The organism is Variovorax sp. HW608 (genome assembly GCF_900090195.1).
Classification (GTDB): Bacteria; Pseudomonadota; Gammaproteobacteria; order Burkholderiales; family Burkholderiaceae_C; genus Variovorax.
Genome location: NZ_LT607803.1, coordinates 1282255 through 1335964, shown reverse-complemented (window position 1 = coordinate 1335964; position 53710 = coordinate 1282255). Strand labels below are relative to the sequence as shown.

60 protein-coding genes (2 of these 60 running past the window's edge) are annotated in these 53710 nt (G+C 67.8%); 37 read left to right on the top strand and 23 right to left on the bottom strand.

Going from position 1 to position 53710, the window contains the following annotated elements; translation table 11 throughout:
• The 16 genes from nifE to VAR608DRAFT_RS06070 all read left to right on the top strand — a co-directional run.
• A protein-coding gene (nifE, locus tag VAR608DRAFT_RS06145; protein WP_088953247.1) for a nitrogenase iron-molybdenum cofactor biosynthesis protein NifE crosses the window boundary here: on the top strand, positions 1 to 1039 show its 3' portion. It extends 422 nt beyond the left edge of the window; 1039 of the gene's 1461 nt are visible here — the last part of the coding sequence; its start codon lies off the left edge, out of view; the stop codon is at positions 1037 to 1039.
• Between the two features lie 35 nt (positions 1040 to 1074).
• On the top strand, positions 1075 to 2478 hold the full coding sequence (gene nifN, locus VAR608DRAFT_RS06140) for a nitrogenase iron-molybdenum cofactor biosynthesis protein NifN (RefSeq protein ID WP_088953246.1): 1404 nt from the start codon (positions 1075 to 1077) through the stop codon (positions 2476 to 2478).
• 25 nt (positions 2479 to 2503) lie between these two features.
• Positions 2504 to 2923: a nitrogen fixation protein NifX gene (gene nifX, locus VAR608DRAFT_RS06135; protein WP_088953245.1), complete on the top strand. Its 420-nt coding sequence runs from the start codon at positions 2504 to 2506 to the stop codon at positions 2921 to 2923.
• A complete protein-coding gene (locus tag VAR608DRAFT_RS06130; protein ID WP_088953244.1) occupies positions 2916 to 3410 on the top strand; it encodes a NifX-associated nitrogen fixation protein in 495 nt (164 codons plus the stop codon). The genes nifX and VAR608DRAFT_RS06130 overlap by 8 nt, the downstream gene beginning before the upstream one ends.
• A 16-nt stretch (positions 3411 to 3426) precedes the next feature.
• Positions 3427 to 3624, top strand: a complete 198-nt coding sequence (locus tag VAR608DRAFT_RS06125) for a CCE_0567 family metalloprotein (protein ID WP_088953243.1) — start codon at positions 3427 to 3429, stop codon at positions 3622 to 3624.
• 12 nt (positions 3625 to 3636) lie between these two features.
• On the top strand, positions 3637 to 3945 hold the full coding sequence (fdxB, locus tag VAR608DRAFT_RS06120; protein WP_088953242.1) for a ferredoxin III, nif-specific: 309 nt from the start codon (positions 3637 to 3639) through the stop codon (positions 3943 to 3945).
• Positions 3946 to 3958: 13 nt separating this feature from the next.
• A complete protein-coding gene (locus VAR608DRAFT_RS06115) occupies positions 3959 to 4555 on the top strand; it encodes a nitrogen fixation protein NifQ (protein ID WP_443082919.1) in 597 nt (198 codons plus the stop codon).
• A 90-nt stretch (positions 4556 to 4645) separates the two neighbouring features.
• Positions 4646 to 5275, top strand: coding sequence for an oxygen-binding protein (locus VAR608DRAFT_RS06110; protein WP_231973277.1), 630 nt, complete (start codon positions 4646 to 4648; stop codon positions 5273 to 5275).
• Positions 5272 to 5820: a DUF2325 domain-containing protein gene (locus tag VAR608DRAFT_RS06105; protein WP_088953241.1), complete on the top strand. Its 549-nt coding sequence runs from the start codon at positions 5272 to 5274 to the stop codon at positions 5818 to 5820. The genes VAR608DRAFT_RS06110 and VAR608DRAFT_RS06105 overlap by 4 nt, the downstream gene beginning before the upstream one ends.
• A gap of 30 nt (positions 5821 to 5850) precedes the next feature.
• A complete protein-coding gene (locus tag VAR608DRAFT_RS06100; RefSeq protein ID WP_088953240.1) occupies positions 5851 to 6843 on the top strand; it encodes an LLM class flavin-dependent oxidoreductase in 993 nt (330 codons plus the stop codon).
• Positions 6844 to 6940: 97 nt separating this feature from the next.
• Positions 6941 to 7639, top strand: coding sequence for a molybdate ABC transporter permease subunit (gene modB, locus VAR608DRAFT_RS06095; protein ID WP_231973276.1), 699 nt, complete (start codon positions 6941 to 6943; stop codon positions 7637 to 7639).
• Positions 7640 to 7665: 26 nt separating this feature from the next.
• Positions 7666 to 8427: a molybdate ABC transporter substrate-binding protein gene (modA, locus tag VAR608DRAFT_RS06090; protein WP_443082973.1), complete on the top strand. Its 762-nt coding sequence runs from the start codon at positions 7666 to 7668 to the stop codon at positions 8425 to 8427.
• 19 nt (positions 8428 to 8446) lie between these two features.
• Entirely contained in the window at positions 8447 to 9238 is a 792-nt protein-coding gene (locus VAR608DRAFT_RS06085) for an ABC transporter ATP-binding protein (RefSeq protein ID WP_088958641.1), read from the top strand.
• On the top strand, positions 9231 to 10028 hold the full coding sequence (locus VAR608DRAFT_RS06080; protein WP_088953238.1) for a TOBE domain-containing protein: 798 nt from the start codon (positions 9231 to 9233) through the stop codon (positions 10026 to 10028). Before VAR608DRAFT_RS06085 ends, VAR608DRAFT_RS06080 begins: the two co-directional genes overlap by 8 nt.
• A gap of 39 nt (positions 10029 to 10067) precedes the next feature.
• Positions 10068 to 11354 carry a porin gene (locus tag VAR608DRAFT_RS06075; protein ID WP_088953237.1) on the top strand — a complete coding sequence of 429 codons (1287 nt, stop codon included), beginning with the start codon at positions 10068 to 10070 and terminating at the stop codon, positions 11352 to 11354.
• Between the two features lie 151 nt (positions 11355 to 11505).
• The gene (locus tag VAR608DRAFT_RS06070; RefSeq protein WP_157730670.1) at positions 11506 to 11967 is read left to right on the top strand and encodes a GAF domain-containing protein; all 462 of its coding nucleotides are present in this window, start codon (positions 11506 to 11508) and stop codon (positions 11965 to 11967) included.
• Between the two features lie 345 nt (positions 11968 to 12312).
• Here the strand turns inward: VAR608DRAFT_RS06070 and VAR608DRAFT_RS06065 are convergent, their stop codons facing one another.
• Positions 12313 to 12885, bottom strand: coding sequence for a TetR/AcrR family transcriptional regulator (locus tag VAR608DRAFT_RS06065; RefSeq protein WP_231973275.1), 573 nt, complete (start codon positions 12883 to 12885; stop codon positions 12313 to 12315).
• Between the two features lie 185 nt (positions 12886 to 13070).
• Between VAR608DRAFT_RS06065 and VAR608DRAFT_RS06060 the strand changes: the two genes are divergently transcribed.
• On the top strand, positions 13071 to 14681 hold the full coding sequence (locus VAR608DRAFT_RS06060) for a 4-hydroxyphenylacetate 3-hydroxylase family protein (protein WP_088953234.1): 1611 nt from the start codon (positions 13071 to 13073) through the stop codon (positions 14679 to 14681).
• Positions 14682 to 14711: 30 nt separating this feature from the next.
• On the opposite strand, the gene VAR608DRAFT_RS06055 is transcribed toward VAR608DRAFT_RS06060, so the two are convergent.
• The 6 genes from VAR608DRAFT_RS06055 to VAR608DRAFT_RS06030 form a co-directional block, all read right to left on the bottom strand.
• Positions 14712 to 15350 (bottom strand): aquaporin, encoded by a 639-nt coding sequence (locus VAR608DRAFT_RS06055; protein WP_088953233.1) that lies wholly within the window; start codon positions 15348 to 15350, stop codon positions 14712 to 14714.
• On the bottom strand, positions 15347 to 15853 hold the full coding sequence (locus VAR608DRAFT_RS06050; protein WP_088953232.1) for an arsenate reductase ArsC: 507 nt from the start codon (positions 15851 to 15853) through the stop codon (positions 15347 to 15349). Before VAR608DRAFT_RS06050 ends, VAR608DRAFT_RS06055 begins: the two co-directional genes overlap by 4 nt.
• An 8-nt stretch (positions 15854 to 15861) precedes the next feature.
• Positions 15862 to 16185 carry an ArsR/SmtB family transcription factor gene (locus tag VAR608DRAFT_RS06045; protein WP_088953231.1) on the bottom strand — a complete coding sequence of 108 codons (324 nt, stop codon included), beginning with the start codon at positions 16183 to 16185 and terminating at the stop codon, positions 15862 to 15864.
• A gap of 95 nt (positions 16186 to 16280) precedes the next feature.
• Positions 16281 to 17120, bottom strand: a complete 840-nt coding sequence (locus VAR608DRAFT_RS06040; protein WP_088953230.1) for a shikimate dehydrogenase — start codon at positions 17118 to 17120, stop codon at positions 16281 to 16283.
• A gap of 36 nt (positions 17121 to 17156) precedes the next feature.
• Positions 17157 to 18293, bottom strand: coding sequence for an ABC transporter substrate-binding protein (locus VAR608DRAFT_RS06035; RefSeq protein WP_443082918.1), 1137 nt, complete (start codon positions 18291 to 18293; stop codon positions 17157 to 17159).
• 194 nt (positions 18294 to 18487) lie between these two features.
• Positions 18488 to 19471 (bottom strand): tripartite tricarboxylate transporter substrate binding protein, encoded by a 984-nt coding sequence (locus VAR608DRAFT_RS06030; protein WP_088953229.1) that lies wholly within the window; start codon positions 19469 to 19471, stop codon positions 18488 to 18490.
• Between the two features lie 402 nt (positions 19472 to 19873).
• On the opposite strand from VAR608DRAFT_RS06030, the gene ltrA reads away from it, so the two are divergent.
• Together ltrA and VAR608DRAFT_RS06020 are read left to right on the top strand one after the other, a co-directional pair.
• Positions 19874 to 21382 (top strand): group II intron reverse transcriptase/maturase, encoded by a 1509-nt coding sequence (ltrA, locus tag VAR608DRAFT_RS06025; protein ID WP_231972940.1) that lies wholly within the window; start codon positions 19874 to 19876, stop codon positions 21380 to 21382.
• 123 nt (positions 21383 to 21505) lie between these two features.
• Positions 21506 to 22390: a LysR family transcriptional regulator gene (locus VAR608DRAFT_RS06020; protein WP_088953228.1), complete on the top strand. Its 885-nt coding sequence runs from the start codon at positions 21506 to 21508 to the stop codon at positions 22388 to 22390.
• Here VAR608DRAFT_RS06020 and VAR608DRAFT_RS06015 read toward each other — a convergent pair.
• From VAR608DRAFT_RS06015 to VAR608DRAFT_RS06000, 4 genes are read right to left on the bottom strand one after another with little or no spacing between them, the layout of a single operon-like run.
• Positions 22378 to 23262 (bottom strand): amidohydrolase family protein, encoded by an 885-nt coding sequence (locus VAR608DRAFT_RS06015; RefSeq protein WP_088953227.1) that lies wholly within the window; start codon positions 23260 to 23262, stop codon positions 22378 to 22380. The genes VAR608DRAFT_RS06020 and VAR608DRAFT_RS06015 overlap by 13 nt on opposite strands.
• On the bottom strand, positions 23262 to 24446 hold the full coding sequence (locus tag VAR608DRAFT_RS06010) for a CoA transferase (protein WP_088953226.1): 1185 nt from the start codon (positions 24444 to 24446) through the stop codon (positions 23262 to 23264). The genes VAR608DRAFT_RS06015 and VAR608DRAFT_RS06010 overlap by 1 nt, the downstream gene beginning before the upstream one ends.
• Entirely contained in the window at positions 24443 to 25306 is an 864-nt protein-coding gene (locus VAR608DRAFT_RS06005; protein WP_088953225.1) for an HpcH/HpaI aldolase/citrate lyase family protein, read from the bottom strand. Before VAR608DRAFT_RS06005 ends, VAR608DRAFT_RS06010 begins: the two co-directional genes overlap by 4 nt.
• A complete protein-coding gene (locus tag VAR608DRAFT_RS06000; RefSeq protein ID WP_088953224.1) occupies positions 25303 to 26235 on the bottom strand; it encodes a dihydrodipicolinate synthase family protein in 933 nt (310 codons plus the stop codon). Before VAR608DRAFT_RS06000 ends, VAR608DRAFT_RS06005 begins: the two co-directional genes overlap by 4 nt.
• 141 nt (positions 26236 to 26376) lie before the next feature.
• Between VAR608DRAFT_RS06000 and VAR608DRAFT_RS05995 the strand changes: the two genes are divergently transcribed.
• Positions 26377 to 27378, top strand: coding sequence for a tripartite tricarboxylate transporter substrate binding protein (locus VAR608DRAFT_RS05995; RefSeq protein ID WP_088953223.1), 1002 nt, complete (start codon positions 26377 to 26379; stop codon positions 27376 to 27378).
• A gap of 6 nt (positions 27379 to 27384) precedes the next feature.
• On the opposite strand, the gene manD is transcribed toward VAR608DRAFT_RS05995, so the two are convergent.
• The 8 genes from manD to VAR608DRAFT_RS05955 all read right to left on the bottom strand — a co-directional run bounded on the left by manD (position 27385) and on the right by VAR608DRAFT_RS05955 (position 34535).
• Complete coding sequence (gene manD, locus VAR608DRAFT_RS05990) at positions 27385 to 28596, bottom strand: D-mannonate dehydratase ManD (RefSeq protein ID WP_088953222.1); 1212 nt, start codon at positions 28594 to 28596, stop codon at positions 27385 to 27387.
• 28 nt (positions 28597 to 28624) lie between these two features.
• Positions 28625 to 29356 (bottom strand): amino acid ABC transporter ATP-binding protein, encoded by a 732-nt coding sequence (locus VAR608DRAFT_RS05985; RefSeq protein ID WP_172843960.1) that lies wholly within the window; start codon positions 29354 to 29356, stop codon positions 28625 to 28627.
• A gap of 59 nt (positions 29357 to 29415) precedes the next feature.
• Complete coding sequence (locus tag VAR608DRAFT_RS05980; RefSeq protein ID WP_088953220.1) at positions 29416 to 30075, bottom strand: amino acid ABC transporter permease; 660 nt, start codon at positions 30073 to 30075, stop codon at positions 29416 to 29418.
• Between the two features lie 162 nt (positions 30076 to 30237).
• Positions 30238 to 30903 (bottom strand): amino acid ABC transporter permease, encoded by a 666-nt coding sequence (locus VAR608DRAFT_RS05975; RefSeq protein ID WP_088953219.1) that lies wholly within the window; start codon positions 30901 to 30903, stop codon positions 30238 to 30240.
• Between the two features lie 9 nt (positions 30904 to 30912).
• Entirely contained in the window at positions 30913 to 31950 is a 1038-nt protein-coding gene (locus tag VAR608DRAFT_RS05970; protein ID WP_088953218.1) for an L-idonate 5-dehydrogenase, read from the bottom strand.
• An 8-nt stretch (positions 31951 to 31958) separates the two neighbouring features.
• Positions 31959 to 32774, bottom strand: coding sequence for a substrate-binding periplasmic protein (locus VAR608DRAFT_RS05965; RefSeq protein ID WP_231973654.1), 816 nt, complete (start codon positions 32772 to 32774; stop codon positions 31959 to 31961).
• Positions 32775 to 32892: 118 nt separating this feature from the next.
• Positions 32893 to 33723, bottom strand: a complete 831-nt coding sequence (locus VAR608DRAFT_RS05960) for a substrate-binding periplasmic protein (protein WP_088958639.1) — start codon at positions 33721 to 33723, stop codon at positions 32893 to 32895.
• Between the two features lie 77 nt (positions 33724 to 33800).
• Entirely contained in the window at positions 33801 to 34535 is a 735-nt protein-coding gene (locus tag VAR608DRAFT_RS05955; RefSeq protein ID WP_088953216.1) for a FadR/GntR family transcriptional regulator, read from the bottom strand.
• Between the two features lie 210 nt (positions 34536 to 34745).
• On the opposite strand from VAR608DRAFT_RS05955, the gene VAR608DRAFT_RS05950 reads away from it, so the two are divergent.
• Complete coding sequence (locus tag VAR608DRAFT_RS05950; protein ID WP_231973274.1) at positions 34746 to 36113, top strand: mannitol dehydrogenase family protein; 1368 nt, start codon at positions 34746 to 34748, stop codon at positions 36111 to 36113.
• 43 nt (positions 36114 to 36156) lie between these two features.
• On the opposite strand, the gene VAR608DRAFT_RS05945 is transcribed toward VAR608DRAFT_RS05950, so the two are convergent.
• A complete protein-coding gene (locus tag VAR608DRAFT_RS05945; RefSeq protein ID WP_088953214.1) occupies positions 36157 to 37038 on the bottom strand; it encodes a hypothetical protein in 882 nt (293 codons plus the stop codon).
• A 139-nt stretch (positions 37039 to 37177) separates the two neighbouring features.
• Entirely contained in the window at positions 37178 to 37411 is a 234-nt protein-coding gene (locus VAR608DRAFT_RS05940) for a DUF6429 family protein (protein WP_088953213.1), read from the bottom strand.
• 218 nt (positions 37412 to 37629) lie between these two features.
• On the opposite strand from VAR608DRAFT_RS05940, the gene VAR608DRAFT_RS05935 reads away from it, so the two are divergent.
• Both VAR608DRAFT_RS05935 and VAR608DRAFT_RS05930 read left to right on the top strand, forming a co-directional pair.
• Positions 37630 to 37926, top strand: coding sequence for a type II toxin-antitoxin system RelE/ParE family toxin (locus tag VAR608DRAFT_RS05935; RefSeq protein ID WP_088953212.1), 297 nt, complete (start codon positions 37630 to 37632; stop codon positions 37924 to 37926).
• A gap of 1 nt (position 37927) precedes the next feature.
• Positions 37928 to 38221 (top strand): addiction module antidote protein, encoded by a 294-nt coding sequence (locus tag VAR608DRAFT_RS05930; RefSeq protein ID WP_088953211.1) that lies wholly within the window; start codon positions 37928 to 37930, stop codon positions 38219 to 38221.
• 28 nt (positions 38222 to 38249) lie between these two features.
• Here the strand turns inward: VAR608DRAFT_RS05930 and VAR608DRAFT_RS05925 are convergent, their stop codons facing one another.
• Positions 38250 to 39197: a GAF domain-containing protein gene (locus VAR608DRAFT_RS05925; protein WP_088953210.1), complete on the bottom strand. Its 948-nt coding sequence runs from the start codon at positions 39195 to 39197 to the stop codon at positions 38250 to 38252.
• 149 nt (positions 39198 to 39346) lie between these two features.
• On the opposite strand from VAR608DRAFT_RS05925, the gene VAR608DRAFT_RS05920 reads away from it, so the two are divergent.
• From VAR608DRAFT_RS05920 to VAR608DRAFT_RS36780, 11 genes are all read left to right on the top strand, one after another.
• A complete protein-coding gene (locus tag VAR608DRAFT_RS05920; RefSeq protein ID WP_088953209.1) occupies positions 39347 to 40378 on the top strand; it encodes a LacI family DNA-binding transcriptional regulator in 1032 nt (343 codons plus the stop codon).
• Between the two features lie 62 nt (positions 40379 to 40440).
• The gene (locus VAR608DRAFT_RS05915; RefSeq protein ID WP_088953208.1) at positions 40441 to 41772 is read left to right on the top strand and encodes an ABC transporter substrate-binding protein; all 1332 of its coding nucleotides are present in this window, start codon (positions 40441 to 40443) and stop codon (positions 41770 to 41772) included.
• 171 nt (positions 41773 to 41943) lie between these two features.
• Entirely contained in the window at positions 41944 to 42876 is a 933-nt protein-coding gene (locus VAR608DRAFT_RS05910; RefSeq protein ID WP_331713041.1) for a carbohydrate ABC transporter permease, read from the top strand.
• Positions 42873 to 43826, top strand: coding sequence for a carbohydrate ABC transporter permease (locus VAR608DRAFT_RS05905; protein WP_088953207.1), 954 nt, complete (start codon positions 42873 to 42875; stop codon positions 43824 to 43826). The genes VAR608DRAFT_RS05910 and VAR608DRAFT_RS05905 overlap by 4 nt, the downstream gene beginning before the upstream one ends.
• Entirely contained in the window at positions 43823 to 44053 is a 231-nt protein-coding gene (locus VAR608DRAFT_RS05900; protein ID WP_088953206.1) for a hypothetical protein, read from the top strand. The genes VAR608DRAFT_RS05905 and VAR608DRAFT_RS05900 overlap by 4 nt, the downstream gene beginning before the upstream one ends.
• 4 nt (positions 44054 to 44057) lie before the next feature.
• Positions 44058 to 45179, top strand: coding sequence for an ABC transporter ATP-binding protein (locus VAR608DRAFT_RS05895; protein WP_088953205.1), 1122 nt, complete (start codon positions 44058 to 44060; stop codon positions 45177 to 45179).
• A complete protein-coding gene (locus VAR608DRAFT_RS05890) occupies positions 45172 to 46206 on the top strand; it encodes an ABC transporter ATP-binding protein (RefSeq protein ID WP_088953204.1) in 1035 nt (344 codons plus the stop codon). The genes VAR608DRAFT_RS05895 and VAR608DRAFT_RS05890 overlap by 8 nt, the downstream gene beginning before the upstream one ends.
• Positions 46207 to 46235: 29 nt before the next feature.
• Entirely contained in the window at positions 46236 to 46823 is a 588-nt protein-coding gene (gene dhaL, locus VAR608DRAFT_RS05885) for a dihydroxyacetone kinase subunit DhaL (protein WP_088953203.1), read from the top strand.
• Between the two features lie 49 nt (positions 46824 to 46872).
• On the top strand, positions 46873 to 47862 hold the full coding sequence (gene dhaK, locus VAR608DRAFT_RS05880) for a dihydroxyacetone kinase subunit DhaK (protein ID WP_088953202.1): 990 nt from the start codon (positions 46873 to 46875) through the stop codon (positions 47860 to 47862).
• Positions 47863 to 47956: 94 nt separating this feature from the next.
• Positions 47957 to 48250 (top strand): type II toxin-antitoxin system Phd/YefM family antitoxin, encoded by a 294-nt coding sequence (locus tag VAR608DRAFT_RS05875; RefSeq protein ID WP_088953201.1) that lies wholly within the window; start codon positions 47957 to 47959, stop codon positions 48248 to 48250.
• Positions 48247 to 48642, top strand: coding sequence for a hypothetical protein (locus VAR608DRAFT_RS36780; RefSeq protein WP_157730668.1), 396 nt, complete (start codon positions 48247 to 48249; stop codon positions 48640 to 48642). Before VAR608DRAFT_RS05875 ends, VAR608DRAFT_RS36780 begins: the two co-directional genes overlap by 4 nt.
• Here VAR608DRAFT_RS36780 and VAR608DRAFT_RS05870 read toward each other — a convergent pair.
• A complete protein-coding gene (locus VAR608DRAFT_RS05870) occupies positions 48603 to 49568 on the bottom strand; it encodes a LysR family transcriptional regulator (RefSeq protein ID WP_088953200.1) in 966 nt (321 codons plus the stop codon). The genes VAR608DRAFT_RS36780 and VAR608DRAFT_RS05870 overlap by 40 nt on opposite strands.
• Positions 49569 to 49876: 308 nt before the next feature.
• Here VAR608DRAFT_RS05870 and VAR608DRAFT_RS05865 point away from each other — a divergent pair, with 308 nt between their 5' ends.
• The 3 genes in view from VAR608DRAFT_RS05865 to VAR608DRAFT_RS05855 are tightly spaced (at most 19 nt apart) and all read left to right on the top strand, a layout consistent with a single transcriptional unit that may run on beyond the window.
• Complete coding sequence (locus tag VAR608DRAFT_RS05865) at positions 49877 to 51607, top strand: DUF1302 domain-containing protein (RefSeq protein ID WP_231973271.1); 1731 nt, start codon at positions 49877 to 49879, stop codon at positions 51605 to 51607.
• A 19-nt stretch (positions 51608 to 51626) separates the two neighbouring features.
• Positions 51627 to 52997, top strand: coding sequence for a DUF1329 domain-containing protein (locus tag VAR608DRAFT_RS05860; RefSeq protein ID WP_088953198.1), 1371 nt, complete (start codon positions 51627 to 51629; stop codon positions 52995 to 52997).
• Positions 52998 to 53012: 15 nt separating this feature from the next.
• Positions 53013 to 53710, top strand: the 5' portion of a protein-coding gene (locus VAR608DRAFT_RS05855) for a WD40/YVTN/BNR-like repeat-containing protein (protein WP_197700481.1). 412 nt of this gene lie beyond the right edge of the window; only the first 698 of its 1110 coding nucleotides appear in the window; its start codon is at positions 53013 to 53015; the stop codon falls past the right edge of the window.

The following is a 53710-nucleotide window of genomic DNA, read 5'->3' as shown; positions in this document are numbered from 1 at the left end:
CGAGGCGGTGTGCAAGCGCGCGTCGGAGAAGTTCGGCAAGCCGGTGATCCCGGTCAACTCGCCCGGCTTCGCGGGGCCGAAGAACCTGGGCAACAAGCTGGGCGGCGAATCGATCCTCGACTACGTGATCGGCACGCGCGAGCCGGCCTACACCACGCCCTGCGACATCAACATCATCGGCGAGTACAACCTCTCGGGCGAGCTGTGGCAGACCAAGCCCTTGCTCGACGCGCTGGGCATCCGCGTGCTCTCGTGCATCTCGGGCGACGGCCGCTACGACGAGATCGCGAGCGCACACCGTGCCAAAGTCAACATGATGGTCTGCTCGAAGTCGATGATCAACATCGCGACCAAGATGCAGCAGCGCTGGGGCATACCGTACTTCGAGGGTTCCTTCTACGGCATCGGCGACATGAGCGACACGCTGCGGCAGATCTCGAAGCTGCTGGTGCAGCAGGGCGCGCCGGCGGAGCTGCTGGATCGCACCGAGAGGCTCATCGAGGTCGAGGAAGCGCGCGCCTGGAAGCGCATCGCGCATTACAGGCAGCGCCTCGCCGGCAAGCGGGTGCTGCTCATCACGGGCGGCGTGAAGTCGTGGTCGGTGGTGGCGGCGCTGCAGGAGGCGGGGCTGGAGATCGTCGGCACCAGCATCAAGAAGAGCACCCGCGAAGACAAGGAAAAGATCAAGGAGATCATGGGCGACGACGCCCACATGATCGACGACATGACGCCGCGCGAGATGTACAACATGCTGCGCGACGCCAAGGCCGACATCATGCTGTCGGGCGGACGTTCGCAGTTCGTGGCGCTGAAGGCCCGCATGCCCTGGCTCGACATCAACCAGGAGCGCCACCATCCCTACGGCGGCTACGAGGGGATGGTGGAGCTGGTGCAGGAGATCGACCGCGCCCTCTTCAATCCGGTGTGGCAGCAGGTACGCATCCCGGCGCCCTGGGGCGACGACGGCGAGACGCTGGGCGCGGTGCAGCCCGCCCCGCGCAAGGCCCCCGGCCTCGAAGCCGACGAGCTTGCGGCCTGAAGCGGCCGCGGCACATCGGACATCGGACCCACGCCATGGCCAGCGTCGTCGAATCGAAAAAAGCTTGCGCGGTCAATCCGCTCAAGATGAGCCAGCCGCTGGGCGCGAGCTTCGCGTTCATGGGGCTGGATGCCTGCATGCCCGTGATGCACGGCTCGCAGGGCTGCACCTCCTTCGGCCTGGTGCTGCTGGTGCGCCACTTCAAGGAGGCGATCCCGCTGCAGACCACGGCGATGAACGAGGTCACGACCATCCTCGGCGGCTACGAGAACATCGAGGCCGCGCTGCTCAACATCCGCAAGCGCGCGGCGCCGAAGCTCATCGCGATCTGCTCCACCGGCCTGACCGAGACCAAGGGCGACGACGTCGACGGCTACATCGCCACGGTGCGCAAGCGCAAGCCGGAACTGGACGACACCGAGATCATCTACGTCTCGACACCGGACTACGTGGGCGCCTTCGAGGATGGCTACAAGCATGCCGTCACCGGCATCGTGAAGGCGCTGGTCAAGCCCTTGCCCGTGCGGGCAGGGCAGGTCACGCTGCTGCCCGGCAGCCATCTCTCGCCGGGCGACATCGACGAGCTGCGCGAGATCATCGAGGCCTTCGGGCTCGAGGCCATCGTGCTGCCGGACCTCTCCGGCTCGCTCGACGGCCACATCGCGCCCGACTGGCGCGGCACCACGCTGGGCGGGACGACGCTCGAGCAGATCCGCGCGGCTGGCGCCTCGGCCTTCACGATCGGCGTCGGCGAACAGACGCGCGAGGCGGCGCTGGCCCTGCAGTCCATCGCCGGCACGCCCCTCGAAGTGTTCGAGCGCCTGACCGGCCTCGAAGCCAATGACCGCCTGCTGCAGCGCCTGTCGCAAATCGCCGGCCGGCCGGTGCCGGCCAGGTACCGGCGCGAGCGCAGCCAACTGCTCGACGCGATGCTCGACGGCCACTTCTACACCGGCGGCATCAAGGTGGCGATCGGCGCCGAGCCCGACCTGCTGCTGGCCGTGGGCAGCCTGCTGCACGAGATGGGCGCCGAACTGCGCGTATGCGTCAGCACCACGCAGTCGCCTTCGCATGCGCTGCTGCCCGCCGAGCAGGTGGTGATCGGCGACCTGGAAGACATGGAGAACGCCGCCGGCGATTGCGACCTGCTGGTGACGCATTCGCACGGGCGCCAGATGGCCGAGCGCCTTTGCAAGCCGCTCTTTCGCGTCGGCTTCCCGGTCTTCGATCGCGTGGGCAATGCGCACCGCCGATACGTCGGCTACCGCGGCACGATGAACCTGATCTTCGAGATCGCCAACCTGATGATCGAGCAGATCCCGCATCACCACGCCGGCGACTGGCCGCTCGCGCCCGAGGCGCGGCGCGCCGCCGCGGCCGATGCCGCCCGCGTGCCGGCGGGCGAGGGCGTCGCCACGGTGGCGGCGGCCAGCGCCTGAACCGAGTCACCCACCAGGAGCCCCCATGAAAATCGCATTCGCTACCCAGGACAAGACGCACGTCGATGCGCACTTCGGCTGGGCCAAGAGCATCGTGACCTACGAGGTCACGCCCCTCGGCCATCGATTCGTCGAGAGCTTCGACTTCGGCGGCAAGCTGGAGGAAGACGGGGACGAGGACAAGCTCGCGCCCAAGCTCGACGCCATCAAGGACTGCGCCATCCTCTACGTCGCCGCCATCGGCGGCTCGGGGGCCGCGCGGGTGGTGGCGCTGAAGATCCATCCCATCAAGGTGCCGCAGCCCGAGCCGATCGCCGCGATCCTCGACAAGCTGCAGGAGGTGCTCAAGGGCTCGCCGCCGCCCTGGCTGCGCAAGGCGCTGGCCAAGGACGGCGAGCGCGCCTTCGATTTCGAAGACGAGGACGAAGAGGTTTCCCATGGCTGAAGAAGCAATCATCGAGGCCCCCGCGGCCGAAGCCGGCGACGAGGCCTTCCTGGCCACGCCGTTCGTGCAGCAACTGATCAAGCAACTGCGCGCGCAGGACACCCACGGGGCCTGGGACGGCAAGAGCGACCTGCAGCTGCTCAAGCCCTACATCCTGACGCCGGAGGAGCGCCGCGCCATCCCGATCATGGGCGACCCCGATCCCGAGACGCTGTGGCGGCTGGAGATCTTCTACAACGCCATCGCCGTCGCGATCGAGCGCGCCACCGGCCAGATGGTCTCGCCCATGATGAAGATGAGCCACGAGGGCTTCGGCCGCATGGTGCTGATCGCCGGCCGGCTGGTGGTGGTCAACAAGCAGCTGCGCGACGTGCACCGCTTCGGCTTTCCCTCGCTGGCCAAGCTGGCCGAGGCCGGCGGCAAGTTCCTGGGCGAGGCGATCGGGATGATCCGCGACTACCCGGCCGTCGCCCAGTACGGCGCATGAACGGAAGGGATAGAGCATGAGCACCGATGCCGACGAACTCAAGGCCCGGCTGAAGAAGCTGAACGCCCAGGCCACCCAGGCCAAGATGGACCTGCACGACCTGTCGGAGGAGCTGCCGACCCACTGGGAGCAGATCCTCTCGGTGGCGCAGCGCTGCCACGACGCCCATGCGGCGCTGATGGAAGCGCGCAAGGCCGCGGCAGCGACGACCTGACGAGGGCCCGCGATGACCGGCACCTTCAGCGTGACCCTGCCCAGCGGCGCTTCATGGACGCCGACCTTCGTCGCCGCGCTCGACGAGCAGAAGTGCATCGGTTGCGGCCGCTGCTTTCGCGTCTGTCCGCGCGGCGTGCTCGAACTCGTGGGCCTGGGCGAGGACGGCGAGCACATCCGCCTCGAAGGCGAAGACGACGAGGATGACGAGTATGAGAAGAAGGTCATGACCATCGCGCACAAGGAGCTGTGCATCGGCTGCACCGCCTGCGCGAAGATCTGCCCGAAGAAGTGCTACACCCACGCGGCCGCCGAGCTGTGAGAGCGAGCCGGCCGTGGATATCCGCACGCGCCTGATCCGTTTCGCCGCCCGGCCGCGCGATCCCGCGGCGATGGCGCTGGCCGGTGTGCTGGGCGCGGCCTTCGAGCGCCACGGCCTGCGGACGCTGCCCATGCCGGGGCTCGATGCCGAGGCGACGCGCCGGCTGCTGGCGCGGTGGTTTCCGCACGCCGATGCGGCGCTGGGCCTGGACTGGGCGGCACTGCAGGGTGCCGAACGCCAGGAGCCGCGCAGCGACGAGATCGAGGACCTGCGCGCACTGCTGCGCGACCATGCCGACGCCGGGGCCGGCAGCGCGGAAGAATGCGAGGCCGTGGCTTGTGCGCTGGCCTGCGCGAGCCTGGGCGACAACCATCTTTGGCAGGACCTGTGCCTGCCTTCGCGGCGCGAGCTCACTGCGTTGATCGGCCGCTGGTTCCCCGCGCTCGCGGCCCGCAACACGCACGACATGAAGTGGAAGAAGTTCTTCTACAAGCAGCTGTGCGAACGCGAGGCGCTGTTCATCTGCAAGGCGCCGAGCTGCGGCGTCTGCACGGACTACGGCGTCTGCTTCGGGCCCGAGGAGGCCGTCCCCGCCGCAGCACAGGCCTGAGTGGCATGGCGCCGGGTATGGCAATTGCAGTGTGCCGTTCATCGTGATGTACACGACGACATAACGAACAAGGCACACGACAAACCCGACATGCCCATGCACTCGACGACACGTTCAACCGGTCATTCGCAGGCGCGCGCCCGATGGGTGCCGTGCAACCGGGCCTGCTATTTCACCTTGCACTGGCCGCTGGCCGATGCGGCGAGCGGGCGCGACGCGCTCCTGCCGCCGGCATGCCTGCCGCAATTGCTGCAACCGGCACACCGCCTGCTGGCCCTGTGCAACGAGGAGGGTCTGCGGCGATTGATGCAACTGCACATGGAGCGGCTGCGCCGCACGAGCCTGTTCGCGCGCGCAGGCCGTTGCTTCGATTGCGTGAGCCAGCGCGTCGCCGACTTCGTGGTCGAGGCCTGCGGCGGACCGCTCTGCTACAGCGAGCGCCACAGCCGCCTGCAGGCCGGCGCGGGCTTGCCGCTGCTGCTCGACGAAGAGGGGCGCGAGATCTGGCTGGTGCAACTCTGGCATGCCTTCGACGATGCGGGCTTTCCGCCGGCGTTGCGCGCCGACTTCTGGAACTGGGCCGAGCCCCTGTCGGTCCATCTGCTCGCGCCGCAGGCCAGGCATGCCGGGCTGACCCGCTACGACTACGACACCGTGCGCAGCTGGTTTCCGGCCAGACCCGCGAGCGGACGGGCGGCAGCGGAAGGGGCGCAGGCATGAAGGCGGTCGCGTCCGCGGACGCCGCGGCACGGCTCGATCGCGCCGAGGCCCACATCGCCGCGCTGCACGAGGAGCTTCGATCGCTGGAGGAGGCTCTGCCGGAGCTGATCGGCGGGGCAGGGCGCGCGGACGCCGGGTGGCTGGCGGCATTGCGCAACAAGCGCATCGTCTACGTCGGCGGCCATCCGGGCAGCAACGCCGTGCTGCGCACCCTGGTGCAGGCCGCCGGCGGCCGGTTCATCCTGCATGCCGGCCTCGTCGACGACGATGAGAGGCCGCGCCATGGCGAGGGCCGACGGGTGGGATTCGAGGCCCTGCTGCCGGAGGCCGACTGGGTGTTCTGCCCGCTAAACCTCATCGACAGCGACTCGCTGGCCGCCTTGCGGCGCCTCTGTGCGCGCTACGGCGTGCCGTGGCGCGCACTGCGCACCGCCAGCATCGGCAGCTTCGTGTCCGGGGTCTTGACGCAGCGGCCGATGCACGGCCCGGCGCCGCAGCGCTCGCTACCCGGGGGGCCGCGCGCATGCCCACGCCATGGCCACTGAGGCCTGTCCCGACGCAAAGGAAACCAAGCCATGCCGGATCCCCTTCAGCGCTACGGCGTCTTCCTCAACGTCGAGGACCCCACAGGCGACGCGTGCGTCGCGCTCGAACACGCGGTTGAGACAGCCGTGGCGGCCGAGTCGCTGGGCTTCGACGACGTGTGGGTGGCCGAACATCACTACAACCCCTTCGCGATCGGCAGTGCGCTCACCGTGCTGCTGGGTTACGTGGCCGCACGGACCTCCCGCATACGGCTGGGCACCGGGGCTTCGCTGCTGGCGCTCAACGATCCGGTCCGGGTGGCCGAGGATGTGGCCACGCTCGACCTGCTCAGTGGCGGCCGCATCGAATTCGGCGTCGCCCGCGGCGGGCCCTTTCCGGTTCAGCTGCGCCATGCGGGCCTGGACTCCGGTGATCTGGCACGCCAGCGCATGCTGGAGGCACTGGCGTTGATCCGGCGACTGTGGAGCGAGCCGGTCGTCGACTTCGACGGCCGTCACTACCGCCACGCGGGCCTGTCGATCCATCCACGGCCGCTGCAGCAGCCGGTGCCGGTCTGGCTCGCGAGCCTGAGTCCCGACGCGCGGCGCCTGGCGGCCGCGCAGGGCCACGGCCTGATGGCCACGCCCTCGGCCGATCTGGGGACGGTGGCGGCGGTGGTGGGCGACGAGCGCGCGGCGCGCGGCAACTTTCCGTTCGCCATCGCGCGCTTCTTCCACTGCGAGCCGGACCACGCCCGGGCCGTCGCGCACGGCGTGGCGGGCGTGCGCGAGTACCCGGGCCGGATGGGGGTGCATTTCGGGCCGGGGGGCATGCCGCCCATGTTCGAGCCCGGCGCCAGCGAAGAGACGATCCTGGCCAATGCCGTGATCGGCGATCCCGCCCATTGCGCGGCGCAGCTGCAGCGCTTGCGCAATCGGCTCGGGCCGCATCGGCTGCTGCTCAAGCCGGCCGTCCACGAGCCGGGCCCGGCGCGCGAGGCCCTGGCGCTGTTCATGCGCGAGGTCGCGGCCCACGCGGGCTGACCGACCGCGCCGCAGGCGGGATCCGGGGCTCCGGAGCGGGCACGCATGTTGCGCACAAGGCGCTATGTAGGTCACTACGTCAGGAATGTCGGAACAAATGTCGCAACCCATGTCGGAACCCTTGTCGGATTTGCTACATCAGGCCGACTGGTCGCCCCTGGCGCTCTCCCTGCAGGTGGCCGCCGTGGCGACCCTGCTCGCACTGGCGGCAGGGCTGGCCATGGGCTGGGTGTTCGCGCGCCGGCGCTTCCCGGGCAGCGCGGTGGTGGAGGCGATCCTGGTGCTGCCGCTGGTGCTGCCGCCGACGGTGATCGGCTACGGGATCCTGTTGCTGGCGGGCCGGCGCAGCGCGCTGGGCGGCTGGCTGTACCGGTATTTCGACTACACGATCATCTTCAACTGGCATGGCGCCGTGGTGGCGTCCGCCGTGGTTGCATTGCCGCTGGTGCTCAAGTCGGCCAGCGCTGCCTTCGCGGGTGTCGACCGTTCGCTGGAAGCCGCGGCACGCACGCTCCGGCAGTCGCCGTGGTCGGTCTTCGTGCGTGTGACGCTGCCGTTGGCCTGGCCCGGCATCCTCGCGGGCACCTTGCTGGCCTTTGCCCGGGCCATGGGCGAGTTCGGCGCCTCGCTGATGGTGGCCGGCTCCATGGCCCACAAGACACAGACGCTGTCGATGGCGATCTACGACGCCGTGCAGGCGGGCCAGGACGACACCGCGCTGCTGCTCGTCCTGGTGACCGCGCTCATCTCGGTCGCGGTTCTGGTCGCCTCCAACCGTTATCTGTCGCTGCGCTGATCTTCAAGGAGCATCCCGTGTCCCGCATGTCCCGCATGTCCCGCTTTCGCCGCATCCTCTTTGTTCTCCTGTTCGCGGCGCTGCCGGCGCTCGCGGGCGCACAGCCGCTGACCGTCTCGGCCGCGGCCAGCCTGACCCAGGCGTTCCAGGATCTGGCGCCGGCCTTCGAATCGGCGAAGCCGGGCGTCAAGCTGGTCTTCAACTTTGCCGCTTCGGGCGTGCTGCTGAAGCAGATCGCCCAGGGCGCGCCGGTCGACGTGTTCGTCAGCGCCGATCAGGCCACGGTCGCGCGCGGCGTGGAACAGAAGCTCTTCGATCCGGCCACCAAGCGCGACTTCGCGTTCAATTCGGTGGTGCTGGTGGTGCCGGCGCAAAGCACGATCGAGATCAGCTCGCTCAAGGATCTGGCTGCCCCGGCCGTGAGGCACATTGCCGTCGGCAAGACGGCCACGGTGCCGGTGGGGCGCTACACGCGGGAGACGCTCGAAGCGGCCGGATTGTGGGCGACGCTGGAACCCAGGTTCGTGTATGCCGACAGCGTGCGCCAGGTGCTCGACTACGTGGCGCGCGGCGAGGCCGAGGCCGGCTTCGTCTACCGCACCGATGCGGCCATCGGCGGCGACAAGGTCCGGATCGTTCTCACCGCGCAGGGCCACACGCCGGTCAGCTACCCGGCGGTGGTGGTCAGCGAGAGCAGGAACAAGGCGCTGGCCGCCGACTTCATCGCCTTCCTGCTCGGCCCCCAGGCGCAGCAGGTGCTGGCCAGGCACGGCTTCGCCCAGCCTTGACCGGTGCGTGGACACGTCGATGATCGATCTGGATCTGCAACTCTCGCTCAGCGACGGAACGCGCCGCTTCGACCTGGACATGCAACTCGCGGCCGACGTTCCGGTGGTGGCGCTCTATGGCCCTTCGGGAGCAGGGAAGTCGATCACGCTGCAAGCGATCGCGGGCCTGATGCGGCCCGCCGCCGGCCATGTGCGCATCGCGGGACGGACGCTCTTCGACGCAAGCCGTGGCATCGATGTGCCGGTCCCGGCGCGAGGCGTGGGCTACCTGTTCCAGCACTATGCGCTGTTCCCGCACCTGGACGTGCGCGACAACGTGGCTTTCGGGCTCACGAGCTGGTGCCGGCGGCGCATGTCGCCGCGCGATGCAAAGCGTGTTGACGAACTGCTGCACAGCTTCGGCCTCGGGCCGTTGGCGCGCAGCCGTCCCGGCGCATTGTCAGGCGGCCAGCAGCAGCGCGTGGCGCTCGCACGCGCCTTGGTCTGCGAGCCTTCGGTGCTGTTGCTCGACGAGCCTTTCGCCGCGCTCAATCCAGAGCTGCGACGGGACTTGCGCCGCGAGCTGGCCGAGGTCCGCGCGCGCTGGAAGCTGCCGGTGGTCATGATCACGCACGACATCGATGACGTGCTGGCGCTGGCGGACGTCGCGTTCGTCGTCGAGCAGGGTCGCGTGGTGCGCGAGGTGGACGTCCGCCGGGGTGTCGAACGCGAGGTGGTCCGGCGTGTGCTGCTCCCGGAGGCGGAGACCGCGGCGCCCAGTCCCACGCAACTGGGCGTGCGCGCCATGCTGGAGGCCTTCTCCTATGGCTGACGTGACCCTCTTGTCCGGCGAGCTGAAGCTGGCGGGCAGGCTGGATGCGCGCTTCTTCGCGCTGCTCGAAGCCATCGGCGGCACCGGGTCGATCAACCGCGCGGCGCGCGCCGCGGGCTACAGCTACAAGGGCGCCTGGCTGCTGATCGACACCGCCACCAACCTGGCACGCGAGCCGCTGATGGAAAGCGCTGCCGGGGGCCGGGGAGGGGGCGGCAGCCGACTGACGCCCGCGGCGCACGAACTGCTGGCCGCCTGGCGCCGCCTCCAGTCGAGGCACGGCGAATTCCTGCGGGCGCAGGAGGACTGGCTCAACCAACAGCCGGCGCTGGCCGGACTTCTCAGGAGAATCGCAATGAAGACCACTGCTCGCAACCAGTTCGCCGGCACCATTGCCGGCGTGGAAAGCGGACCCGTCACCACGCAGGTGACGATCGCCGTCGCCGGCGGCCAGGAGATCGTGGCCACCATGACCACCGCCGCGGCCACGCGCCTGAAGGCCGAGCCGGGCAAGGAGGCCATCGCGCTCATCAAGTCCTCGGCCATCGTGCTGGTGACCGACTTCGCCGGCTACGCGCTGTCCGCACGCAACCAGTTCGCGGGCACGATCTCGCGCGTGGAAAAAGGGGCGGTGTCGTCGCTCGTCGGATTGACCGTGCCCGGCGGAACCACGCTCACGGCCAGCGTGACCAACGACGCGGTCGACGCGCTCGGCCTCGCCGTTGGCCAGCCCGCCACGGCAGTGTTCAAGGCCTATTCGGTGATGGTGGCGGTGACCCGAATGACCTAGCCGGCAAACTGGTTTACCCTGCGGCGTGGAGACATGCCCATGAAAAAGAAGACCCTTGCTTGCATCGCAGCCCTGGTTGCCGCCGGCTCGGCTTCGGCCCAGTCGTCCGTCACGCTGTTCGGTGTCCTCGATGCGGCGGTGAGTTACTACCAGACGAACAGCAAGTATGTGAACGCCTTCAACCCGGCCAACCCCGCGCTGCCGGTGCCGCATCCGGACGTGAGACAGAGCCAGTGGGTGCTCTCGAGCGGCAACTACACGGGCAGCCGCGTCGGGTTTCGCGGAACGGAAGACCTCGGCGGAGGCCTCGCCGCCAGTTTCTGGCTCGAAGCGGGCATCGCCAACGACACGGGAGCCAGCCTCACCCCCATTGGCGTGGCCTTCAACCGTCGTTCGACGGTGAGCTTGTCGGGCGCGTTCGGTGAAGTGCGGCTGGGGCGCGACTACACCCCGACTTTCTGGAATGACAATGTCTTCGACCCCTTCCAGACCGTCGGGGTGGGTGCCGTCGCCATCAGCATGCTGCTCGGCGGCGCCGGCAGCGCGGGGACGATCGGCAACCTGGTCGTCAACCCGAACTACGTCCGTGCCAGCAACAGCGTCAGCTACTTCCTGCCCCCGGATCTGGGCGGCTTCTACGGCCATGTGATGTACGCCTTTGGCGAAAACACCAAGTACGACCCCGGAACCTTGACCCCGCCGACCCCGAACACCGCGCGCACCGGGCGCTACGCGGGAGCCCGCCTCGGTTACGCGAACGGTCCGCTGGATGTCGCTGCGGCGTACGGTTCGAGTGTCGTCGGCGACGACTATTTCGCCGGGATCACGAAATACCTCAACACGGGAAACATCGCCGGTTCGTACGACTTCGGGCCGGCGAAGCTGTTCGGTGAGTATTCGCACGTCGAACTGCAGAACGACCGCAAGATCCAGTCCCCGTTCGCGCCTTCTGGCGACATCACGATCACCGGCTACCTGCTCGGCCTGACCGTGCCCGTCGGTCCGGGCCTGATTCGCGCTTCGTACTCGCACCTTCAGGCGGACCTCAAGAACGTCGCCCAGGCCAGCCCGGGAGTGAGCGTGCCGGATCCCAAGGCCGACAAGCTGGCGCTGGGCTATGTGCACAACCTCTCCAAGCGCACATTGCTCTACGCCACTTTTGGATACACGAAGAACAAGAACGGCGCCGCCATTCCGCCCGCCCTGCCGCCCAACGGGAACGTCGGCTATCTGAACCCGAGCGTCACCGACCTCCTGAACCAGAGCGCCGGCTATCGCGCCGACACCGGCTACGGTTACGACCTGGGGATTCGTCACGTGTTCTGATCGCGGCGCAGCCGACCGAGCAGACCGCCCTCCCAAGTCCTCCCCCTCCCGCGCGCAGGGGGACAATACATTCACTGCAGCGTATTCTTGCGTCCCATCAGAGCCGCGCCCCTTGCGGCCACCGAACAGACCAGAAGGAGGAGCATGCAGCGTGTCTGAAAGAAATCTCGAAACGTTCTCGGCATTGCTCGCGAGCGAGGGGCCGGAGGCGGCCCTGCAATACCTGAACAGCGGCGTGCCGCATCGCTACACGGCCATCTATCGATTCGAAGGGGACCTGCTTCGCAACGTGCTCCTCCATGACAAGCGCAGGCAGATGCGTCCCGAGTTCCTGATTGCCGTGCCGTTCAAGCAGAGCTTCTGCCAGTTCGTACGCAGGGACCAGGTCTTTCGCACCAATGATTCCGCCAGCGATGAGCGGCTCGCAGGCCATCCCTATCGAGGCGTCGTCGTCTCGTACCACAGCGTCCCTGTCCTGAACGACGAGGGCGCGTTGTGGGGGACCATGAGCCACTTCGATATGAGAAGCCATCCCGTGGCGGATTCGGAGTTCGAGCTGCTCCAGCAAGCGGCAAAAGCCTTGAGCAGCTATATCCCGCGTCTGGTCGATTGACAGCCGCCTGCCCCTATTCGTCCTGGGCCATATTTCGGAACTCGACCCGTGCGATCGCCTCAGGATCGCAATGCTTCCAGACCGGCCAGAGCTCGAAGGCCCAGTCCAGCATGTCCGTGTACACCGGCCGCCCTTGCCCGAGACGCAACATCTCGGCTGCAAATTGCTCAGCCCACTCAACCATCACGCTACTACCCCCCAATTCAGTGGGCATGATGCCCAATGCCGGCGTGCGATGGGCGTGCGGGGTTATCCGGGGCATTAATGTCGATCAGCCGTTCGTCAGTCTTGGTCGCCCGGGCAGTCGCTCGCAGGTCCGCGGCCCGTTGACGGCGGCGGGCCGGATCATCTCCTCGGCGACGACCCGGCGCGCCCGAGCAGCTGCTCCAGGTAAGTGTTGAACAGGTCGAGCGACGCCTGCTTGAACAGGCGGATGCGACCGGTATGGCTGAGCACCAGGATCCCGACCGTGTGTGCGAACAATGCGGTCACCTCCTCGAGCGCTGCCGCGGACCGCATCCCGAGTCGCTCCAGTTCCGCCTGAACAGGCTGCAGCGAATCAAGCAGCCGGGCGTTGAGCTCGTGGTTGAGTTCCGGCGTGAGGCCTCTCGGCTTCATTCCCTGGAACAGGTAGAAGCCGAGGTCCAGGTCGCGCGGGTTGGATCGATAGAAGTCGAAGAACGCGCCTGCCGCCGCGCGCAGGCGGTCTGCCCCTTCACTGCTGTGGGTCACGGCCTCCTGCACGCGCTCGTTGAGCCGTTCGAGCGATTCTCCGAGCAGCGCGCCGTAGACCTCCTCCTTGCTGGCGAAGTAGCTGTAGATGGCGCCCGGCGTGTAGCCGGCGCGTTGGGCGATTTCCCGAATGCTCGTCTTCTCCATCCCAAGCTCGATGAAAGCCGACCTGGCGGCATCGAGCACGAGTTCACGCCGGACGTCTGCAAGCGCCTGATGGCGCAGCTGGCGGGGGTCGGCGGCGGCCCTGGCCTTCTTGGCGGCGGGCGGGCGAGGGGATCGGGCGGTCGTAGCCATGCGTCGAGTATACGTTGACCAATGAATTGAACAGTGTTTAAACTGACGATACGCCGTTCAACAGGAGACCCGCGATGAATACCCCGCTCGAGCACGCCCCCAGCCGTGTGAAACTCATGTCCGGCGATGACTACCGAGCGTCGCTGCGCCGGTACACGCCGAGGGTCTTCGTCGATGGCCGCGAAGTGGCCAGCGTGGTGGACGAGCCCGCCTTCAGGCCCGGCGTCAATGCGCTCGCGTTCACCTACGACTACGCGCTGCGACCCGAGCTCGAAGCCATCGCGCTGGCGACGCAGGCTTCGCGCAACCGGGTGGTCAGCCGCATGCTCCACATCAACGCGTCGGCCGGCGACCTGCTGAACAAGCTGGAAGCGGTGCGCGTCCTGTGTCAGGAGACCGGCTGCGCGCAGCGCTACCTCGCGCACGATGCGCTCAATGGGATCGCTCAGGCGGTTGCCCGCATCGACAATGCCAAGGGCAGCACCGAACACCGTGCCCGGTTCGACGCCTACCTGGCGCACGTGCAGGACCAGGACCTCTCGCTCGGCGTCGCCATGACGGACGCCAAGGGCGACCGGAGCCGAAAGCCGCATCAGCAGGCCAACCCCGACAGCTACGTCCATGTGGTTGAACGAAGCGGCCAGGGTATCCACATCAGCGGCACCAAGGCCATCGTCACCGGCGGCCCGTACATGCATGAATTCCTGGTCATGCCGAGCCGCAACATGGGCCGGGAGGACGAGGCGTTCGCGGTCTGCTGTGCGGTGCGGGTCGATGAGCCGGGCATCACCATCGTGGCGCGTCCCGCCGGCCGCCCCGGCGAAAAGCTGGAGCACGGCGATGCGCTGTTCTCGCGCAAGTACGGGCAATCGACCGCCGTGGTCATCTTCGACCGCGTCTTCGTGCCGTGGGAGCGCGTGTTCTACGCCGGTGAGTGGGAGCACAGCCACGTCCTGACGTACAGCTACGCCACCCACCATCGCCACAGCTGCATCGCGGCCCGCGCCGGCTTCGGGGACCTTCTCATCGGGGCCGGTGCGCTGATGTGCGAGGCGAACGGCCTCGACCCCGCCACCAGGAGCAATCTGCGTGACCCGATGGTCGAGCTCATCAAGATCACCGAAGGCTTCTATGCCTGCGGCGTCGCGGCGAGCGTGTACGCCACCCGGGACGAATACAGCGGCTCCTTCATGCCCGAGCCGGTGTACAGCAACATCGGCAAGCTGCTGCTCGCGACCCAGATCTACGACATGCACCGCATTGCGCACGAGGTGTCGGGCGGCTTGATCGTTGCCCTCCCGGGACCGGACGAGGACCACAACCCCGCGACGGCTGCCAGGCTCTCCGAGGTGCTGCAGGCGAACCCCGACATTCCCTACGACAAGCGCATCCAGACGGCGCGCTTCATCGAAGACCTGACGGCGTCCTACCAGGGCGGCTGGTACTCGGTCATCAGCCTGCATGGCGGCGGCTCGCCGGCGGCCATGAAGCAGGAAATCTGGCGCAACTACCCCGTGGGCACGAAGGTGGAACTCGTCGAACGGCTGCTCGAGCGCGGCGTGCTGCACGACGAGCAGCGTGCCATCACGAGGAACCGGCAGCCCGGCCGCTGCTGCGATACGGGATGCACGGTGCCCGGCCAGGCGGTGATGGTGCCGCTGCCTGCCAGCCGGAAAACCGGCTGACGAGCCGCCGCCGTTCGCGACCGGCTGCCTTCAGCGAATGAACCTGTGGACCGCCGCGCCGAGTCCGGCGCCGAGCAGCTCGGCAGCCGTGAAACCCAGGGCGCTCGATGGCGAAATGCCGGCGAAGCTATCGCTGAACATGCGGCCGAACACTGCCGCGGGATTGGCGAAGGATGTGCTGGCCGTGAACCAGTACGCCGCGCCGATGTAGCAGGCCACCAGAGCCGGCGCCTTGCCCGCGGGCGAGCGCAGGATGACGAGCACCAGGCCTGCCGTAGCAACGACCTCCGCCAGCCATTGGCCTTGGCCAGCCCGAAGCTTGCTGCTCCACTGGAAGATGTTGAGGTCGAACATGGCGTTGGCCAGCCAGGCGCCCAGCATGGCTCCAAGCAGTTGCGCTCCGATGTAGATGGCCAGGTCGGATAGCGGCAGTTCGCGGCGCAGCGCCATCACGGCGCTGACGGCGGGATTGAAGTGCGCGCCGCTCAGGGGCGCAAAGACTTCGATGAGGACGTAGAGCGCAAACACGGTGGCCAGCGTATTGGCCAGCAAGGCCATGGCGACGTTGCCGCCGGCCAGGCGCTCCGCCATGATGCCCGAGCCGACGACCGCACACAGGAGGCCGGCCGTGCCCAGCAACTCGGCCAGCGCTTTCCGCCAAACGGTCATGGCTTGCCGGCCAGTTCGCGCGCCTGCGTCTGCAAGAGGAGCTGATCCACGCCGGCCAGCGGCAGGTTGACCAGGAGCTCCAGTCTGCGCCGGATCGCGTGAAGCGTCTGCCGGAAGGCCTCCAGTTTCTGCTCGGCGGTTCCCGCTGCCTCCGACGGGTCCGCGTATCCCCAATGCGCGGTGGCAGGGTGGCCGGGCCAGTACGGGCAGACCTCGCCGGCGGCGTTGTCGCAGACCGTGATGACCAGGTCCATGTGCGGCGCGTCGGGCCCCGCGAACTCGTCCCAGCTCTTGCTGCGAAGCCCTTGCGTCGAGACGCCGGCATTGCGCAGCACCTCGAGCGCCAGCGGATTGGGCTCCTGGTTCTTGCGCGGGCTGCTGCCGGCGGAGAACGCCTCGAATCGTCCTTGGCCCAGCTGGTTCAGCATGGCTTCGGCCAGGATGCTGCGCGCCGAGTTGTGGGTGCACAGGAACAGGACATTGATCGGTCTGGAGTCAGCCATGGTGAATCTCAGCAGCAGCTACCTTGGGAGGCATCGAGGCAGCAGGCCTCGCCCTGGCAGCAGTTCTCGGTGAGATAGCCCAAGAGCGCGTTCATGTGCTCGAACGAGGCGCGGTAGATGAGGTTGCGGCCTTGGCGTTCCTGCGTGACGAGGCCCGCGTTCAGCAGCTCCTTGAGGTGGAAGGACAAGGTGTTGGCCGGGATGCCGGAGCCTTCGGCCATCACGCCAGGGGTCATGCCCCGCGGACCCGTGATGACCAGGGCGCGGAACACCTGCAGGCGAGCGCCTTGCGCGAGTGCGGCGAGCGAGCGGACGACATCTTGTTCTTCCATAGTTCCATCATAATGGAAGTATTGTCGACGTCAACGCCATCGGCATTTCCCAGGCCGCATGCCTGCGGCATGCAGCCGTTCCTCCGGGGGTGTCGCTAGAACGTCGCCTGGACGGCCGCGCGAAGTTCGGGGGTGATTTCGGGCAGCACGCCGAACCACGCGTGGAACGCCGGCCGCGCCTGGTTCAAGAGCATGCCGAGCCCGTTCACGGCGACGTGACCGCGCGCCTTGGCCTGCGCCAGCAACGGCGTCTCGAGCGGGATGTAGATGGCGTCGGAAACCAGCGCATGGCGGGGCAGTTCATCGAGCGACACATCGAGCGGCGGCTGCCCGTGCATGCCTTGCGTCGTGGTGTTCACCAGCAGGCTGACGCCCGCCATCGCCGCGTTGCGCTCGGACCAGGGCACCACCTTGACGCGCTCGCCGAACTCGTTCGCGAGCGCTTCGGCGCGCTCCTGCGTGCGATTGGTGATCCGCAGTTCGGGCACCCCCTGATCGAGCAGCGCCACCGCGATGGCCCGCGCCGCTCCGCCTGCGCCGAGCACCAGCGCCGGGCCCGCGTCGCCGCGCCAGTCGGGCTGGGCGTCGCGCAGGCTCTGGATGTAGCCGGCGCCGTCGTTGTTGAAGCCCTTGAGCCGTCCGTCGGGCATCACGACGATGGTGTTGATGGCCGCCATGCGCCGCGCGACCGGATCGAGTTCATCCATGAGCTTCATGGAGTTGACCTTGTGCGGCACGGTGACGTTGCAGCCCGCGAATCCGAGCGCCGGCAGCCCGCGCAACGCGGCTTCGAGCTGCTCCGGCTTCACGGGCAACTGCACATAGGCGCCCTTGAGACCGTAGTGGGCGATCCAGTGGTTGTGGATGGCAGGCGAGCGGGTGTGTGCCACCGGCCAGCCCATGACGCCGGCCAGGATGAAACGTGCATCAGACAATCGGAACTCCAGGTCAATTGGCCCCACGCGGGCCGGTTACTTCTTCGCGTTCAGCGGCGGGAGCGTCTCGACGACGACCGTCTTGCCGCCGCGGATCTCGGTCATGAAGCTTTCGCGGTCGAGGTCGCCCTTGTCGTCGAAGCAGACGTCCATCAGGATGCCCGGGTACTGCTTGGCGCTGAAGCAGCTGTTGTGCAGCGCTGCGGCGACCGCCTTGCGATCGAGCTTTCCGGCCTTCTCGATCCCGGCCTTGAGCAGGTAGACGCCGGTGTAGCCCTTCACCCCGTTGTGATCGGACACGGTGTTGTACTGGGCCTGGAAGCGCTTGCCGAAGTCCTGCAGTTGCGGCGCATCCACCGTCAGCCCGACATGCGCCACGGCGCCATTGGCGGCTTCTCCGGCCAGCTCGACCACCTTCGCGCTGGTCAGCACCGTTTCACCGATCATGGGCTTGTTCCATCCCTGCTTGCGCAATTCGCGCAGCAGCCGGGCGGACTCTTCCTCGTTGGTATAGGCGAACAGCGCATCGGCACCCGATTGCTTGGCCTGGATCACGGCGGCGGAGAAGTCGACCTGGCCCGAATCGGTGGAGATCTCGGCCACGATCTGCGTCGGCGAGTTCGCAAGCAGTTGCTTGAGGGCCGTCTGTCCGCCCTTGCCGAAGTCGTTGTTCACATAGATGACTGCGAGCTTCTTCGACTTGGCATTGATGTAGCGCGCGATCTTCGGGAAGGCGACGCTCTGGCCGAACGAGGTGCGGAACACATAGGGATTGCCCTGCTGGGTGATCGCTGCCGCTTCGCCGCCGGTGAAGTTGGGCGTCTCGCCACGCCTGCTCTCGGCCATGGACACGAGGATCGAGCCCGAGAACACCGGGCCGTAGATCGCGAACACCTCGTTGTCGACGGCCTTCTGCGTCAGACCCTTGGCGACGCCCGGGTTGGACTGCGTGTCTTCCGTGGTGTAGCTGATCCTCTTGCCGAGGATGCCACCGGAGGCGTTGATCTCCTTGATGGCCATTTCCACGCCGTTCTTGAACATCGTGCCCGAGGTCGCCCCTGCGCCCGAGAGTTCGACGATGTTCGCGATCTTGATGTCCTGGGCCTGTGCCAGCGCTCCCGTGGCCGCGATCACTGCGGCAGTGATCGCGCGCATGAAATGGAATCCGTCCATGAGTCTGTCTCCTCAGCGATCTTCTAGCTATGACGACGAGCCGGCCCGCTTTGTATCGGAGAAACTCAAGACGACGCGCCGGTGGGGCTCCGAATATGCTCGATATTCGAACGCGCTGGTTCGCCAATCGGCCGTTTCGCGGGTTATCACGGGGGCGTGGTGTGGCGCGCAAGACGCGGCCGCGCGTCTTCTCTTCAATCGACCGTGATGCCGTTGCTCTGGACCAGCGCGGCCCAGCGCGCGATCTGCGACTGCAGGAAGGCGCCGAATTCCCTCGGCGTGTTGCCGACCGGCTCGATGCCCATCGACAGCAGCCGCTGGCGAATCTCGGGCTGATGCGTGGTTTCGCGCACCGCGGCCGACAGGCGCTCGATCACGGCCGGCGGCGTCCCGGCAGGCACGAAGAAACCGTTCCATTCGACGACCTCGAAATTCCTGAAGCCGCTCTCCATCACGGTCGGCACCTGCGGCAGCGCCTCCATGCGCCGCGCCCCCGTGGTCGCGAGCGCACGGAGTCGGCCCGACTGCACGTAGCTCAGGCCCGATACCGGGTTCGCGAAGTAGGCCGAGACCTGGCCTGCGAGCAGGTCGGTGATGGCCGGCGCGCCACCCTTGTACGGCACGTGCAGCCACTCGATGCCGGCGTCGCGCTTGAGCATCTCGGCCGCGAGGTGCGCCGAGCCGCCGGCGCCGTAGGACGCATAGCTCAGCTTGCCCGGATTGGCGCGCGCGTAGTCGATGAACTCCTTGAAGGTCTTGTAGGGCGCCGAGCTCGGCACGACCAGGATGTTGGGCATGTTGATCGCCTGCGACACCGGCACCAGGTCCTTGAGCGGATCGAAGGGGAGCTTGCGCAGCACCGCGTTGACCGCATAGGGAAAGGCGTCGAAGAGCACCGTGTAGCCGTCGGCCGGCGCCTGCAGCACCGCCGTGGCCGCAATGACGCCGCTCGCGCCGGGCCGGTTCTCGACCACGATCGGCTGGCCCAGGAGCGCCGACATCGGTTGCGCGAGCAGCCGTGCATTGGCATCGGCGCCGCCGCCCGCCGCGTACGGAACGACGATGCGGATCGGCTTCGACGGATAGGGCGTCGTCTGGGCCGCGGCAGGCAGCGCGGCGAGTGCCGCGCCGCCGAGCAAGAGCCGGCGGCGCGAGGGCGAAAAATCGCTCCGGATCATGTTTGTCTCCTGTGCGCCGGTCAAAACCGGCAAAGTGTTGTGAATGAAAGTTTCATACGTTGAAGGCTTAGCCAGCTACGGCGGCCCCGAGTCATGCGTGCACATCCGCGAGGGTGTGGGCGAAGCGTTGATAGGGGGACGAGCGGGCCGGGTATCGAGCCGCGTAATACATGCCCCGTGGCGACAGCTGCGGGTGGTCCGGGGTGCCGAGGCAGTAGGAGAATGCCGAAGGTCACACCGTCGCTGCCGCATTGGCGAGGCAGAGGCGGACCCCGCGCGGTCAAAGACCCCGAGCACGCACGCAAGCACTTTGTTCGGGAACCGGGAGATCCCGCGTCCTTCTGCGCAGCGCTGGGAAGCGCTGGCTGCAGAGCGCATCGTGAAGCCCAAGGGCGTACGACGATGAGCCACAGGCGCGGGAAGTCGGACTGCTGCGTAGTACCGAAGAAGCTGCCGAACAAGGCTGCGGGGGAAGCTCCTGCGGCGGCGGAGGTGGTGGAGGGAAGGCGGCAGGCCAAGGGAAATGCCATCGCGGCGCGCATGTCCCGCAGATCGGTGCGGGTCTATGACATGGGAACCGCGCTCGATGGCATACGACAGACGGCAAAGGGCCGTCGTGATGCGAGGTTCACGGGACTGCTGCATCACATCTACGCGGTCGAACGCCTGCGGGCGGCTTACCTCGCGCTCAAGCGCGACGCGGCCGCCGGGGTGGACGGCCAGACCTGGCAGACGTACGGACAGGACCTGGAGGGCAATCTCCTGGAGTTGTCCGAGCGGCTGGCCCGAGGGGGCTACCGGCCCCAGCCTGTGAAGAGGGTGTACATCGACAAGGCCGACGGCAGCAAGCGCCCGCTGGGCGTGCCGGCGCTGGAGGACAAGCTCGTCCAGCGTGCCACGGTCGAAGTGTTGAACGCCATCTACGAGCAGGACTTCCTCGGGTTCAGCTACGGCTTCAGGCCCGGGCGCAGCGCGCACAACGCGCTGGATGCCGTGGCGGTGGGTGTGGGCGCAAGGAAGGTGAACTGGATACTCGATGCGGACATCGCCAAGTTCTTCGACACGATCGAAAGGGACTGGCTGGTGAAGTTCATCGAACATCGCGTGGCTGACACGCGCGTGGTGCGGCTGATCAAGAAATGGCTGCACGCGGGCGTGCTGGAGGACGGCAGGCTCACGCAAGGTGAGTTGGGGACGGTTCAGGGCGGGAGCATCAGTCCGCTGCTGGCCAACATCTACCTGCACTATGCGTTGGACCTGTGGGTGAAGCAGTGGAGGGGGCGCCATGCCCGGGGTGACGTGATCGTCGTGCGCTACGCCGACGATTGGGTTGCGGGGTTCCAGTTCCGTGATGACGCCGAGCGCTTCCAGCGCGCGGTGGCCGAGCGGCTGGGCCAGTTCGGGTTGAAGCTGCATCCCGAGAAGACGCGGCTGATCGAGTTCGGGCGCTTCGCCCACGAGAACCGACGCCGCAAGGGACAAGGCAAGCCGCAGACCTTCGACTTCCTGGGGTTCACGCATTGCTGCGGGACGACCCGAAAGGGCAAGTTCATGGTCCTGCGACTCACCAGTGCCAAACGCCTGCGAGCCAAGCTGCAGGTGATCAAGCTCGAACTCAGAAGGCGCATGCACCAACCCATCCCGGAGCAGGGCCAGTACCTGCGGGCGGTGGTGACTGGGCATGCGCGCTACTTCGGCGTGCCGTGCAACGGCGCGCGGCTGAGGACATTCCGCCATCAGGTCGTCGGGCTGTGGCATCGCACGCTGTGCCGCCGCAGCCAGAGCCACGACCTGCCTTGGCGACGCATGTATCGCTTGATGGCGCACTGGCTGCCTGTCCCGAACATCTGCCACCCCTACCCGCACCAGCGTCTGATCGTCATGACCCAAGGCAGGAGCCGTATGCGGTAGCTCCGCACGTACGGATCTGTGGAGGGGGTGTTGGGTGACTGACATTCCTACTCTGACTCGATTTCGTTGCCAACAGGAACTTCTGCAGAATGGGAGGCTCGCCCGCGAGGCCAAGAACGACGCATGAAGCTCCAGTTTCTCCAGACCCTGATCGCGGTGCTGCGGCACGGCTCCTTCGCGGCGGCGGCGAAGGAGGTGAACCTCACGGCCAGCGCCGTGAGCCTGCAGATGCAGCAGCTCGAGGCCTACTTCGGCCAGCCCCTGTTCGACCGCTCGGCGCGCCAGGTGCGGCCCACGGCCTTCGCGGCCGAGGTCGCGGGCACCATGCAGCAGACGCTCGATGCGCTCAAGGCGCTGCGCCAGCGCGAGGACGCGGTGGTCTCCGGGCGCATTCGCCTGGGCACCATCGAATCGGCCCAGGTGAGCCTGCTGCCGGTCGCGATGCAGGTGCTGCGCGAGCGCGCGCCCGCGCTGGAGTTCGAGATCACGCGCGGCCTTTCCGCGGCGTTGCTGGGCGACGTCAAGGCCGGGCGCCTCGACACCGCCGTGCTGGTGCGGCCGAAGTCCGGCGGGTCGAGCCGGCTCCACTGGTTCCCCCTGGCGGCCGAGACCTTCGTGATGATCGCGCCGCCCCATGCGCGACGCGGCTCGCCGGTCGAGATGCTGCGGCGGCACAACTGGATCCGGCTGGACCGCGTGACCACCGGCGGCCACATCGCGGCCCAGTACGTCAACCGCATCGCGCCGCGCACGCGCTGCACCTTCGACCTGCCGGGCACCGACGCGGTCGCCGCGATGGTGTCGGCCGGGCTCGGCGTCTCGGTCGTGCCGGCGCTGCGGCAGGAGGTGCTGCAGGCCTATCCGCTGCAGCAGATCGCCCTCGGCAAGGAGGCGCCGGTGCGCCACATCGCGATGGTCTGCCGGCCTGCCGATGCCGAGAGCCGGCGCGTGCAGGCCGTGCTCGAGGCGTTCGAGATCGCGGTGCGACGGCGCCATCAGAAGCCGTAGAGCGCCTGCGGGTTGTCGACCAGCACGCGCTGCCGCAGCGAGGCGTCGCCGAGCCAGCCGAGGATGCGGTCGAGCAGCGCGGCGTCGTCGGGCTTTTCGGTCTTCTCTGTCGGGTGCGGCCAGTCGCTGCCCCAGACGAGGCGCTCGGGTGCGTGCGCACACAGCGCCGCGGCCACGCGCGCGCGGCTGTCCTCGGCGCCGGCCACGTCGTCGAGATAGGGGGCCGACAACTTGACCCAGGTGCGGCCGCGATCGAGCAGGCGGCGCACCACGTCGAAGGCCGGGTGCGCCGCGCCCTCGGGATGGGGCATCCGCGCGAGGTGGTCGAACACGATCGGGCACGGGAGCCGGTCGAGCAGCTCGGCATGCGCGGCGATCTGGTCCGCGCGCCAATGCAATTGCACATGCCAGCCGAGCGGCTCGATGCGCCGCGCGAGCGGCGCCACCATGTCGAAGCGCGTCACTGCCGTCGCCGGGTCGAAGAGCGTGAAGCGGATGCCGCGCACGCCGCCTTCGTCGAGCAGGCGCAAGGTGGCGTCGTCGACCTCCGGGTGGAGCACCGCGACGCCGCGCGCATCCGCCCTGCCGAGTTGCCGGATCGCATCGAGCGTCACGGCGTTGTCGGTGCCGTAGACCGTGGGGGTCACGACCACGGTGCGGCGCGTGCCGAGCCGCGCCTGCAGGCGGCGGTAGTCGCTCGCCGTCGCTTGCGCGAGCACGCGCCCCGGGTCGCCGATGGACGCAAAGCGCCTGTCGTAGATGTGGATGTGGCAGTCGCAGGCCCTTGGGGGCAGCGCGATGTCTGGCTTCGCCGTACCGCGGGTGTGAGGGATCGAAGGCTGTGGCGCCACGGCGCCATCGATGGTGTCCATCAGGGCGCGCCCTCGGTGTCGTCGGCGCCGTGCACGGACGCCGCGAGGCCCAGCCTCGCGTTGTGCTGGCCGAGCGTGGGCGCCGCGAAAGGCTCGGGGCCCGGCGTGCGGCCGAAGGTGACCGCGCGCGTGAAGCCGCGGTAAGTGCCGAGCGTCGGATGCGCGATGGTCGCGATCATGTCCTCGGCCTTCGTCTGCGGAAAGTCGAACATGTCCTCGACCGCGCGCGCCGCGGCGCACGGCACTTCCTCGCCGAAGATGCGCTCCCATTCGAGCGCGCTGTGCGCGGCCAGCGCGGCATGCAGCAGCGGCACGATCTCCTCGTCGTGCAGCGCGCGCTTGCGCACGCTGTCGTAGCGCTCCGAGAGCAGCGCCTGCAGGCCGGTCTTCTCGCACAGCGCACGCCAGAAGTGCGGCGTGTTGGCCGAGATGTAGAGATGGCCCTCGCGCGTCGGATGGATGCCCGTGATGCCGCCCGAGCGCATGTCGCGGCCGACCTCGCGCGGCTCGCCCTCGGCCCACACCATGCGCGCCGATTGCATCGCGAGTGCGGAGCGCATCAGCGACACGCCGACCTGCTGGCCGAGGCCGCTCTTCTCGCGCTCGTAGAGCGCCGAGGCCACGCCGGCCGCCACCAGCGCCGCGGCGTAGTAGTCGACCACGGAGCCGTAGAGGATCTGCGGCGGCTGGCCCGGCTGCGCCTGCATCGTGCACATGCCGGTCATGGTCTGCAGCACCTGGTCGTACCCGGCCTTGTCCTTGAGCGGGCCGGATTCGCCATAGCCCGTGACGGTGCAGTAGATGAGCCGCGGGTTGATCGCCTTCAGCGATTCGTAGCCGATGCCGAGACGGGCCGGCACGCTCGGCCGGAAGTTGTGCACCAGCACGTCGGCCCCGCGCACGAGCGCGCGCAGCGCCTCGAGGTCCGCGGGCCGCTTGAGGTCGAGCACCACGCCGAGCTTGCTGCGGTTCACGCCGAGGAAGGCGCGGCTCTCGGCTTCGAGCGTCGAGGGGTACTTGCGCAGGTTGTCGCCCGCGGGCGGCTCGATCTTGATGACCTCGGCCCCCTGGTCCGCGAGCAGCGAGCAGCCGTAGGGCCCGGCGATGTAGGCGCTGAGGTCGAGCACGCGCAGCCCCGCGAGCGGGCCGGCCGCGGCACCGTTGCGAGTCGTCCGCTCGTTCATGACACCAGCCCCAGCCGCCGCGCGCTCGCGACGATGGCTCGCGCGCGCGCCTCGAACGGCGCATCGATCATGCGTCCGCCGACCATGTAGGCACCGACGCCGCCGGCCGTCGCCGCGTCGGCCGCCACCACCACCTCGAGCGCATGCGCGATCTCGGCGTCGGTCGGCCGGAACGCTTCGTTCGCGAGTGCGACCTGGCTCGGATGGATGCAGCTCTTGCCGAGAAAGCCCATGCGCCGCGAGAGCGCGGCTTCCTCGCGGAAGCCTTGGGCATCGCGCACGTTCGCGAAGGCGCTGTCGTAGGCGTACACGCCTGCTTCGCCGGCCGCCATGCGCAGCGCGAACAGCGCCTGCTGCACCGCGGCGCTTTCGCGGCGGTCGATGCCAAGCGGCTCGAACAGGTCGCCGAGCCCGAGTTGCAGGCCGACCACGCGCGGATGCGCGGCCGCGAGCGCGGCCGCGTTGCGCAGCGCCTTCGGCGTCTCGATGTTGAGCAGGAGGGCGATCGGCGCCTCGACGCCGTTGTCGCGCTCGGCGCGCGCCAGCGCCTCGGCGGCGGCGCGCACCGCATCGGGGGTTTCCGGCTTGGGCAGGTTGATCACGTGAAGGCCCGGTCGTGCGACGGCCGCGACATCGAGCGCGAAGTGCGGTGTCTCGAGGCCGTTCACGCGCACGATCCATGTCTTGCCGCCCGCGCTGCCGCCTTGCTGCAGGAAGGCGCGCACCGCGGCGCGCGCCTCGGCCTTGCGCGCCTCGACCACGGCGTCCTCCAGGTCCAGGCAGATGCCGTCGGCCTCGCTCGCGGCTGCTTTCGCAAACAGCTCGGGGCGCGATCCCGGCACGAAGAGCTTGCTTCTCATGACAGCCTGGCCCGCGGATCGTGGCGCGCGAGCCGGCCCAGCAGATGGTCGACCTCGGCGCGCGCGGCCGGCGTGAGGATTGCCGCGGGCTTGCGCTGCGCCGCCGAGGACAGCAGCCCGCGGCGCTGCAGCACGTACTTGCGCACGGCCAGCCCGACACCGGGCTGCTGCTCGTAGCGCAGCAGCGGCAGGTGGGCGTCGAAGAGGTCGTGCGCCTCCTCGCGCTGGCCGGCCGCCGACAGCCGCACCACGTCGCACAGCATGTCGGGGAAGGCGTAGCCGGTGTTCGCGCCGTCGGCGCCGCGCTCCATCTCGTAGTCGAGGAAGAGGCCGTTGTTGCCGCACAGGATCGGCAGGTGGCGCATCGTTCCTTCGCGCTCGAAGGCGCGCAGCGCCGAGATCTTCTCGAGCCCGGGCCAGTCCTCGTGCTTGAGCATCGCGCACGAGGGCAGCTCGCTCGCGATGCGGCGGATCACGCCGGGCGTCATCTGGACCGAGAAGGTCAGCGGGTAGTCCTGCAGCACGAAAGGAACGTCGGCGCCGATGGCCTCGACCGCCTGCCGGTAATAGCCGACGATCTGGTCGTCGGTGCGCAGGGTGTTGGGCGGCGCGATCATGACGCCGGCCGCGCCGTGCGCCATCACTTCGTGCGTCAGCGCGCGCATGGCCGCGAAGCCCGGCGCCGAGACGCCGACCACCACCGGCAGCCCGCTGGCGCGCAGGATCATCTGGCGCGCGACCGCGATGCTTTCCTGGTGCTCGAGCTTGGGCGCCTCGCCGAGCTGGCCGAGCACGGTGATGCCGGTGGCGCCGCACTGCAGGTAGAAGTCCGTCAGGCGGTCGATCGATGCGGTGTCGATGCGGCCGTCGTCGAGGAACGGTGTCGGGGCGATGGGGTAGACGCCGCGGGCGTCGCTGGGCAGTCGCATGGTGCTCTCCTGGGGACCCCAGTGTGCCTCCGGCGGGCGGTTCCGAGCACAAGAAAAACTTGGGAATCGAATAACAAAAGATCGTCGAAGAGGCCTGTCGGTGTTCTTAGGATCGGCGCCAGAACCCTCTCGGAGACAAACATGCCCCGTCCATTGCCCACTCTTCGGCGCCGGGCCGCCGCGACCGCTGCCGTCGCCGCCTTCGCCGTGCTCGCGCTGCAAGCGCCTGCCTTCGCGCAGGGCGACGCCTACCCGAGCAAGCCGATCACGATCGTGGTGGGCAGCGTGGCGGGCGGCTCCAACGACGTGTTCGCGCGTGCGATCGGCAAGCGCCTCTCGGACTCGCTGGGCCAGCCGGTCGTGATCGACAACAAGCCCGCGGGTGGCGGCGTGATCGCGAACGCGACGGTCGCGCGCGCGCCCGCGGACGGCTACACGCTGGTGGTGCTGTCGTCCACCTTCACCACCGGCGCGGCGATTCGCACCAACCTCAACTACGACGCGGTCAAGGACTTCAAGCCGGTCGCGATGCTGGCCAAGGGGCCGCTGCTCGTGACGGTCAATAAGGACTCGCCCTACAAGACCATCCAGGAGCTGGTGGCCGGGGCCAAGGCCCATCCCGGCAAGCTGAACTACGGCACCTCGGGCGCGGGCAGCATCAACCACTTCGCGACCGAGCTCTTCGCCGGCGCGGCCGGCATCAGGATGACCCATGTGCCCTACAAGGGCATGGGCCCGGCGACCACCGACCTGCTCGGCGGGCAGATCGACGTGCTGGTGGCGAGCGCGCCGTCGATCCTCGCGCAGGTGCGCGGCGGCAAGGCGCGGGCGCTCGCGGTCACGACCGCGGCGCGCTCGCCGGTCGCGCCGGAACTCGCGTCGCTGGAGGAGTCAGGCTACAAGGGCAGCGCGCTCGACCTGTGGTGGGGCGTGCTCGCGCCCGCCGGAACGCCGCAGGCGGTGGTCGACAAGCTCAACGCCGAGATCAACAAGCACATCCAGTCGAGCGAGATGCTGGCCTTCTTCATCAAGGAGGGCGCGGAGCCCGCGCCGATGAAGCCCGACGAGTTCGCCCGCTTCATCTCGACCGAGATCGAGCGCTGGAAGGGCGTCGCCAAGGCCGCCGACATCCGGCCAGAGTGAGCTAGCTCACCAATTCCACAGCGTGCCGTCGTGCTGCAGGCGGTTGACCGGCAGGTAGGCGCGCTTGTAGGGGTACTTGGCCGCCAGGGCTTCGTCGATGTCCACGCCGTGGCCGGGCACGTCGCCCGGGTACAGCATGCCGTCCTGGAAGGTGTAGGCATGCGGGAACACCGCGTCGGTCTCGTCGGTGTGGCGCATGTACTCCTGGATGCCGAAGTTCGGCACCCAGAGGTCGAAGTGCAGGGCGGCCCCCATGCACGCCGGGGACAGGTCGGTCGCGCCGTGGCAGCCGGTTCGAACCTGGTAGAGCGAGGCCAGGTCCGCGATCCGGCGCAATTGCGTGATGCCGCCTGCATGGACCACCGTCGTGCGGATGTAGTCGATGAGCTGGTTCTCGATCAGGCCCTTGCAGTCCCAGATGCTGTTGAAGATCTCGCCGACCGCCAGCGGTGTCGTGGTGTGCTGCCGGATCAGGCGAAAAGAGTCCTGGTTCTCGGCCGGCGTCGCGTCCTCCATCCAGAAGAGGCGGAAGGGCTCCAGGTCCTTGCCGAGGCGCCCGGCCTCGATCGGCGTCAGCCGGTGATGCACGTCGTGCAGCAGGTGGTGCTCGAAGCCCAGCTTCTCGCGGATGCGCTCGAAGAGCTTGGGCGTGTGCCGCAGGTATTTCTCGGTCGACCAGTCGTGCTCGGAAGGCAGGTCCGCATCGGCAGGCTCGTAGAACAGCGTGCCCTTGCCCACGCCATAGACCTTCTCGAGGCCCGGCACGCCGCTTTGCGCGCGGATCGCCTTGTAGCCGGCGTCGGCGTAGCGCAGCACTTCGTCCACGGTGTGCTCGATGTCGCTGCCGTTGGCATGCCCGTAGACCATCACGCCGGTGCGACTCTTGCCGCCCAGCAGCTGGTAGAGCGGCAGGCCCGCGGCCTTGGCCTTGATGTCCCACAGCGCGGTGTCGACCGCGGCAATGGCGCTCATCGTGACCGGACCGCGCCGCCAGTAGGCGCCCTTGTAGAGAAACTGCCAGATGTCCTCGATCTGGTGGGCGTCGCGTCCGACCAGGCAGGGAATGACATGGTCGGTGAGATAGGACGCGACCGAGAGCTCGCGGCCGTTCAGCGTGGCATCGCCGATGCCGGTCAGGCCTTCGTCGGTCTCGATCTTGAGGGTCACGAAGTTGCGGCCGGGGCTGCAGACGATGACGCGGGCGTTGGTGATCTTCATGGAGATTCCGTGTGGGGGGAGGATGTGTTCAGCCGTTCCAGCCGAGATGGCCCAGGAAGTCGCGGGTGCGCTCGACCGTGGGGTTTTCGAAGATCTGCGAGGGCGGTCCCTCTTCGATGATGGCGCCCGACTCGAACACCACCACCCAGTCGGCCACGCGGCGCGCGAAGCCCATCTCGTGCGTGACGACGATCATGGTCATGCCTTCCTGCGCGAGCTTCTGCATCACGCTGAGCACTTCGCCGACGGTCTCGGGATCGAGCGCGGAGGTGGGCTCGTCGAACAGCATCACTTCGGGCTCCATCGCCAGTGCGCGCGCGATGGCCACGCGCTGCTGCTGCCCGCCCGAGAGATTGGCCGGGTAGTTGCCGGCCTTGCTTCCGAGGCCCACCTTCTCCAGCAGCGCCTGGGCGCGCCGGCGCGCCTCGTCCTCGGGCATGCCGAGCACGGTGATCGGACCCATCGCCACGTTGTCGAGCGCCGACTTGTGCGGGAACAGCTCGAAGCTCTGGAACACCATCCCCATGCGGCGGCGCACCTGCCGCACCTCGGATTCGCGCGTGGGCAGCGGCACGCCGTCGACCAGGACGCGGCCGCCGTCGATCGTCTCGAGCGCATTGGTGCAGCGCAGGAGCGTGGACTTACCCGAGCCCGAGGGGCCGATGAGGCACATGACCTCGCCCTTGTGCACCTGCAGCGACACGCCTTGAAGGGCGACGAATTCGCCGTAGAGCTTGCGCACCTTCTCGTACACCAGCACCGGCGGCTGGTCGGCGTTCTTGCGGGCCACTTCGGCGGCGGCGACGGCAACGGATTGGTTCATTCCTTGACTCCATAACGGCGGTGGATCCAGTCCACCAGCTTGGCTTGCGGGTAGCCCATCAGCCAGTAGATGGCGGCCATCGCGGTGAGCATTTCCAGCACGCGGAAGGTCTGCGCGCGGACCTGCATGGCGCTGTAGGCCAGTTCGCCGACCGCGATCACCGAGACCAGCGACGTGTCCTTGAACAGCGAGATCCAGGTGCTCGCGATCACCGGCAGGATGCGGCGCGCCGCCTGCGGGATCACCACCTTGAACATCGCCTGCCGGCGCGACATGCCCATGGCGAGGGCCGCTTCCATCTGGCCCTTGCGGATCGAGTTGATGCCGGCGCGGAAGGTCTCGGCGTTGTAGGCCGACACGTTGCACACCAGCGCCACGAGAGCGGTGGTGAGCGGCGAGAACTGCACGTCGGCCGCCATGGGCATGACGTAGAACACCCAGTAGATGACCAGGATCAGCGGCAGGTTGCGGAAGAACTCCACGAAGGCCAGCGACAGACGGCTCAGCACCGGGTTGGTCGACAGGCGCATGAGCGCCAGCACGATGCCGCCCGGCACGGCCAGCAGCATGGTGACGACCGTGAGTGCCACGGTCAGCGCGGCGCCATTCAGAAGTGCGTCGCGGTGTGTCCAGACGACGGACCAGTCGAATTGCATTTCGTCCCCTCCTCTCAGTTATCCATGGCGCTGCGCGCCACCCGCAGCGCACGAAACCGGCGCAGCCCAAGTCCAGGGATACCGTGGAACCGGCTTTGCCGGGCCACTGGTATCGCCCCCTTGAGGGGGGCGCCGTAGGCGCTATCGGGGGTGGGTGTCATTTCAGGAACGGCCCAGGTGGGCCACGCGCTGGTACAGCCGGTCGACGCCGCGGGTCACGGGGAACAGGATGCAGAAGAAGGCGGCCATGACGGCGGTGTAGACCTCCACCGGCCGGTAGCTCTGGCCGGCGATGGTTTCGGCGCTGTGCATCAGCTCGGGCACCGCGATCACGGTCGCGATGGCGGTGTCCTTGATCGCCATCGTGAGGATGGAGCCGAAGGCCGGCAGCATCCGGATGGTGGCCTGCGGCAGCACCACTTTGCGCAGCAGCTGGGCGCGCGACATGCCCAGCGCCAGCGCGGCGCGCGTCTGGCCCGGCCGCACCGACTCGATGCCCGCGCGCATCACCTCGGCCGCATAGGCGGCGATGTGCAAGGTCAACGCCACCAGCGCGGCCCAGAAGGGCGGCAGCGTGACGCCCACCAGGATGGGGAAGGCGAAGTACATCCACACCAGCACCACCAGCACCGGGATGGCGCGCATGGTGTCGATGTAGAACACCAGCAGCGGGCGCAGCCACTGCGGCCCGTACAGGCGAAGCAGCGCGATGAAGAGTCCGGCCAGCATGCTGGTGATCGCGCTGACGATGCTCAGCGCGACCGTCACGCCCAGGCCGCTCACGAAGAAGCGCCAGTTCTCGGCGATCGGGGAGAAGTCGAAGTCCATGTCGTCCTCTTAGAAGGTCACCATGACCTTCATCGCGCGATGGCGGTCGGCCGCGAGTTCGAAGGCCTCGTGCACCCTCGCCACCGGCACGGCTGCGGTGAGCAGGGGAGAGACATCCACCACGCCGCGCGCGAGGTAGTCCACCGACCAGGCGTACTCGTCCACGAAGCGGAAGGTGCCCACGTAGGACAGGCTCTTGACCATGATCTGGTTGAAGGGGCATCCCTCGCTGCTGCCACTGAGCGTGCCGATCTGCACCACCGTGCCGCGAGGGCGCGTGACGCGGATGCAGTTGGCGAGCGCGCTGTAGTGGCCGGCCGCCTCGAAGCTCACGTCGACCTGGCCCCTGCCCGCGGCGAGCGCGTCCAGGCCTTGCGGGTCGGTCGCGATGTTGACGGTCTCGGTCGCGCCCACCTGCGCGCATGCGGCGAGCGTGTGGTCCACGATGTCCACCGCGATCAGCCGGCTGGCGCCGGCCAGCCTGGCGGCCATCAGAGTGAGCGCACCGATCGGTCCTGCGCCCACCACCATCACGGTCTTGCCCAGCAGCGAGCCTGCGGCATGCACCGCGTGCAGCGCCACCGCCAGCGGCTCGCCGAAAGCGGCGATCTCGAAGGGCAGGTCGGCAGGCACCGGCACGCATTGGAAGCCCTCGACCACGACCTGCTCGCGCATCGCGCCCTGCATGTGCGGCCAGCGGCTCGCGCTGCCGAAGAAGTGCACGTTCTCGCAGTGGTTGGAAGCGCCCATGCGGCAGAAGCGGCAGCTGCCGCAGGTGCGCGCGGGGTCCAGCGCCACGCGGTCGCCGGGCTTGACGTGCGTCACCTGCGCGCCCACTTCCAGCACCTGGCCGGAGGCCTCGTGGCCCGGCGTGAGCGGTGCGCGGATCACGAAGTCGCCGACGCGGCCGTGCTGGAAATAGTGCAGGTCGGAGCCGCAGATGCCGACGGCCTTGACCGCCACGCGGACCTGCGTCGGCGAGATCGCTTCGGGCGCGAGATCGTCCACGCGCAGGTCGCGCGCAGCGTGGATGGCACAGTTGAGCATGAGGAGGACTACTTGAGGTTCTTGGTGGCTTCGCGCTCTTCCTGCGCCAGCGCGGGCTGCATGCGCTGCGCGACGGCGCGCAGCCAGTCCAGGTAGACCTTCTGGTCCTTGGCCACGCCCATGCCGGTGTCGAGCTGGAAGATCCTGCTGTCCTGGCAGTCGTTCTCGGAAGGGAATACCGCCAGGCCCTTGACCTTCTTGCTGATGTTGGGCCAGAGCATGCGGTTGAGGGGTGCGGCATCGGAGCGGCCCGCCATGACCTCCTCGATCGGCGCCACCGACCCGGAGTTGGTCACGCCGCGCAGCTTGGCATTGGGGAAGGTCTGCTTCATCAGCGGCTCCTCGCCGGCGCCGGAGAAGTAGGCGAGCGTCATGTCCGGCTTGTTGAAGTCCTCGAGCGACTTGACGGCCGTGAACTTCGGGTTGTTGGCGCGGCCGAACATGCACACGCCGGTGTTGGAGAAGGTCACGAAGTCGATGATCTTGGCGCGCTCGGCCGTCTCGTTCAGCGGGCCGATCATGATGTCCATCTGGTTGGCCACCAGCGCCGGCACCTTGGTTTCGTGGCTGACGAGCACCGGCTCGACCTTCACGCCCAAGAGCTTGGCGAACTCCTTGCCCAGCGTCCACGAGGGGCCCGACCACGGCTCGCCCTCACCGGTCGTGTTCTGCGACAGCCAGGGCGGGTTGTTGACCACGCCCACGCGCAGCACGCCGGCCTTGCGAATGGCATCGACGCGCGCACTGGCGCCTGGGGCTGGGGGCGTCTGCGCGATGGCCGCGGTGGCGGCGAACGCAAGAGCGGCCGAGAGGATGGCGCGCAGGGTGGTGTTGGCGAGTGTCTTCACGGGTGTCTCTCTTGTGGAAAAAGTGGAGGGCGAGTCATGCCTTGGCGCCGCCGCGGCGGCGTTGCCTGGCTTGTGTTGGAGGGGAGCAGGCCCGTCAGGGCTGCTGCGCCTGGATCACGCGCGCCTCTTCGGCGTCGAGCTTGGGCTGCATGGTCTTCGCGACCGCGCGCAGCCAGTCGAGGTACGGCCCCTGGTTCTTGTCGACCGCCAGGCCGACCGGCGACGCCTTCTCGGTGCTGTGCTGGCAGTTGTCGGCTTGCGGCAGGACCGCGAGGCCCTTGACCTTGCGCTGCAGGCCGACCCATGGCACGCGGTTGATCGGGGCGGCGTCGGCGCGGCGGGCCATGACTTCCTCGACCGGGGCGGTGGCGCCCGAACTGGCCACCGCGCGCAGGCGCGCCTTCGGAAAGCGCTCCTTGACCCAGTTCTCCTCGGCGCCGCCGGTGAAGTAGGCGATGGTCACGTCGGGATTGTTCAGGTCGTCGACCGACGCCGCCTTGGAAAAGCGCGGGTTGTCGGCGCGCCCGAACATGCAGACGCTGGTGCTCGAATAGAGGACGAAGTCCACCACCTTGAGCCGCTCCGGCGTTTCGCCGAGCGGGCTGATCGTCATGTCGACCTGGTTGGCCGCCAGCACGGGCACCTTGGTCTCGTGCGACACCGGCACCGTGCGCAGCTTCACGCCGAGCAGGCGCGCGTATTCGTTCGCCAGCAGCCAGACCGGGCCGCTCCAGGGCTCGCCGCTGCCGCTGGTGTTCTCCAGCAGCCACGGGGCGTTCTGCAGCACGCCCACGCGCAACTCGCCCGACTTGCGGATCGCGTCGATGCGCGGGCTCACGCCTTGCGCCGGTGGTGTCTGCGCCGTGGCAAGAAGGGGTGCAAGGCCTGCGAGTGCCAGGGTGGCGCAGGCAAGAGCGCGGCGCATGGCGGCGCGCTGGGGCAGGGCAGTGGATGGCACGGGCTTGTCTCCTGTTGGAATGATGGCTCTGGTGGCCGGCGCGTTCAGCGCCAGGCCTGGGCAAATTCGCCGATCACGCGCTCGATGTGCGCGCGCATGGCGGCACGCGAACCCTCCGCGTCGCGCGCGAGCAGGGCGTTGAAGATGCGCTGGTGGTCCGCATGCGAGGCCAGGCGCAGCTCCGGCGTATGGAAGTGGTGCTCGATCTTGGTCCAGATCGGGCCGCGCGCCTGGGCCCAGAGCGCGGTGACCATCTGCATCAGCACGCTGTTGCCGGTGGCTTCGGCGATGCGCACATGGAACAGGCGGTCGGCCTCGGCATTGGCCTCCTTGTTGTCCATCTGCTCGTGCATCTCGGTGAGGGCCGAGAAGATGCGGTCGAGGTCCGAGTCCTTGCGCACTTGCGCGGCCTGGCCGGCGATCTCCGATTCGATCAGGCAGCGTGCCCGCAGCAGCTCGAAGGGGCCCGGCTCGGAGGCCGACATGAAGGGGGAGACGACCGGGCTCCGGGCCAGCGTCTGCGTGACGTACACGCCGGAGCCGCCGCGCACTTCGACCACGCCCTGGATCTCGAGCGAGATCGTGGCCTCGCGCACCGCGGTGCGGCTGACGTCGAAGCGCTCGGCCAGCACGCGCTCGGCGGGAAGGCGTTCGCCGGGCTTGATCTCGCCGTGGCGGATGAGCTCCATGATTGCCGCCGCCAGGCGCAGGTACGAGCGCTCCCCGACCTTGGAAGGGCCTTCGGCCTGGGCGTTGCCGGGAATGAGCTTGAGGTTCATGATCGAAAAGTGGTTGGACCAATTATTCGATTGGTGTGCCGTTAGGCCCATAGTGGTTTACCAGAATAGGGATTGGTCGGTCCGGCGATCTAATCCGCATCTCCCCCTACTTTTCCATTACCGCGCGCGTCTCCCACCATGTCCCTGCCCCGTCTTGCATCCCGTCTCCTCAGCACTCTGCCTGCGTCCGCACTCGATTCGGGCGCCAAGGTGGTCTTACCAGATCAGGCGCGCAGCGGCGCCCGGCCCGGGGTGGTGCATCTGGGGCTGGGCGCCTTTCACCGCGCGCATCAGGCGCTGGTCTACGAGCGCCTGATTGCGGGCGGCGATCCGCGCTGGGGCGTGGTCGGCGTGGCCATGCGCAGCACGCAGCTCGCGGACGACCTGAGTGCGCAGCACGGGCTCTATTCAGTGCAGATCGCGGATGCCGGCTCGGTGCGCTGGGAGATACCGGGCGCCCTGCTGCGCACCTGCGTCGCCGCGCGCGAGCGGCAGCAGGTCGTCGACGCCATCGCGGCGCCGGCGGCGCGCTGGATCACCTTGACGGTGACCGAGAAGGGCTACACGCCGGACCTTGCCGCATTGATCGTGGATGGCCTCGCGCGGCGCAAAGAGGCAGGCCTGCCCGGCGTCACCGTGGCTTCGTGCGACAACCTCTCGGACAACGGCCGCAAGCTGCAGGCGCTGTGCCTGTCGGATGCCGCGGCGCGAGACCCCGCGCTGGCCGCCTGGATCGAGGCGCTATGCGCATTCCCGAACAGCATGGTCGACCGCATCGTTCCCGCCGCCACCCAGGCGCAGTACGACGCTGCCGCGTCGGCGCTGGGGGTGGAGGACCGCGGCGCGCTCAGCACGGAGGCCTTCTGGGAATGGGTGATCGAGCGGCGCATGGCCGAGCCGTCGGACGCCGAATTGCTGGCGCAGGCCGGCGTGACCGTGGTGGAGGACGTCAAGCCCTTCGAGGACGCCAAGCTGCGCATGCTCAACGGCAGCCATACCGCGCTGGCCATGGTCGGCGCGGTGCAGGGCTGGGCCACGGTGGCCGATGGCATGGCCTTGCCCGGGGTGCGGCGCTTCGTGCACGCATTCATGACGCATGTGGCCATGCCGAGCCTGACCCGGCCCGGCCTGCCCGCGTACCGCGACGCGCTGCTCGCGCGCTTCGCCAATCCGCACCTGCATCACCGCGTGCACCAGATCGCGAGCGACAGCTCCCTGAAGATTCCCCTGCGCTGGGGCCCGGCGCTGCGCGCTGCGCTGGCCGCGGGACGCGAGGTGGAGCCGCTGGCGCTGGCGTGCGCCGCCTGGATGCGCTACCTGCGCGGCGAAGACGAAGCCGGGCGCGCCTACGGCATGTCGGACCCGCAGGCCGACGCGCTCCAGGCGCTGGCCCGCCAGCATGCGGGCGATGCCGAGGGCACTGTTCGCGCGCTGCTGTCGGTGGCCTCCATCTGGCCCGCCGGCTGCGCGGACGACGAGCGCTGGGCGCCGCGCGTGGTCCATTGGCTGCGCCGGATCGAGTCCGCCGGCGTCGCGGCGGCGCTCGACGAGGTCCTTGCTTCGCGCTCTGGGGTCTGAGACTGGGCGACCTGCGCAGGACACCGACTGAGCGCGCACGCGCTCACCGTGACTTCATATAGGCCGCATACAGCGACGGATGGGTATCGCGCAGCGCCTTGCGTCGCGCGACCACGTCATGGTGCCGGCCCTGCCGTTCCAGGCCGAGCAGCTCCAGCAGAAGTCTCATCGCCTGCTCGGGCTCTGTATGGAGGGCGCGCTGCGCCTGGCTCAACTGGCGCGACAAGGCGGGCTTTTCCGTGAGGACCCAGGCGGGAAACCAGGCCAGGTCTCGCAGGTCGCCATGACCCTCGAACGTCGAATCGAAATGCCTGCGCAGTCTTTCCAGCAAGGGGTCGGCGAGCCGCCTGGTCAACTGGTCGAACCGCTCGCATGACAGCCAGGCGAGTTCGGCAAGCAGGCCCCACGCATCGTCGAGATCGTGCATGCGGTAGCGCGCCTCCGCCATCCATGCCAGCGGGGCCGGGATTCGGCGCCATGATTCGATACGCGCCACGGCCTCGTTGGCTGCAGCCCAGTCGCCGGCGCGCAGCCACAGCGCAGCCGCGTGGTCATCACTGCGGTCTGGGCGAAATGGAAGCGGCGTGGCCCGCTGCGCCAACTCGCGCCACGACGAGACGAGCCACGTCGAACCCGCGCGCGCCCCGAATATGCGCAGTGCTGCCGGTTCGATCACATCGCACAAAGCAAGACGCGCATCGCGCAGCGACTCGTGATCCTCAAACGGTGCAGCCGCGCGCTGGTCGAGCGCCTCGACGAGCACGGAAAGCGGCGTCAGGGATTCGTGGTCCGGGAATTCTTCGGCGAATGTGGCCCAGGCCGCTCTGGCGCCGACGGGGTCGCGCCGCTCGAGGGCGACCGCGACGTCGTTGCACAACACCGTGTCGCGGCTGTCATCGAAGATGTCAAGTTGCTGCGAGTTCATGGTCTCGTCCGAAGGTGGCTGTCAATCCGCTGACTGCAATTCCGCTCGTGCCGGCAGCAACGCGTGCGATCAACCTGCTGCCCAGCCTTGACTGTAAGTGAAGCGGTTCGCGGATCACCGCCGTGAAGACTCGCGTATTTCATTTGTCGGACACGAGGAAGAACTGCTTGAAGAGGCGTTCGGATTCGCGCAAGCCATCCTCGGTGAGTGCCACGGATTTCGCCTTGTTGACCGGATCGCCGATAAGCCCCCGTGCATGCAACCGGTTGAGAACGTCCCAGTCGAAGCCCTTCCAAGCGCGGTTGTAGTCGCGCAAAGTCAAGTGGAGCAACGCCAGGACGGCGTCGTCAATTGCGGCGGTGTTGATGTTCATGGTGTTCTTCCTTCGGTTGGCGGCGCCCTCGCGCGGGTCACTCTCCTTCGTGGCCGAACAATGCCCAGGGCAACCGGGATGTCGCGGCCGGCATCTCGTAGTGCCTTGGCCCAGCGGCGGATCCTGGCTCGCAGCGCGAATGGCGACGCCGGCTGAACTCTGCGCATTCACCGTGGAGTCTTGCAAAGTGTGTAGTTTAGAAACGACAATTGCCTCCGATGATCGAGATCAAGCAGACCGAGACTTTTCTGAGATGGCGAAGACGGCTGAAGGACACAAGAGCACGCGCCTTGATTGCTTCCCGAATCGACCGACTTGCGTTCGGACATGCTGGAGACGCAGAGCCGGTAGGGCATGGCGTCAGCGAGTTGCGCATCCACCATGGGCCCGGTTACCGCGTCTACTTTCAACGCCGCGGGAACACGATCATCGTCCTGCTGTGCGGCGGCGACAAGGGTTCGCAAGCGAAGGACATCAAGACGGCCCAACGTCTGGCCGAGGAATGGAGCGAATGAAATGGCTGAAAAACTGACGACCTACGATCCCGCCGAGGATCTCACGACCGATGAAGCGGTCGCGACCTTCATGGCCGAAGCATTCCACACGAATGATGTGGGCTACATCGCGCATGCGTTGGGCGTGGTGGCCCGGGCAAGAGGCATGGCGCAGATCGCCAGCCAAACCGGCTTGTCCCGCGAGCAGCTCTACCGCTCGTTCAGCGAGAACGGCAATCCGACCTTGAAGACCACTCTGGCCGTGATGAGGGCGTTAGGCATTGAGTTGACCGCCACGCTGCCTGCGGGCGCCTGACGTTTGGTTGCGTCCCGCGGCTTGCGTGCTAGAGGTACAGCGCCACCACCTCGACCACCTCGCCCTCCCACACGACCGGCAAGGCCAGCAGGGCCCGGGCGCCGATGGTGGTCGCGGCCGCGGCGGGCGCGCCGGGCTCGGACGCCGGAAAGTCGTTGATCGCCGGCGTTCCGGTGAGCCAGGCCCTGGCGATCGATCCCGTCGGCGCCGACAGCCCCACCGAGGCCTCGGTGTGCGAGAAACCCCCGTGCAGTTCGCTGAAGGCGAAGGCGCGCCGCAGCAGGCCGCCGGCCGAATCGGGAACCCAGCGTTCGATGCGGTGTGCGAGCGGCAGGGCCGCGCCCGCCAGGATGGTCACGACGTGGCTGTCCTCCAGCCTGGAACTGGCCGGGATCGCCAGGCCCCGCAGCAGGCCGGCGTCGGCCGCCTCTCGTGCGCGCAGGAAATGGCGCGGGCTCGCGGGCAGGTTGTCCAGGAATACCGCTTCGCCGCGCTGCCATGCGAGCCCCGGCAGGCCGACGCCGCGCGGCAGGTAGGTCTCGCGCGAGGCCGCTTCGAAGGCCACTCCGTCGGGGCCGTAGGCGCCATCGACGAGTGTCATGTCGCTGGTGATGCGCGCATCGTGATGCCAGAGCTCGAGGCAACCGGCCGTCGCGGCCTCATGGCCGCAGAAGATCACGAGCACCGATGTGAGGCTGTCGTGCACGAAGATCGGCAGCGCGACGGCGCAGCTCAGGCCGGCCGCGTGGGCCGCCGAATTGCGGCGGAAGTTCGAGCCTTCGAACCGGGGCAGAAGAACCGGCCTGCCCTCGTCCCAGGCGCGGCCCGGCAGCCCTTCTCCGCGGCCGAAACACATCTCGCGGCTGATGGCCGCAAAGCGCCGTGCGTCGCCGAATGCGCCGCTCCCGAATTCGAGCAGCGTGCCGTCAGGGCTCGGCAACCAGACCTCTGCAGCCTTGATGAACGTGGCAGTCATGATGCGGCGGATGTGTCCAAGGCGCGATGCAAGTTGCGCGCCATGGCGGCCCGTGAGGGCCTCGGACGTACGGCCGGCCGGTGCTCGTTACTACTGATTGATTTATTTATCGATGTGTCTAGTCTTAGCACATCAACGAACACCTCCGCATGGCTGCCGTACCCACCATCTCCGAGATTGCCCGCATCGCAGGCGTTGGCACTGCGACGGTCGACCGGGTGCTGAACCGCCGGCCCGGCGTCAACGCGGAGACCGTCGAGCGGGTGATGCAGGTGGTCAGGGAAATGGGGGCCCCGCCCCAGCCCGGCCGCCCTCGCAAGGGCGAGAACTTCCGCTTCGCCTACGTGCTGCCGGCCGCGGAGTTCCCGCACCTGGCGCTCATCGAGCGGCAGGTCGCGCAGTCCGCGGGTGACTTCCGCCATCAGCACATCACGGAAATCACCCTGCGCATCGACGCCAGCGATCCGGCCGCGTTCGCCGACGAACTGTCCAAGCTGCGCGACTGCCAGGGCATCGCCCTGCTCGCGCCCGATCTGCCGCCCATCAAGCTCGCGATCAACGAACTCGCGCGCAGCGGCGTCCACGTCGTCACCTTCTTCTCCGATGTCGCGGGGTCCATGCGGGAGACCCACATCGGCGCCGACAACCGTGCCGCCGGGCGCACCGCCGGGCTGCTGCTCGCACGCATGGCGCAGGCCGGCGTCCGGGACGTGCTGCTGCTGTCTTCACAGGCCACGCGCATCTCGGGCGAGATCGAGCGCCGCATCGGCTTCGCGCAGGTGCTCGAGGAGCGATTCCCCGAGCTGCGCATGGTGCGCACGCCCGACCTGCCGGCCGACGACGCCGGCGCCGCGGACGCGCTCACGCGCTTCCTCACGAGCGAGGTCGAGCTCGATCGCGTCTGCGGCATCTACAACGTGGGCAGCGCCAGTGCAGGCGTGGTCCAGGCGCTGTCAGGGCTCGGGCTCGTGGGCCGGGTCGGCGCCATTGCGCACGACCTCACCGACGAGCATCGCGCGCTGCTCAGCAGCGGCGGCCTGTCGTACGTGCTGCATCAGGACATCCATTACTGCGTGTTGACCGCGGCGCGCGTCCTGCGCGCCCTGTGCGAGAACGTGCGCGGGGCACTGAGCGTGGTGCAGCCGCGAGTCGAGATCTTGACTGCCGAAAACATGGACTGAACGGTCGTCGGATGTGTGCGTGTGTGCCAATGAGTCCACAACCCAAGTTTGGAGATCGCCTTATGACATCGATTGCCAAGTTCACCCGGGGATTCGCCACCATCGCCGCCTTCGCAGCGCTTGCGCTCGGAACGAGCGCCGCGCGTGCCGAGGACAAGACGCTCACCTTGTGTTGGGCCGCCTGGGATCCTGCGAATGCGCTGGTCGAGCTCTCCAAGGATTTCACCGCCAAGACCGGGGTGAAGATGAAGTTCGAGTTCGTGCCATGGACGAGCTACGCCGATCGCTTCCTCAACGAGCTGAACTCGCACAGCAAGCTGTGCGACCTGATCATCGGCGACAGCCAGTGGATCGGCGGCGCGGCGGAGAACAAGCACTACGTCAAGCTGAACGACTTCTTCGACAAGAACGGCATCAAGATGAGCGACTTCGTGCCGGCGACGGTGGTGGGCTATTCCGAGTGGCCCAAGAACACGCCGAACTACTGGGCCCTTCCGGCCATGGCCGACGCGGTAGGGTGGACCTATCGCAAGGACTGGTTCGCCAAGCCCGCGCTGCGCACGGAGTTCAAGTCGAAGTACGGCCGCGAGCTGGCGCCGCCCAAGAACTGGGACGAGTTCCTGCAGGTGGCCAAGTTCTTCCAGGGCCGCGAGATCGACGGCAAGAAGGTCTACGGCGCCTACGTCTTCACGGAGCGGGGCTCCGAAGGCATCACGATGGGCGTGACCAACGTCCTGTACGGCTACGGCTTCGACTACGACAACCCGAAGAAGGCCTACCAGATGAACGGCTTCGTCAATTCGGCGGGCGCGGTCAAGGGTCTGGAGATCTACAAGGAGATCTTCGACTGCTGCACGGCGCCGGGCATGACCAATGCCTACATGTCCGAAGGGCTCGACGCCTTCAAGTCGGGACAGGTCGCCATGCAGATGAACTGGTTCGCCTTCTTCCCGGGGCTCTACAAGGCCATGGGCCCGGAGAAGATCGGCTTCTTCGTCAACCCGGCGGGGCCCAAGGGGCAGTTCAGCCAGCTCGGCGGGCAGGGCATCTCCGTGGTGTCCTACTCGGAGCACCAGGACGATGCGCTGCAGTACATCAAGTGGTTCGCGCAGCCGGCCGTGCAGCAGAAGTGGTGGGAGATCGGCGGCTACTCCGCCCTGAAGGCGGTGGTGGATGCGCCGAGCTTCCCGAAGAGCGCGCCGTTCGCGCCTGACTTCCTGGCGACGATGGCCATCGTCAAGGACTTCTGGGCCGAGCCGAACTACGCCTCCCTGTTGCTCGACATGCAAAAGCGCATCCACAACTACGTGGTGGCGGGCCAGGGTTCCGCGCAGCAGGCGCTGGACGGCCTGGTCAAGGACTGGGACAAGGACTTCAAGGACAGCGGCAAGTAGGCCGGCACCTGGCCCGGGTCGCCCTGAGCGGACGACTCCGGGCTGGGGAGGCCACTGCGCCACTCCCGCAGCTTCAGCGATCCGGCTGTGAACCGGCCGACGGCCATCAACGCAGAGGAGACGTCCGTGAACGCGCGTATCGGAATTGCAGACGAAGCGGTCGCGCCGGTCATCCCCGGCACGGCCCCGGCCCGCGAACATCGCCCTGCCGTACGTTCGGCCGGCATGTCGGACCGCGGCATCGCATGGCTCTTCATTGCACCCACCATCGTCCTGCTGCTGGCGGTCAACATCTTCCCGCTCATCTGGACCATCCGGATGTCGTTCACCAATTTCAAGGCGAACATGGGATGGTTGAAGGTCCGCAACGTCGGGATTGACAACTACATCGACATCCTGACCGACGCGGACCTCTGGTCCGGCATGCAGACCACGGCGCACTTCGTCTTCTGGTCGATCCTGTTCGAGGTGCTGCTGGGCTTCGGACTGGCGTTGCTGGTCAACCGCAGGTTTCGCGGCCACAGCTTCTGGACCACGATCATCCTGCTGCCGATGATGCTTTCGCCGGCGGTGGTGGGCAACTTCTGGACCTTCCTGTTCCAGCCGCAGGCGGGCCTCTTCAACTACGTGGTCAGCTTCTTCACGGGCATTGCGCCGAGCTCGTTCCAGATGATCGGCGACGTGCGGCTCGCGCCCTGGACCATCGTGCTGGTCGACACCTGGATGTGGACGCCCTACGTCATGCTGATCTGCCTGGCCGGCCTGCGCTCGATCCCCGATTCGATCTACGAGGCGGCGGAGGTCGACCGCGCATCGACCTGGCGCACCTTCTGGTCGGTGACGCTGCCCATGGTCATGCCCTTCCTGATGCTGGCCGTGCTGTTCCGCGCCATCGAAAACTTCAAGATGTTCGACATGGTCAACCTGCTGACCAACGGCGGTCCCGGTGCGCTGACCGAGACGGTGTCGATCACCCTGAAGCGGGCCGCGTTCGAGAAGTGGCGCACGGGCTGGTCCTCGGCGCTGGCCATCATCCTGTTCCTCGCGGTGTTCGGCGCCGCGAACATCTACGTCAAGGCCCTCAACAAGGTGAAGCAGCGATGAGCAACACGATGACTGCCCACTCGGTGGTCGAGGCCTCTGCCTGGACCAAGCGGATCGCGGGGACCCTGGTCGTGGTCTACGCGCTGGTGATGATCACGCCGCTCCTGTGGATCTTCCTCACCAGCTTCAAGACCTCGCAGGACGCGATCGCCTATCCGCCGAAGGTGTTCTCCGAGCTGTCGCTGGAGGGCTACTGCAACCTCTTCACGATCCGCTCGCACCAGACGCAGGAGTTCATGGCCGCGCTGCCGCCGCCCGACGGCTACTGCGCCCGGATCGCGCGCGAACAGAACATGGTCATCGCCGGGCCCTCGAAGACGCCCGGGCGCCTGATGAACTCGCTGGTCATCGGCTTCGGCTCGACCTTCCTCGCGGTCTTCGTCGGCACGCTGGCCGCCTACGCGCTTTCGCGCTTCAAGGTGCCGCTGAAGGACGACCTGATGTTCTTCATCCTGTCGACGCGCTTCATGCCGCCGATCGCGGTCGCGATCCCGATCTACCTGATGTTCCGCCAGGCGGGCCTGCTCGACAGCTACCTCGGCATGATCCTTCTCTACACCTCGGTCAACGTGTCGCTCGCGGTCTGGCTGCTCAAGGGCTTCATCGACGAGATCCCGCGCGAATACGAAGAGGCCGCGCTGGTCGACGGCTATACGCGCCTGCAGGCGTTCGTCAAGACCGTGCTGCCGCAGGCCACCACGGGCATCGCCGCGACGGCGGTGTTCTGCCTCATCTTTTCCTGGAACGAATACGCCTTCGCGGTGCTGCTGACCAGCGGCAATGCGCAGACCATGCCGCCCTTCATTCCGTTCATCATCGGCGAGGGCGGACAGGACTGGCCCGCGGTGGCGGCGGCGACGACGCTGTTCGTCATTCCCATCCTCGTTTTCACCGTGCTGCTGCGCAAGCACCTGCTGCGCGGGATCACCTTCGGAGCGGTACGCAAATGAACCGCCAGCCAACACCCGAAGAAGCCGGCGGCGATGGCCGCGAAAGTGGCCGTGGCAAGGGCCGCCTGTTGCGGCGCGGGCCGTGGGAGAACGCCTCGACCCTCGTGATCGGCCTGGGCCTTTTCATGCTCATGCAGCCGATCGCCATGGAGCTCTACACCTGGTCGTTCCCGGTGATCCTCGCCGGCACCGTCGGCTTTCTCGTCACCAGCCACTTTCCGGAGTAGCGCCATGGCCGAGATCCGTCTGGAAAACCTGCAGAAGCGCTTCGGCGACTTCACCGCCGTGCGCGAGGCGTCCTTCACCGTCGCCGATGGCGACTTCTTCGTCCTCCTCGGCCCGTCGGGTTGCGGCAAGACGACCACGCTGCGCATGATCGCCGGGCTGGAGCTGCCCTCGTTCGGCAAGATCCTGCTCGACGGCGAGGACGTGACCTTCAGCCGCGCCTCGCACCGGGACATCGGCTTCGTTTTCCAGCTGTTCGCGCTCTACCCGCGCATGAACGTGCGGGAAAACATCGCCTTCCCGCTGCGTTGCCAGAGCGTGCCGCGGGCCGAGATCAGGCGTCGCGTCGCGGAGGTCGCTGCACTGCTGCGGATCGAGCATCTGCTCGATCGCCCGGTGGCCGGCCTCTCGGGCGGCGACAGCCAGCGCGTCGCGCTGGGCCGCGCCATCGTCCGCCGCGCCAAGGCCTTCATGATGGACGAGCCGCTGGGCGCGCTCGACACCGAGTTCCGGCACCTCATGTGCGTCGAGCTGAGGGCGCTCCACGAGCGCATCCATGCCACCACGGTCTACGTCACCCATGACCAGATCGAGGCCATGGCGATGGCCGACACGATCGCGGTCATGAATGGCGGAGTGGTCGAGCAGCTCGGACCGCCGATGGAGGTGTACGAGCGGCCGGCAAGCGTGTTCGTGGCCGACTTCATCGGCTCGCCGGCCATGAACTTCCTGCCGTTCGAGGCCGCCCTGGCGCGTGGCGCCGAGGCCATCCGCGTCGGCGGCGCCTCCGTGCCCGTGCCCGTGCTGCGCGAGGACGTGAGTGCGCGGCCCCTGTTGTGTGGCGTGCGGCCCGAGCACATCCACTTCTCCCATGACGCCGCGTTGCGCGCCGAGGTGCTGGCGACCGAGTACCTGGGCAACTGCCAGATCGTGACCTTGGCGACGGCCGACGGCACCACGCTGCGCGCCAAGGCCGACGTGAACACCGCGGCCGCCCGCGGCGACCACGTGGGCCTGCAGTTCGACGCCGCCGCCGTTTCGCTGTTCGATCGCGCCTCGGGCCGCTCGCTGCGAACGGCGCGCGACGACCTTCCCCTTGGCACCCGTGCGGGAGTCGACCATGGCTGAACTGCGGCTGTCATCCGTCACCAAGCGCTTCGCTGCGGTTGCGGCGGTCCAGGGCCTGGACCTGGAGGTCCGGTCGGGCGAATTCATCGTCCTGCTCGGGCCGAGCGGCGCAGGCAAGACCACCACCCTGCGCCTCGTGGCCGGGCTGGAGCGCCCGGACGAGGGGCGGGTGCACATCGCAGGGCGCGACGTCACGACCCTGGCGCCGGCCCGGCGCGACGTGACCTTCGTCTTCCAGCAGTATTCGCTCTATCCGCACCTGAGCGTGTTCGAGAACCTCGCGTTCCCATTGCGCTCGCCGCTGCGACAGACGCCCGAGGCGGAGATCCGGCGCAAGGTCGAGGAAGTAGCGCGGCTCCTGCGCATCGAGGACAAGCTCCAGAGTCCGTCGACGCGGCTCTCGGGCGGCCAGATGCAGCGCGTGGCCATCGGCCGCGCCCTCGTGCGCAACCCGGCCGTGACGCTGATGGACGAGCCCCTGTCCTCGCTGGACGCGAAGCTTCGTGACGACCTGCGGCTGGAACTCAAGCGCATCCAGCAGGACCTGTGCGCCACCATGCTGTACGTGACGCATGACCAGACCGAGGCCATGACCATGGCCCACCGGGTCGGCGTCCTCGAGCGCGGCCGCCTGGTGCAGGTCGGCACGCCCAGGCAGATCTACGAGAACCCGGTGAGCAGCTACGTCGCCTCGCGCCTCGGATCGCCGCGCATCAACCTCGTGCCGCGCAGCGCCCTGGGCGAAGCCGCGGCGCCGCCGCAGGCCGAGACCGCGGGCCTGCGCGCCGAGCACCTCGAGCTGGCGGCAAGCGCCAGCGCCGCGGCGCGCGGCGGCGCGGCGGCGCGCGTGCTCCGGCTCGAGAGCCTGAGCGACCAGCGCCTGGCGCACGTGGCGCTGGAAGGCAGCGGGCACGAGATCGTCGCCAGCCTTCCGGCCGGCGCCCGCGCCGCGCCGGGAGACGCGGTGCGGCTCCAGTGGCGGCATGCGCTGTGGTTCGATGCGCACGGCCAGCGGGTCGCAGCCTGATCCGACATCACCCGACCGAAAGGGAGACCATGATGCACAAAGCCCTGATCCAGGCCGCCACGCAGGCGCTGATCGACCACACCGACGAACTCACCGAACTCGACCGCGCCATCGGCGACGGCGATCACGGCCTCAACATGCGTCGCGGCGCGCAGGCGATCCAGGCGCGCATCGACGAATTCGACGGCCATTCGCTCAACGACGCGCTGCGGTCGATGGGCATGATCTGCATGTCGAGCATCGGCGGCTCGTCCGGTCCGGTCTTCGGCACGCTGCTGGTCACCCTGGGCAAGGAGTTGCCGGCCCGGCCCTCGTCCGACGACCTGGCCCGGGCGCTGGACACCGGCATCAAGGCACTGACCCGCCTCGGCAAGGCCGAGGTCGGCCAGAAGACGCTGCTGGATGTGCTCGACCCGGTGCGCCGGGTGCTGGAGCAGGGCGGCGCGGACCTCGGAGCCCGGGTCCGCCAATGCGCGCTGGACAGCGCGAATGCCACCGCGCACATCGAGGCGACACGCGGCCGCGCGTCGTTCCTGGGCGAGCGCGCGCGCGGCCATGTCGACCCGGGTTCGCGTTCCATGGCATTGATCATCGGTGCCATTTGCGACACGCTATGACTCCCGGTCAACCCCGTTGCCCCCACTCGGAATCACACGGAAGCGCCCCATGAAAAAACTCATCAACCACGTCGACAGCGTCCTGGCCGAATCGCTGGACGGCTTCGCTGCCGCGCACGCGGACATCGTCACCCTCGGGGACGCAAGACAGTTCGTGCGCCGGCGCACCCTCAAAGAGGGCAAGGTGGCGCTCATCTCCGGCGGCGGCTCCGGACACGAGCCGCTGCACATCGGCTTCGTGGGCCACGGCATGCTCGATGCGGCCTGTCCCGGGCAGATATTCACCTCGCCCACGCCGGACCAGATGCTCGCGGCGGCGGAGTCCGTGGACACCGGCGCCGGCGTGCTGTTCGTGGTCAAGAACTACTCGGGCGACATGATGAACTTCGAGATGGCCGCCGAGATGCTCGACCGCGAGAGCGACATGGTGGTCATCAACGACGACGTCGCGGTCGAGAACTCCACCTACACCACGGGGCGGCGAGGGGTCGCCGGGACGCTCCTGGTCGAGCGCATCGTGGGTGCGGCGGCCGAGCTCGGCAGGGGCCTGGCCGATCTGAAGGCGCTGGGCGATTCGGTCAACCGGTGCACGGCCAGCATGGGCGTCGCGCTCAGTTCGTGCACGGTACCTGCGGCCGGCCAGCCGACCTTCCAGATCGCCGCGGACGAAATGGAACTGGGCGTCGGCATCCACGGCGAGCCGGGCCGCCGGCGCGTCAAGATGGCCAGCGCGGACGACATCGCCGCGGAGCTGACCGGCAATGTGCTGAAGGACCTGTCGCTCAAGCGCGGGCAGGAGGTGGTCCTGCTGGTGAACGGCTTCGGCGGCACGCCGCTGCACGAGCTGTACGTGATGGTCCATGCGGTGCACCGCATCCTCGAGGGCGCCGGCGTCCACGCGGTCCGGCACCTGACGGGCTCCTACGTCACCTCGCTGGAGATGGCCGGCTGTTCCATCACCGTGAGTGCCATGGACAGCGAGATGCTTTCGCTCTGGGACGCGCCCCTGCACACTGCGGCGCTGCGTTGGGGCATGTAGGCCGGCGGCGTGTCGGGTCGACACCCTGTGATTGCAAGGGGACAGGCTTGGCTGCTAGACTGACATTAACGAAGACCTTAACGGATACCGCAATATGGCCTTGAGAGCATCGGACATCGTTCCAATCAGCGAAGCGCGCGCTCGGCTCACGGAGTTGGCCGAAGACGTGGTGGGGAGCGGCTCCGAGAAGGTGCTGACCAAGAACGGTGCGAGTTACGTGGCCTTGGTGGATGCGCGCCGGCTGGACTACTACCACGCGCTGGAGGCGGAGCACGCCAACCTGGTGCTGGCTGAAGATGCAATCAGGGGCCTACGGCAGGCCTTGGCTGGGCAGTTCGTATCTGATGAGGAACTGGACCAGGCTCTGGGCGTCGCCTCGAAGTCGTGAGCCTTCCCGTCAACGCAAGAGTTCGGGCGGTTCCGAACTTCCTTGCATCGCTGCAAGCCGTGCGCAGCTTCATGGAAGAGCAGGACGCCGCTTCCGCGTCGATGCGCTTCAGGAAATTGCAGGCCGAAGTGGTCAAGGCGCGGGCGCTTCTCTCATTCGCACCCGCAAGCGGTCGACCCGCTCGATTTCTTGATGCCAGGTCGGGTTGGGGGCAGTTTCAAGCTGAGCAGGCACGAAAACTTGCCCAAGCAGTGGGTCAGCCCGGCCTGCGAGAACTGGTGCTGGCTCGCCATGTCGTCTTGTATGCGCACTCCGAGCGAGAGGTGGTGTTCCTCTCGATACGGCACGAGCGTCAGTTGGGGTACGAACTGCCGGAGCATCCTCCCGGCTGAACTGCGAGGGGTGAACCCTCCCCAACCTCGTTGGCCAATGCCTTCAACCGCCGGCGCAGCCAGGCGTGCGCCGCGTCGAGGTTGTTGTGCGGATTCCACTGCATCACGAGATCCAGTCTGGGGATCTCGAAGGCAGGCGTCAGCAGGCGCAGCGGCAGCAGGCGCGAATACATGAGCGCCAGGCGCGTATGGATCGTGGCGATGCGCTGGGTGCCCACGACCAGCAAGGGCAGCGCGTTGAACGTGCTGGCCGTCACGACGACGTTCCTCATCACCCCGTGCGTGGACAGGAACCAGCTTTCGAAACTCGGGATCCGCCGGTCGCCGAACTGCGCCGCCACGTGGCGCGCGGCCATGTAGTCGTCGAAGCTCACCGAGTCGCCCTGCAGGTGATTGCCGGACCACACGACGCAGCGGTAGCTTTCCTCGAGCAGTGCCTCCATCGGGTGTTGCGCACTGGCGTTGCGCTCGGGGTAGATCGCGATGTCCACGTCGCCGCGTTCCAGCCGCTCGACGTTGCTGTCGCCGAGGCCGACCACGTCGATCGAGATGCCCGGCGCCTCCGTTTCCAGGCGCTGCGCCAGCGGCGTCAGCAGCACCGTCGTCGCGTAGTCCGAGGCATTGAAGACGAAGCGGCGGCGCTCGCTCGCCGGGTCGAACTCGGCCTTGGCCGCCAGCGCTGCGCGCGAGCGCAGGATGATGTCGCGCACCGGCTCGCGCAGGTCCTGGGCCAGCGGCGTCAGCTCCATCCGCCGGCCGATCTGCACCAGCAACTCGTCGCCGAACTGCTCGCGCAGGCGCCCGAGCGCGCTGCTGGTGGCGGAGGCGCCGATGTGGAGGCGCTCGCTGGCACGCGTGACGTTGCGGGTTTCCAGCAGCGCATCGAGCGCAAGGAAGAGATTGAGATCGAAGTGGCCGAGTCGCATGGCCTCATTCTGGCACCCGGCGCCGAGGATTTGATGGCATCAACAGCTGATTCCGAAATCATTTGATTTTCGGGAATCGAAGCCATTCCTAACATTGCGGCCGGCAAATTCAAGAGAACGAGGAGACATGACGAAATTCGCAGCCAGAGACCGTCACCGCTGAGGTGAGCCCGCGGGCGTCCGCCCCGCAAATCCCCGAGCACGAACCCCGTCCAGCGCGCATGCGCGAACTGGCGGGTTGGGCGCAGCCATGCCTGGCGCGCCCGGATTTCCGTCCACCACGACAACCAGACCTAGAACGAGACAACGTGACACGCCTATCCGCCTTCCGCCCGCCCGAGGCACGCCGCCGAAACGGCAAAGACGCCGCCCCCGCATTCGCCGCCCTGACCGCAGCCGCCCTGCTGGCCGCTGCCAGTCCGGCGGCCTGGGCCTTCGAACTGGAGACCGACAACCCCGATCTCAAGATGCGGCTCGACACGACCGTCAAGTACAGCAATGCGTTTCGCCTGAAGTCGGCGTCGCCGGCATTGATCTCCGACCCGAGCACCAATCCCAACTCGTCGCTGTACTTCCCCAACATGGACGACGGCGATCGCAATTTCAATCGGGGGCTGATCTCGAACCGGCTCGACCTGCTGGGCGAATTCGACCTCAGCTACAAGGATTTCGGCGGCCGAGTCAGCGTGGCGGCCTGGGGCGACAGCGTCTACCACCGCGGAACTGCCAACACCTCGCCGCAGACTTCCAATTCGGTGCCCTACAACAGGTTCACGTCGGCGACGAGCCAGTTGCACGGCGGCGATGCCGAAGTCCTGGACGCCTTCGTCTTCGGCAAGACCGATCTGGGGAGCATGCCGCTGTCCGTCAAGCTGGGCCGCTTCAACCAGCTGTACGGCGAGAGCTTCATGATGGGTTTCAACGGCATGGCCGCCGCCGCGGGCGCCGTCGACGTGATCAAGGCCGCGTCGGTGCCGAACTCGCTGTTCAAGGAATTCATGCGCCCGACCCCTCAGATTTCGGGGCAGCTGCAGATCAACTCGGACGTCACTGTCGGCGGTTACTACATGCTGGGCTGGGAGCCCGATCGCCTGCCGGCCACCGGCAGCTACTTCTCGAACGTGGACTTTCTCGGCACCGGCGCGACGCGCTTGATCGTCGGGTCCTCGCCGCTGGGCAATGTCGGCTTCTATCGCCAGGCCGACATGGAGGCCAAGTCCTCGGGCCAGGGCGGGGCGCAGATCAAATGGCATGTCGGCGAGGTCGACTACGGTCTCTATGCCGCGCGCTGGAACGAACACGGCCCGCAGCTGTACCTGCACCCCTACACGACGATCGCGCCTTTGGCGAACATCAACGGCCTGGGCCTGCAGGTGGGCACCTACCAGTGGGTCTATCACGAAGGCGTGAAGGCGGTGGGCGGCAGCTTCAGCACCACGGTCGGAAACGTCAACCTCGCGGGCGAGGCTTCGGTTCGCTACAACGCGTCGCTCGACAGCGACGCCCAGGTCGATCTCACCGGCCGCGGCAACAACAGCGACAACCCCCTCTACGCAGTCGGCAAGACCGCGCATGCGCAGCTGTCGTGGATCGCCGCACTCGGCCCGAGCTTTCTTTCGAGGGAGGCCGATTTCGTCGGCGAACTGGCCTGGAACCGGGTGCTCTCCGTGACCAAGAACCTCTCCGCGCTCAATCCCAATGCAACGCGCGATGCGGCCAACGTGCGCACTGTCTTCGAGCCCAAGTACCGGCAGGTGCTTCCGGGGCTCGATTTCTCGGTGCCGGTCGGTTTGGGCTGGGGGCTCATGGGCAACTCGGCTGCGGTCGGCGCCTTCCTCGGGAAGGACACGGGCGACCTCAGCATCGGCTTGAACGGGACCTACCTCGGGGTCTGGAACTTCGCACTCAACTACACCCATTACCTCGGCAAGGCCGGGACCTTCCTGATCGCCGATGCCAGCGGCAACTACCACCGTTCGTTCCTGCAATCGAATGCCGACCGGGACTTCATTTCTTTCAACGTACGGCGCACGTTCTGATCGCCAAGGAGACATCAGCATGATTCACAAGCAGAAGCACAAGCGCGCGGCGCGCATTGCGGCGGCCGCGATCCTGTCGGCTGCCGCGGCGGTATCCGTCCAGGCGGCGGTCTCGGGCGACGAAGCGGCCAGGCTCAAGACCGAACTGACCCCGCTGGGCGCAGAGAAGGCCGGCAACAAGGACGGCAGCATCCCGGCCTGGAGCGGGGGCTACACCACGCCGATCCCCGGCTTCAAGAACGGCGGCAAGCGCGGCGACCCGTTTGCCGCCGACAAGCCGCTGTACTCGGTGAATGCGAAGAACATGGACTCTTACGCCGACAAGCTCACCGACGGCGTCAAGGCGATGCTCAAGAAGTACCCGGACAGCTTCCGCGTCGACGTCTATCCGGCGCGGCGCACCGCGGTGGCGCCGCAATGGGTGCTGGACAACACGTACAAGAATGCCACCAACGCCAAGCTCAACGGCAATGCGCTCGAGGGCGCGTACGGCGGCATTCCGTTTCCGATCCCGAAGAGCGGCGCCGAGGCCATGTGGAACCACGTGCTGCGCTGGCGCGGCGAGTCCTGGCACGTGGCGGTCAAGGGCATCCAGACCACCGCCGACGGCAGCCACGTGATGACCGGCGAGCTGTCGGGCGACTTTCAGATGCCCTACTACTTCAAGGACGGATCGCTCGACAAGTTCAACGGCGAGCACTGGATGATCCGGCTCCTGAGCTCCGGCCCGCCGATCCGCGCCGGCGAGGCCATCACCGGGCGCCAGAACCTGGATCCGGACAAGACCCAGGTCTGGGTCTACATCCCCGGGCAGCGCCGCGTGCGCAAGGTTCCCAACGCCTGCTGCGACACGCCGACCCAGGCCTCGGCCGGCGTGGCGACCTTCGACCAGACCGACGTGTTCGACGGGCGCCTCGACCGCTTCGACTGGAAGATCGTCGGCAAGAAGGAAATGCTGATCCCCTACAACGGCAACAAGCTGCTGCAACCCAAGGAATCGGAGGTGCTGATGGCGCACCATCTCAATCCCGAGCACATGCGCTGGGAGCTGCACCGGGTGTGGGTGATCGAGGCCACGGTCGCGCAAGGCAAGCGGCATGTGTCCCCCAAGCGCCGCTACTACCTCGACGAGGACACCTGGATCGCCGTGCTTGCCGATCACTGGGATGCCAATGGCCAGCTCTGGCAGATGGGCTTCGCCAACCCGATCGTGATGCCCGACCTGCCCGGCACGACCTCGCCGCAGCAGTTCGGCTTCTACGACCTGGTCTCCGGCGCCTGGTACTTCGACAGCGCACTCAACGACGCGCCCGAGCAATTCAAGCTGATGCCGCGCTACCCCGACACCCGGTTCACGGCGGATGCCCTGGTCGGCGACGGCGTGCGCTGATATCCGGCCCGATCCATGACCACGCACGCACTGTCGCGGCGCACCGCCCTGTTGCTCGGCGGCGCCGCGCTCCTCCCTGGCCTGGCGGCGCCGAAGGCCGTGGCCGCCGTGGCCGAGCCGCTCGATCGGCCGGCACTGCCGACCCGCCTGGCGGCGCGCTCCGCCCTGCTCGGGCTGGCACGCGCCGGCAGCCGCCTGGTGGCGGTCGGCGAGCGCGGCATCGTCGTGCTGTCCGACGACGCGGGGCGCAGTTGGCGCCAGGCGGCCGCCGTGCCGGTCAGCGTCACGCTCACGGCGGTGCAGTTCATCGACGCGCGTACCGGCTACGCGGTCGGGCATTACGGCGCGGTGCTCAGGAGCGAAGACGGCGGCGAGCACTGGGAACGCCTGCTCGATGGCGACACAGCGGCGCAACGGGTGCTGCAGGCGGCCCAGGCGCACGGTGCCGGCGACGATGCTTCGGCGAGGGCACTGAAGGAGGCCCAGCGCGGCGTCCAGGACGGGCCCGACAAGCCCTGGCTCGCGCTGCACTTCATCGACGCGCTGCGCGGCATCGTGGTCGGTGCCTACAACCTGGCGCTCGCCACCGAGGACGGCGGCAAGAGCTGGCAACCCTGGCTCGACCGCCTGCCCAACCCCAAGGCCAGCCATCTCTATGCGATCGCGCGCCAGGCGGACGAGATCTGGCTGGCCGGCGAACAAGGACTGGTTCT

Coding starts and splice junctions, on each gene's coding strand:
- nifN (WP_088953246.1), top strand. CDS start 1,075: ATGGCCAGCGTCGTCGAATCGAAAAAAGCTTGCGCGGTCAATCCGCTC.
- nifX (WP_088953245.1), top strand. CDS start 2,504: ATGAAAATCGCATTCGCTACCCAGGACAAGACGCACGTCGATGCGCAC.
- VAR608DRAFT_RS06130 (WP_088953244.1), top strand. CDS start 2,916: ATGGCTGAAGAAGCAATCATCGAGGCCCCCGCGGCCGAAGCCGGCGAC.
- VAR608DRAFT_RS06125 (WP_088953243.1), top strand. CDS start 3,427: ATGAGCACCGATGCCGACGAACTCAAGGCCCGGCTGAAGAAGCTGAAC.
- fdxB (WP_088953242.1), top strand. CDS start 3,637: ATGACCGGCACCTTCAGCGTGACCCTGCCCAGCGGCGCTTCATGGACG.
- VAR608DRAFT_RS06110 (WP_231973277.1), top strand. CDS start 4,646: ATGCCCATGCACTCGACGACACGTTCAACCGGTCATTCGCAGGCGCGC.
- VAR608DRAFT_RS06105 (WP_088953241.1), top strand. CDS start 5,272: ATGAAGGCGGTCGCGTCCGCGGACGCCGCGGCACGGCTCGATCGCGCC.
- VAR608DRAFT_RS06100 (WP_088953240.1), top strand. CDS start 5,851: ATGCCGGATCCCCTTCAGCGCTACGGCGTCTTCCTCAACGTCGAGGAC.
- modB (WP_231973276.1), top strand. CDS start 6,941: ATGTCGCAACCCATGTCGGAACCCTTGTCGGATTTGCTACATCAGGCC.
- modA (WP_443082973.1), top strand. CDS start 7,666: ATGTCCCGCATGTCCCGCTTTCGCCGCATCCTCTTTGTTCTCCTGTTC.
- VAR608DRAFT_RS06085 (WP_088958641.1), top strand. CDS start 8,447: ATGATCGATCTGGATCTGCAACTCTCGCTCAGCGACGGAACGCGCCGC.
- VAR608DRAFT_RS06080 (WP_088953238.1), top strand. CDS start 9,231: ATGGCTGACGTGACCCTCTTGTCCGGCGAGCTGAAGCTGGCGGGCAGG.
- VAR608DRAFT_RS06075 (WP_088953237.1), top strand. CDS start 10,068: ATGAAAAAGAAGACCCTTGCTTGCATCGCAGCCCTGGTTGCCGCCGGC.
- VAR608DRAFT_RS06060 (WP_088953234.1), top strand. CDS start 13,071: ATGAATACCCCGCTCGAGCACGCCCCCAGCCGTGTGAAACTCATGTCC.
- VAR608DRAFT_RS06055 (WP_088953233.1), bottom strand. CDS start 15,350: ATGACCGTTTGGCGGAAAGCGCTGGCCGAGTTGCTGGGCACGGCCGGC.
- VAR608DRAFT_RS06050 (WP_088953232.1), bottom strand. CDS start 15,853: ATGGCTGACTCCAGACCGATCAATGTCCTGTTCCTGTGCACCCACAAC.
- VAR608DRAFT_RS06045 (WP_088953231.1), bottom strand. CDS start 16,185: ATGGAAGAACAAGATGTCGTCCGCTCGCTCGCCGCACTCGCGCAAGGC.
- VAR608DRAFT_RS06035 (WP_443082918.1), bottom strand. CDS start 18,293: ATGGACGGATTCCATTTCATGCGCGCGATCACTGCCGCAGTGATCGCG.
- VAR608DRAFT_RS06030 (WP_088953229.1), bottom strand. CDS start 19,471: ATGATCCGGAGCGATTTTTCGCCCTCGCGCCGCCGGCTCTTGCTCGGC.
- ltrA (WP_231972940.1), top strand. CDS start 19,874: ATGAGCCACAGGCGCGGGAAGTCGGACTGCTGCGTAGTACCGAAGAAG.
- VAR608DRAFT_RS06020 (WP_088953228.1), top strand. CDS start 21,506: ATGAAGCTCCAGTTTCTCCAGACCCTGATCGCGGTGCTGCGGCACGGC.
- VAR608DRAFT_RS06015 (WP_088953227.1), bottom strand. CDS start 23,262: ATGGACACCATCGATGGCGCCGTGGCGCCACAGCCTTCGATCCCTCAC.
- VAR608DRAFT_RS06010 (WP_088953226.1), bottom strand. CDS start 24,446: ATGAACGAGCGGACGACTCGCAACGGTGCCGCGGCCGGCCCGCTCGCG.
- VAR608DRAFT_RS06005 (WP_088953225.1), bottom strand. CDS start 25,306: ATGAGAAGCAAGCTCTTCGTGCCGGGATCGCGCCCCGAGCTGTTTGCG.
- VAR608DRAFT_RS06000 (WP_088953224.1), bottom strand. CDS start 26,235: ATGCGACTGCCCAGCGACGCCCGCGGCGTCTACCCCATCGCCCCGACA.
- VAR608DRAFT_RS05995 (WP_088953223.1), top strand. CDS start 26,377: ATGCCCCGTCCATTGCCCACTCTTCGGCGCCGGGCCGCCGCGACCGCT.
- manD (WP_088953222.1), bottom strand. CDS start 28,596: ATGAAGATCACCAACGCCCGCGTCATCGTCTGCAGCCCCGGCCGCAAC.
- VAR608DRAFT_RS05980 (WP_088953220.1), bottom strand. CDS start 30,075: ATGCAATTCGACTGGTCCGTCGTCTGGACACACCGCGACGCACTTCTG.
- VAR608DRAFT_RS05975 (WP_088953219.1), bottom strand. CDS start 30,903: ATGGACTTCGACTTCTCCCCGATCGCCGAGAACTGGCGCTTCTTCGTG.
- VAR608DRAFT_RS05970 (WP_088953218.1), bottom strand. CDS start 31,950: ATGCTCAACTGTGCCATCCACGCTGCGCGCGACCTGCGCGTGGACGAT.
- VAR608DRAFT_RS05960 (WP_088958639.1), bottom strand. CDS start 33,723: ATGCGCCGCGCTCTTGCCTGCGCCACCCTGGCACTCGCAGGCCTTGCA.
- VAR608DRAFT_RS05955 (WP_088953216.1), bottom strand. CDS start 34,535: ATGAACCTCAAGCTCATTCCCGGCAACGCCCAGGCCGAAGGCCCTTCC.
- VAR608DRAFT_RS05945 (WP_088953214.1), bottom strand. CDS start 37,038: ATGAACTCGCAGCAACTTGACATCTTCGATGACAGCCGCGACACGGTG.
- VAR608DRAFT_RS05940 (WP_088953213.1), bottom strand. CDS start 37,411: ATGAACATCAACACCGCCGCAATTGACGACGCCGTCCTGGCGTTGCTC.
- VAR608DRAFT_RS05935 (WP_088953212.1), top strand. CDS start 37,630: ATGATCGAGATCAAGCAGACCGAGACTTTTCTGAGATGGCGAAGACGG.
- VAR608DRAFT_RS05930 (WP_088953211.1), top strand. CDS start 37,928: ATGGCTGAAAAACTGACGACCTACGATCCCGCCGAGGATCTCACGACC.
- VAR608DRAFT_RS05925 (WP_088953210.1), bottom strand. CDS start 39,197: ATGACTGCCACGTTCATCAAGGCTGCAGAGGTCTGGTTGCCGAGCCCT.
- VAR608DRAFT_RS05920 (WP_088953209.1), top strand. CDS start 39,347: ATGGCTGCCGTACCCACCATCTCCGAGATTGCCCGCATCGCAGGCGTT.
- VAR608DRAFT_RS05915 (WP_088953208.1), top strand. CDS start 40,441: ATGACATCGATTGCCAAGTTCACCCGGGGATTCGCCACCATCGCCGCC.
- VAR608DRAFT_RS05905 (WP_088953207.1), top strand. CDS start 42,873: ATGAGCAACACGATGACTGCCCACTCGGTGGTCGAGGCCTCTGCCTGG.
- VAR608DRAFT_RS05900 (WP_088953206.1), top strand. CDS start 43,823: ATGAACCGCCAGCCAACACCCGAAGAAGCCGGCGGCGATGGCCGCGAA.
- VAR608DRAFT_RS05895 (WP_088953205.1), top strand. CDS start 44,058: ATGGCCGAGATCCGTCTGGAAAACCTGCAGAAGCGCTTCGGCGACTTC.
- VAR608DRAFT_RS05890 (WP_088953204.1), top strand. CDS start 45,172: ATGGCTGAACTGCGGCTGTCATCCGTCACCAAGCGCTTCGCTGCGGTT.
- dhaL (WP_088953203.1), top strand. CDS start 46,236: ATGATGCACAAAGCCCTGATCCAGGCCGCCACGCAGGCGCTGATCGAC.
- dhaK (WP_088953202.1), top strand. CDS start 46,873: ATGAAAAAACTCATCAACCACGTCGACAGCGTCCTGGCCGAATCGCTG.
- VAR608DRAFT_RS05875 (WP_088953201.1), top strand. CDS start 47,957: ATGGCCTTGAGAGCATCGGACATCGTTCCAATCAGCGAAGCGCGCGCT.
- VAR608DRAFT_RS05870 (WP_088953200.1), bottom strand. CDS start 49,568: ATGCGACTCGGCCACTTCGATCTCAATCTCTTCCTTGCGCTCGATGCG.
- VAR608DRAFT_RS05860 (WP_088953198.1), top strand. CDS start 51,627: ATGATTCACAAGCAGAAGCACAAGCGCGCGGCGCGCATTGCGGCGGCC.